Source organism: Lentzea kentuckyensis (assembly GCF_002150765.1).
In the GTDB taxonomy this organism is placed as follows: Bacteria; Actinomycetota; Actinomycetes; order Mycobacteriales; family Pseudonocardiaceae; genus Lentzea; species Lentzea kentuckyensis.
The window spans coordinates 1-45,637 of record NZ_MUYM01000109.1 but is presented as its reverse complement, the minus strand read 5'-3'; the positions used below and the strand labels follow the sequence as shown (position 1 = coordinate 45,637).

The 45,637-nt window shown below is 69.3% G+C and carries 41 protein-coding genes; 28 read left to right on the top strand and 13 right to left on the bottom strand.

All coding sequences use genetic code 11. The features are described 5' to 3' along the window. Positions 1–201, bottom strand: a 201-nt coding sequence (locus tag B0F77_RS39230) for a squalene/phytoene synthase family protein (RefSeq protein ID WP_158102947.1), incomplete at its 3' end; no start/stop codon positions are given. 143 nt (positions 202–344) lie between these two features. Between B0F77_RS39230 and B0F77_RS39225 the strand changes: the two genes are divergently transcribed. From B0F77_RS39225 to B0F77_RS39215, 3 genes are all read left to right on the top strand, one after another. Further along, positions 345–1,418 carry a polyprenyl synthetase family protein gene (locus B0F77_RS39225; protein ID WP_086668128.1) on the top strand — a complete coding sequence of 358 codons (1,074 nt, stop codon included), beginning with the start codon at positions 345–347 and terminating at the stop codon, positions 1,416–1,418. Between the two features lie 235 nt (positions 1,419–1,653). After that, the gene (crtI, locus tag B0F77_RS39220; RefSeq protein WP_086668133.1) at positions 1,654–3,117 is read left to right on the top strand and encodes a phytoene desaturase family protein; all 1,464 of its coding nucleotides are present in this window, start codon (positions 1,654–1,656) and stop codon (positions 3,115–3,117) included. A 69-nt stretch (positions 3,118–3,186) separates the two neighbouring features. After that, positions 3,187–3,636 carry a hypothetical protein gene (locus B0F77_RS39215; RefSeq protein WP_086668127.1) on the top strand — a complete coding sequence of 150 codons (450 nt, stop codon included), beginning with the start codon at positions 3,187–3,189 and terminating at the stop codon, positions 3,634–3,636. A 52-nt stretch (positions 3,637–3,688) separates the two neighbouring features. Here the strand turns inward: B0F77_RS39215 and B0F77_RS39210 are convergent, their stop codons facing one another. Beyond that, positions 3,689–5,125 (bottom strand): FAD-dependent monooxygenase, encoded by a 1,437-nt coding sequence (locus tag B0F77_RS39210; protein ID WP_086668126.1) that lies wholly within the window; start codon positions 5,123–5,125, stop codon positions 3,689–3,691. A 101-nt stretch (positions 5,126–5,226) separates the two neighbouring features. Here B0F77_RS39210 and B0F77_RS39205 point away from each other — a divergent pair, with 101 nt between their 5' ends. Beyond that, positions 5,227–8,010 (top strand): AfsR/SARP family transcriptional regulator, encoded by a 2,784-nt coding sequence (locus tag B0F77_RS39205; protein WP_245849246.1) that lies wholly within the window; start codon positions 5,227–5,229, stop codon positions 8,008–8,010. Here the strand turns inward: B0F77_RS39205 and B0F77_RS39200 are convergent. From B0F77_RS39200 to B0F77_RS39180, 5 genes are all read right to left on the bottom strand, one after another. After that, a complete protein-coding gene (locus tag B0F77_RS39200) occupies positions 7,988–8,434 on the bottom strand; it encodes a Calx-beta domain-containing protein (protein ID WP_086668125.1) in 447 nt (148 codons plus the stop codon). The genes B0F77_RS39205 and B0F77_RS39200 overlap by 23 nt on opposite strands. A gap of 61 nt (positions 8,435–8,495) precedes the next feature. Then, the gene (locus B0F77_RS39195) at positions 8,496–9,443 is read right to left on the bottom strand and encodes a hypothetical protein (protein WP_143467151.1); all 948 of its coding nucleotides are present in this window, start codon (positions 9,441–9,443) and stop codon (positions 8,496–8,498) included. Positions 9,444–9,537: 94 nt separating this feature from the next. Beyond that, positions 9,538–9,861, bottom strand: a complete 324-nt coding sequence (locus tag B0F77_RS39190) for an avidin-fold protein (protein WP_086668123.1) — start codon at positions 9,859–9,861, stop codon at positions 9,538–9,540. Beyond that, positions 9,858–10,220 (bottom strand): cupin domain-containing protein, encoded by a 363-nt coding sequence (locus B0F77_RS39185; RefSeq protein WP_086668122.1) that lies wholly within the window; start codon positions 10,218–10,220, stop codon positions 9,858–9,860. The genes B0F77_RS39190 and B0F77_RS39185 overlap by 4 nt, the downstream gene beginning before the upstream one ends. 106 nt (positions 10,221–10,326) lie before the next feature. Further along, a complete protein-coding gene (locus tag B0F77_RS39180) occupies positions 10,327–11,040 on the bottom strand; it encodes a response regulator (protein ID WP_086668121.1) in 714 nt (237 codons plus the stop codon). Positions 11,041–11,445: 405 nt separating this feature from the next. Here B0F77_RS39180 and B0F77_RS39175 point away from each other — a divergent pair, with 405 nt between their 5' ends. From B0F77_RS39175 to B0F77_RS39125, 11 genes are all read left to right on the top strand, one after another. Further along, on the top strand, positions 11,446–12,723 hold the full coding sequence (locus B0F77_RS39175) for a lysine N(6)-hydroxylase/L-ornithine N(5)-oxygenase family protein (RefSeq protein WP_086668120.1): 1,278 nt from the start codon (positions 11,446–11,448) through the stop codon (positions 12,721–12,723). Further along, positions 12,723–14,243: a class I tRNA ligase family protein gene (locus B0F77_RS39170; RefSeq protein WP_086668119.1), complete on the top strand. Its 1,521-nt coding sequence runs from the start codon at positions 12,723–12,725 to the stop codon at positions 14,241–14,243. Before B0F77_RS39175 ends, B0F77_RS39170 begins: the two co-directional genes overlap by 1 nt. A 17-nt stretch (positions 14,244–14,260) precedes the next feature. Beyond that, positions 14,261–15,274: an NAD(P)/FAD-dependent oxidoreductase gene (locus B0F77_RS39165; protein ID WP_245849244.1), complete on the top strand. Its 1,014-nt coding sequence runs from the start codon at positions 14,261–14,263 to the stop codon at positions 15,272–15,274. Further along, positions 15,274–16,488, top strand: coding sequence for an MFS transporter (locus B0F77_RS39160; protein ID WP_086668117.1), 1,215 nt, complete (start codon positions 15,274–15,276; stop codon positions 16,486–16,488). Before B0F77_RS39165 ends, B0F77_RS39160 begins: the two co-directional genes overlap by 1 nt. Continuing rightward, positions 16,485–17,720, top strand: coding sequence for an ATP-grasp domain-containing protein (locus tag B0F77_RS39155; RefSeq protein ID WP_086668116.1), 1,236 nt, complete (start codon positions 16,485–16,487; stop codon positions 17,718–17,720). Before B0F77_RS39160 ends, B0F77_RS39155 begins: the two co-directional genes overlap by 4 nt. 91 nt (positions 17,721–17,811) lie before the next feature. Further along, a complete protein-coding gene (locus B0F77_RS39150; protein WP_086668115.1) occupies positions 17,812–19,098 on the top strand; it encodes a lysine N(6)-hydroxylase/L-ornithine N(5)-oxygenase family protein in 1,287 nt (428 codons plus the stop codon). Continuing rightward, positions 19,095–20,384 carry an ATP-grasp domain-containing protein gene (locus B0F77_RS39145; RefSeq protein ID WP_086668114.1) on the top strand — a complete coding sequence of 430 codons (1,290 nt, stop codon included), beginning with the start codon at positions 19,095–19,097 and terminating at the stop codon, positions 20,382–20,384. The genes B0F77_RS39150 and B0F77_RS39145 overlap by 4 nt, the downstream gene beginning before the upstream one ends. 14 nt (positions 20,385–20,398) lie before the next feature. Beyond that, positions 20,399–21,598 carry an acyl-CoA dehydrogenase family protein gene (locus B0F77_RS39140; protein ID WP_245849242.1) on the top strand — a complete coding sequence of 400 codons (1,200 nt, stop codon included), beginning with the start codon at positions 20,399–20,401 and terminating at the stop codon, positions 21,596–21,598. A gap of 12 nt (positions 21,599–21,610) precedes the next feature. Beyond that, complete coding sequence (locus B0F77_RS39135; RefSeq protein WP_086668112.1) at positions 21,611–22,825, top strand: acyl-CoA dehydrogenase family protein; 1,215 nt, start codon at positions 21,611–21,613, stop codon at positions 22,823–22,825. Positions 22,826–23,053: 228 nt separating this feature from the next. Next, on the top strand, positions 23,054–24,739 hold the full coding sequence (gene tsrT, locus B0F77_RS39130; RefSeq protein WP_086668111.1) for a tryptophan 2-C-methyltransferase: 1,686 nt from the start codon (positions 23,054–23,056) through the stop codon (positions 24,737–24,739). Beyond that, the gene (locus B0F77_RS39125; protein WP_086668110.1) at positions 24,736–26,073 is read left to right on the top strand and encodes an FAD-binding oxidoreductase; all 1,338 of its coding nucleotides are present in this window, start codon (positions 24,736–24,738) and stop codon (positions 26,071–26,073) included. Before tsrT ends, B0F77_RS39125 begins: the two co-directional genes overlap by 4 nt. 4 nt (positions 26,074–26,077) lie before the next feature. Here B0F77_RS39125 and B0F77_RS39120 read toward each other — a convergent pair whose 3' ends face one another. From B0F77_RS39120 to B0F77_RS39105, 4 genes are all read right to left on the bottom strand, one after another. After that, positions 26,078–27,412 (bottom strand): alpha/beta hydrolase family protein, encoded by a 1,335-nt coding sequence (locus B0F77_RS39120; RefSeq protein WP_086668109.1) that lies wholly within the window; start codon positions 27,410–27,412, stop codon positions 26,078–26,080. Positions 27,413–27,508: 96 nt separating this feature from the next. After that, the gene (locus B0F77_RS39115; protein WP_086668108.1) at positions 27,509–28,255 is read right to left on the bottom strand and encodes a GAF and ANTAR domain-containing protein; all 747 of its coding nucleotides are present in this window, start codon (positions 28,253–28,255) and stop codon (positions 27,509–27,511) included. Further along, positions 28,206–28,901, bottom strand: coding sequence for a hypothetical protein (locus B0F77_RS47420; RefSeq protein ID WP_143467150.1), 696 nt, complete (start codon positions 28,899–28,901; stop codon positions 28,206–28,208). The genes B0F77_RS39115 and B0F77_RS47420 overlap by 50 nt, the downstream gene beginning before the upstream one ends. 88 nt (positions 28,902–28,989) lie before the next feature. Further along, positions 28,990–29,334, bottom strand: coding sequence for a spore germination protein GerW family protein (locus B0F77_RS39105; RefSeq protein WP_086668106.1), 345 nt, complete (start codon positions 29,332–29,334; stop codon positions 28,990–28,992). A 197-nt stretch (positions 29,335–29,531) separates the two neighbouring features. On the opposite strand from B0F77_RS39105, the gene B0F77_RS39100 reads away from it, so the two are divergent. The 10 genes from B0F77_RS39100 (at position 29,532) to B0F77_RS39055 (ending at position 40,213) form a co-directional block, all read left to right on the top strand. Further along, positions 29,532–30,362, top strand: a complete 831-nt coding sequence (locus B0F77_RS39100; protein WP_086668105.1) for an SAM-dependent methyltransferase — start codon at positions 29,532–29,534, stop codon at positions 30,360–30,362. Between the two features lie 243 nt (positions 30,363–30,605). Further along, positions 30,606–31,145 (top strand): MarR family winged helix-turn-helix transcriptional regulator, encoded by a 540-nt coding sequence (locus B0F77_RS39095; protein WP_211294263.1) that lies wholly within the window; start codon positions 30,606–30,608, stop codon positions 31,143–31,145. Positions 31,146–31,255: 110 nt separating this feature from the next. Beyond that, on the top strand, positions 31,256–31,861 hold the full coding sequence (locus B0F77_RS39090) for a DsbA family protein (RefSeq protein WP_086668104.1): 606 nt from the start codon (positions 31,256–31,258) through the stop codon (positions 31,859–31,861). 17 nt (positions 31,862–31,878) lie between these two features. After that, on the top strand, positions 31,879–32,685 hold the full coding sequence (locus tag B0F77_RS39085) for an MBL fold metallo-hydrolase (protein WP_086668103.1): 807 nt from the start codon (positions 31,879–31,881) through the stop codon (positions 32,683–32,685). A gap of 201 nt (positions 32,686–32,886) precedes the next feature. Further along, positions 32,887–33,921, top strand: coding sequence for a LacI family DNA-binding transcriptional regulator (locus B0F77_RS39080; RefSeq protein WP_169731048.1), 1,035 nt, complete (start codon positions 32,887–32,889; stop codon positions 33,919–33,921). 105 nt (positions 33,922–34,026) lie between these two features. Next, positions 34,027–35,307 (top strand): sugar ABC transporter substrate-binding protein, encoded by a 1,281-nt coding sequence (locus B0F77_RS39075; RefSeq protein ID WP_245849239.1) that lies wholly within the window; start codon positions 34,027–34,029, stop codon positions 35,305–35,307. Positions 35,308–35,363: 56 nt separating this feature from the next. Beyond that, positions 35,364–36,329: a carbohydrate ABC transporter permease gene (locus tag B0F77_RS39070; RefSeq protein WP_086668102.1), complete on the top strand. Its 966-nt coding sequence runs from the start codon at positions 35,364–35,366 to the stop codon at positions 36,327–36,329. A 3-nt stretch (positions 36,330–36,332) separates the two neighbouring features. Continuing rightward, complete coding sequence (locus B0F77_RS39065; protein ID WP_086668101.1) at positions 36,333–37,217, top strand: carbohydrate ABC transporter permease; 885 nt, start codon at positions 36,333–36,335, stop codon at positions 37,215–37,217. Positions 37,218–37,256: 39 nt separating this feature from the next. Beyond that, positions 37,257–38,213 carry a family 43 glycosylhydrolase gene (locus B0F77_RS39060; protein ID WP_086668100.1) on the top strand — a complete coding sequence of 319 codons (957 nt, stop codon included), beginning with the start codon at positions 37,257–37,259 and terminating at the stop codon, positions 38,211–38,213. Positions 38,214–38,230: 17 nt separating this feature from the next. Beyond that, positions 38,231–40,213, top strand: coding sequence for a glycoside hydrolase family 32 protein (locus tag B0F77_RS39055; protein WP_086668099.1), 1,983 nt, complete (start codon positions 38,231–38,233; stop codon positions 40,211–40,213). Between the two features lie 67 nt (positions 40,214–40,280). On the opposite strand, the gene B0F77_RS39050 is transcribed toward B0F77_RS39055, so the two are convergent. After that, complete coding sequence (locus B0F77_RS39050; protein ID WP_086668098.1) at positions 40,281–41,480, bottom strand: hypothetical protein; 1,200 nt, start codon at positions 41,478–41,480, stop codon at positions 40,281–40,283. Positions 41,481–41,877: 397 nt separating this feature from the next. Between B0F77_RS39050 and B0F77_RS39045 the strand changes: the two genes are divergently transcribed. Continuing rightward, complete coding sequence (locus B0F77_RS39045; RefSeq protein ID WP_086668097.1) at positions 41,878–42,999, top strand: DUF8189 domain-containing protein; 1,122 nt, start codon at positions 41,878–41,880, stop codon at positions 42,997–42,999. 83 nt (positions 43,000–43,082) lie between these two features. Here the strand turns inward: B0F77_RS39045 and B0F77_RS39040 are convergent, their stop codons facing one another. Then, positions 43,083–43,898, bottom strand: a complete 816-nt coding sequence (locus B0F77_RS39040) for a class I SAM-dependent methyltransferase (protein ID WP_086668096.1) — start codon at positions 43,896–43,898, stop codon at positions 43,083–43,085. Between the two features lie 154 nt (positions 43,899–44,052). Here B0F77_RS39040 and B0F77_RS39035 point away from each other — a divergent pair, with 154 nt between their 5' ends. Further along, entirely contained in the window at positions 44,053–44,328 is a 276-nt protein-coding gene (locus tag B0F77_RS39035) for an AfsR/SARP family transcriptional regulator (protein WP_086668095.1), read from the top strand. Between the two features lie 54 nt (positions 44,329–44,382). Then, positions 44,383–45,594: an IS30 family transposase gene (locus tag B0F77_RS39030; RefSeq protein WP_086668094.1), complete on the top strand. Its 1,212-nt coding sequence runs from the start codon at positions 44,383–44,385 to the stop codon at positions 45,592–45,594. Positions 45,595–45,637 lie beyond the last annotated feature (43 nt).

The following is a 45,637-nucleotide window of genomic DNA, read 5'->3' as shown; positions in this document are numbered from 1 at the left end:
GACGTCGTCGACGACGTCGTCCACCCAGCGGGCGAACCCGTACAGCGCGTGGACGGCGGGACGTTGCTCCGGGCTGAGCAATCTCGTTGCCAGGTAATAGGTACGCCCGTGCTGTGCGTTGAGCGCACGGCAGCGCCGGTACGCGTCGCGCAGCGCCGGTGCGGTGACACCCGCGGCGTCCAGTTCGCGCTCAGCCGACATCAGCAGCCCCTTCAAGGAGAACGTGCCTCAACGCTAAGTCGGGGAGTTGCTCCGCGCACGACGGCGGCGCTCATCATGCAGACCCCCGGCCGCGCTGCTTAGCTCGGAACACCGAAATCCCACCGACTCCCGAGGGACCGCCGATGTCGCTGCTGACCAGCGTGGACGCCTGCCGCTCGCGGGTGGACGACTTCCGCGTCCTCCTCGACGAGGCGCTGCACGACTTCCTGCGCGCCAGGGAGGACCACGCACCCGAGCTCGCCGCGAAACTCCGCGAGTTGATCCTGGCCGGTGGCAAGAGAATCCGGCCGACCTTCGGCTGGTGGGGCTGGCGGGCGGCCGGTGGGCTGCAGGAGGAGGCCGTCGTACGGGCACTGGTGGCGCTGGAACTGCTGCAGTGCTGCGCGTTGGTGCACGACGACGTGATGGACCGCTCGAAGACCAGACGCGGCAGGCCCTCGGTGCACGAGTCGTTCGCGGCCCGGCACCGGCACGAACGGTGGGCGGCCAGCGCCCGCCAGTACGGCGACTCGGCGGCGATCCTGGTCGGCGACCTCGCCCTGGCGTGGGCCGACGATGCCCTGGTGACCGCCGGCCTGCCCGCCGACGCGCTGAGCCGCGCCTGGCAGCCGTGGCAGGCGATGCGGACCGAGATGATCACCGGCCAGCACCTGGACCTGCTGGCCGTCGCCCGGCGGGAGGAGTCGCTCGAGCACGCCGTCCGGGTGGCCGCGTTGAAGACCGCCGCCTACACCGTCGAACGGCCGCTGCACCTCGGCGCCGCGCTGGCCGGTGCCGACGACGACGTCGTGCGCTGCCTGCGCAGATACGGTCACGACATCGGTGTGGCCTTCCAGCTGCGGGACGACCTGATCGGCGTGTTCGGCGACGCCGCGGTCACCGGCAAGCCGGTGGGGGAGGACCTGAGGGAGGGCAAGCGGACGCCGTTGATGGCGATCGCCCTTTCGCGCGCGCAAGGCAGGCCCGTGGCGCTGAGGCTGTTGCGGCGCTGCCTTGAGGGCGGGGCTGTTGGGGAACGGACCGTTGACGACGTGCGGGCGCTGCTGGTGGAGCTCGGTGCCGTTGCTGCGGTGGAGAAGCACATCTCCGCGCTGGCCGACTCCGGTCTCGCGGCGCTGGAGCGCGCGGTGATCGACGACGAGGCGCGCCACGAGTTGATGCGCCTCGCGAACCGTGCCGTGACGCGGGCGATGTGATCGGGCAGGGTGATGGTGCTGGGTGGCGGCGTGGGTGTGGGTCTCGCGGGCTGTGCCGTGGCGCGGGCGACCTGAGCCAGGAGAACGCAGTGGGGCGGCATGGGTGCGGGTCTCGCGGGTCGTGTCGCGGCGCGGGTGACGTGACCGGGCTGAGCGTTGTGGTGGATGGCGGCACAGGTGCGGGTCTCGCAAGCCGTGCCGTCACGCGGACGACCTGACCGAGGAGAACGCAGTGGTGCACGTGGTGAAAGGCCGCACGGACCGCGTGGTCGTGGTCGGCGCGGGTCTCGCGGGTCTGTCGGCGGCGCTGCACCTGCGCGGCGCGGGCCACGAGGTGACCGTGCTCGAACGGCACCAGCATCCGGGCGGGCTCGCCGGCCGCCTCGACCTCGCAGGCCACCGGATCGACACCGGCCCGACCGTGCTGACCATGCCGGAACTGCTGGACGAGGCGTTCGCGGCGGTCGGGCAGCGGCGCGAGGAGCACCTCGAACTGCTGCCGTTGCACCCCGCCTACCGCGCGACGTTCGCCGACGGCACCGCACTCGACGCGCACACCGACGCGCACCGCATGGAACAGGCGGTGCACGACTTCGCGGGCGGTCGGGAGGCACAGGGATACCGCGACCTGCGGGCCTGGCTCACCACGCTCTACGAGGCCGAACGCGACACGTTCATCGGCACGAGCTTCGACTCGCCGCTCGACCTGGTCGGACCGGAACTGCTGACGCTCACCCGGCTCGGCGGCTTCGGCTCACTTGCCCGCGCCGTGGGGAAGTTCCTGCACGACGAACGGCTGCGGCGCGTCTTCACCTTCCAGTCGCTCTACGCCGGCGTCGCACCACGAGACGCCCTCGCCGCCTACGCCGTCATCGCCTACATGGACACCGTCGCCGGCGTGTGGTTCCCGCGCGGAGGCATGCGCGCCGTGCCACAGGCCCTGGCCGACGCGGCTTCCCGGGCAGGGGTCCGGTTCCACTACGGCGTGGAGGTCGAGCAGCTCGAACGCACCGGACACCGGGTCGCCGCCGTGCGCACCGCAGACGACCGGTTTCCTTGCGACGCCGTCGTTCTCGCCACCGGACCAGCCCAGAGCACCCGGCTGCTGCACGGCGAACCACGCCGGCTCCGGCCGCTGCGCTGGTCGCCGTCCGCGGTGGTGGTGCACCTGAGTGCCGCCCGCGTCGCCGACGACCTGGCGCACCACACGATCTCCTTCGGCGACAAGTGGAACGGCACGTTCGACGAGATCATCCGCCAGGGCAGGGTGATGAGCGATCCGTCGCTGCTGCTGACCACCCCGACGCTCACCGATCCCACCCTTGCGCCGGAAGGCAGGCACCTGCAGTACCTGCTGGCCCCCTGCCCCAACCTGGACAGCGCCGCGATCCGCTGGGACACGATCGCGCACAGGTACGCGTCCGAGCTCGTCGAGGAGATGTCCGCGCGCAAGCTCCTCGTCGACCCCGAACCGCTCGCCGTGATCACACCGGACGACTGGGCGCGGGACGGCCAGGCTGCAGGCACCCCGTTCTCCGCCGCCCACACCTTCGGCCAGACCGGCCCGTTCCGGCCGGGCAACCTGCCGTTCCGCGACGGCAACGTCGTGCTGGCCGGCAGCGGCACCACCCCCGGTGTCGGCATCCCGCCGGTGATGATCTCCGGGAGACTCGCCGCGGGCCGACTGCGCCGGGGATGAAGCGCGGGGGTATTGCACGCAGACGCAATAGCTTCTGCTGGTGGGGCGGAGCGATGTTGACTGCCCGCCATGAGTTCGAGAAACAAGATCGCCGGCCGGGTCGCGGCCGCCGCCGTGGTAGCGCTCTCGGCCGCCGTACTGGCCACGCCGCCGGCCAGTGCCGCCGTGTCGGACTTCATCTACTCGGCGCAGGACTACGGGTACGCCGGGGCGTCGTTCGACTGGACCGGGCGCAGTTCGATCGCGAACATCGACCTGATCGTGTCGGACTGGGGTTGTGACGCCAAGCCGGTCTACGCCTACTTCCTGTTCTACAACGGGTCGTTGCACCCCGACACGACGCCGACGCGGCGGTACGACTACTCCGGTTGCGACAAGGAGGACAACACGAAGTACAACGACCTGAAGTGGTCGATCAGCGGTGATTCGATCACCTACTTCGGCGTTGTGGTCTGCCGTGACGCCGCGAACGGCCCGTGCAAGGTGGGCGGGCTTTCCGGCCGCAATCCCTACGCCTGAAGGGCCGAGAACAGCCTGTCGGTGGTGCCGGACTTCGGCACCACCGACAGTCCTACGCCCGGCTGACCGGTGACGGTGCGCCGAACCAGCGGGCGAGGTGGTCGTTCAGGTCCTGCTGGTGCTCGCCGATCCAGGCGACGTACCCGTCGGGGCGCAGCAGGAGGGCCGGAACATCCAGTGCGGCGGTGGGATCCGCGATGACGTCGACCCGGTCCGACCAACCGTCGGCGGTCAGCCGTTCGGTGCGGTCCAGCACCAGGCCGCGGCCCCGGCGCAACTGGTCGTAGAGCGGGCCCTGTTTCAGTTCGACGTCGTGCAGGCGGCGGCCGAGCAGGTCTGGGCCTGGGCCGAAGTCGTAACGGATGCCGGTCGCGGTGATCTTCTCGATCAGGTGCCGGTTCACCTCGTCGAAGTCCATCAGCTCGGTGAGCAGCCTGCGCACGGCCTGCGCGCCCGGTTCGGCGGAGTGCAGCGCCACCTGGGCACGGGTGTTCTCCAGCACGGCTTCCGCGACCGGATGACGTTCGGCGTGGTAGGTGTCGAGCAGTGTTTCGGGCGCCCAGCCGTGGATCTGCGCGGCCAGCTTCCAGCCGAGGTTGACCGCGTCCTGCACACCCAGGTTCAGGCCCTGGCCACCGGCGGGCGGGTGGATGTGCGCCGCGTCGCCGGCCAGCAGCACCCGCCCGACGCGGTAGTGCTCGGCCAGCCGGGTGGCGTCGCCGAACCGGGACAGCCAGCGCGGGGAGTGCACGCCGAAATCGGTTCCGGCGATGGCGCGCAGCTGCTGCCGGAAGTCCTCGATGGTGGGCGGTTCCGCACGTGACTCGCTGACTCCCGCGACGGGGATCACGACGCGATAGATCCCTTCGCCGAACGGGCCGAAACTGAACACCCTGGTGGTCTGGTGGATCTCGGCGACCTTGGCGGCGATCTCCGCCTGCGGCGCGGTCGCTGCCATCTCGCCCATCAGCGTGTCGTTGCGCGAGGGCTCGCCGGGGAAACCGACGCCGAGCAGTTTGCGCACGGTGCTGCGCGCGCCGTCACAGCCGACGAGGTAACGGGTTCGCAGTCGTTCTCCGTCGGCCAGTTCGACGGTGACGCCTTCGTCGTCCTGCTCGAAACCGGTCACCGCGCGACCGCGCCGGACCCGCGCACCCAGTTCGAGCGCATGAGCTTCGAGCAGTTGATCGACGACCGGCTGCGGGATGCCCAGCAAGTACGCGGAGTCCAGGCCCTCGGGCGCGGGCTTGGGGATCGAGGAGAAGACACCGCCGACCGGACGCCGCCGGCCGCGTTCCAGGAAACGATCGAGCAGTCCGCGCATGGCCATGAGTTCGAGACTGCGGATGTGGAGGCTCACCACGCGGACGAACGACGACACGTGTTCGGATTCCTTCTCCAGCACCAGAACCCGCACATCGTGCAACCGGAGTTCGGCCGCCAGCATCCCGCCGGTCGGCCCGCATCCGGCAATGATCACATCGAACATGAACCACCCGTTCGTCTTCTCGCCCCGGAGATGTCGGCGGCCGATTGTGGGGTCGTCCAGGTGATGCCGCAAGCGATATACGCGGGCTAACGTAACGCGTTGTGGGCGGCTCAGGTGGTGAGGTCCGGATCCTCGGACCGGTCGAGGTGTGCGGCCCGTACGGCCGCGCGGTGCTGAGCGGCGCCCGGCAGCGCAGCATCGTCGCCGTGCTCGCCCTGCGCGCCGGCACGCCGGTCTCGATCGACCGTCTCGTGGACGTGCTGTGGGGCGACGATCCACCGCGCACGGCCGTGCGGTCGTTGCACAGCCACGTCGCGCGACTGCGGCAGGCGCTCGCCGACTGCGGGATGCCCGGCGCGCTCATGACCAAGCCGGGTGGCTACCAGCTCGACGCGTCCGTCGACGCGGAGACGTTCGGCCGCACCAGGGACCTCGGCCTGTGGCGGGGCGAGCCGCTGGCGGGCACGGAGCTGTTCGGGTGGGGCCGTGCGGAGATCGAACGGTTGCGGGAACAGCGGATCGCGGCGCTGGAGGCGCACTGGGCCGACCGGATCGACCACCAGAACGCGATCGAGGAACTGGAACGGCTGGTGGCCGGCCATCCGACCAGGGAGCGACTGGTCGGCCTGCTGATGCGGGCGCTGCACCTCGACGGCAGGCACGCCGACGCACTCGAGGCGTTCCGCCGGCTCAGACACCGGCTCGCCGACGAGCTCGGCGTCGACCCCGGCCCCGACCTCACCGCCCTGCACACCGCCATCCTCCGCCGCGATCCCGTGCTGCACAGCGCGAAACCCGCCCAGCTGCCCGCCCGCGCCGGTCACTTCACCGGCCGTGCCGCCGAGTTCGCCGCGCTCGCCGGCCTGCCGCCGATCGTCGTGGTCTCCGGGGTCGCGGGCGTCGGCAAGACCACGTTCGCGGTGGAGTGGGCGCATCGCGTCGCCGATCTGTTCCCGGACGGGCAGGTGTTCCTGGACCTGCAACGGCTCACGCCGGCCCAGGCGATGAGCGAGATGCTGCACGGCCTCGGCGTCCCGGCCGACCGGGTGCCGGCCGATCCGGCCTCGCTGTACCGGACGTTGTTGCACGGCAAGCGGGTGCTCATCGTGCTGGACGACGTTCGCAGGGCGCGGGACGTGCTGCCGCTCGTGCCCGGCGACCAGGGGAACCTGCTGCTGATCACGAGCCGCGACACGCTCTCGGCGCTCGGCACCCGCCACGCCGTGCACACGGTGAGCCTCGGCCTGCTGAGCGAGCCGGAAGCACATGCCCTGCTGACCGACATTCTCGGCGAGCCGCGGGTGCGAGCGGAGTCCGCCGCGACCTCCGAACTCACTGTCCGTTGTGGACGATTGCCGCTCGCGTTGCGCATCGCGGCCGCACGGCTCGCGATCCGGCCCGGCCGGCGGATCGCGGACCTCGTGCGGGAGCTGACCCGCAACGACCCGCTGGACGTGCTGACCGTCGACGGCGACGATCGCACGGTCCGCACCGTGTTCGCCAGCGCCCACCGCACGCTGAGCCCGCAGGCGGCGCGGCTGTTCCGCGTGCTCGGCGAACATCCCGGTGCGAGTTTTCCCGCCGACCTCGCCGACGCGATGGGTCCGGGCCTCGACGAGCTCGTCGCGTCACACCTCGTCAGCGAGATGGGGAACGGCCGGTACGCGCTGCACGACCTGATCCGGTTGTTCGCCCGGCAGAGCGGCGACATCGGCGACGGTGTGGAGCACCTGCTCGACCGGTACCTCACGATCGTCCACGCGGCCAACGAAGTGCTCAACCCGCGCCACGACCTCGTCACCCGGCCACACAGCGACGATCTCCCGTTCACCGCGGACCGCCTGGAAGTACTCACCTACCTCGACGCCGAACGCGACAACCTGCTGCACGTGATCAGGCTGGCGGCATGTTCGGGCCTGCACCGCGAGACGTGGCAGCTGGCGTACCTGCTGACGAGTTACTTCGAGGCACGCGGCAACTGGGCGGCCCGCGTCGAGCAGTGCGAACACGCCGTGCGGGCCGCCCACGCGCTCGGCGACCAACGAGCCGAGGCCGAGATGCTGCGGGGACTGGGCATCGCCCTGCAGATGACCTCGCGCACCGCCGAAGCCATGGTGGTGCAACGACAAGCGCTCGCCCTGGTGCGCGAGGCGGGCGACCTCCGCGGAGAAGCACGGCTGCACAACAACATCGCCAACGCGCACTCCGAGCTGCGTCAGTTCGACCTCGCACTGGAGTCCTACACCGCGGCGATGGAGGTGCACCGCGCCGCGGGCGACGAGGTCGGCGTGGCGCTGGCCCGGCGCAACCTCGGCTACACCTACGTGCGGATGGGCCGGCCGGACCTCGCCGCCTCACCGCTGTTCGCGGCGCTGGAGACGTTCCGCGCCAAGCGGAACCCGCGGCTGGAGGCGGCGACGCTGATGTCGCTCGGCAACGCCTTCCACCAGCTCGCCGATCTCGAACCGGCGCTGCGCTGGTTCGGCGACGCGTTGCGGATCAGCCGCGAGATCACCGACCACCGCTTCGAGGCCGACGCGCTGACCGGCCTCGGCATCACCCAGCTCGCGCTCGGAGATCCCACCGTGGCAAGGGAATGCCTGACCGGCGCACTCGTGGTGTGCCGCACGCTGGGCGACCGGCACCGCGAGGCGGAGACCCTGCGCCACCTCGGCGAGGCCGAGCTCGCCCTCGGCGACCTGGCCGCCGCCCGGGACCACCTCACGGCCGCGCTGGCGGCCAGGGCCCAGGCACCGGACGAGTTCGAGCAGGCCCAGGTCCACCGCACGTTCGCCGGCCTGGAGGGCCGGTGCGGGCGGTGGACCGAGGCTGCCCGGCACTGGGCTCAGGCGATCACGCTGTTCAGCTCCTGCCGGCGATCGTGAACACGGCCACCGCCTTGCCGACCTGGCCCGGCTTCACCGCGGTGATCCGGAGCGTGAACTGCTTCTTCTCCTCCGTCACCCGCAGCACGGTGTACGGCACCTCGGCGTAGGTCTGGCCCGCCTTGATCGTGACCGTTCCGCTCTGCGGAGCGCGGTAGTCCTCACCCTGCTTCGCGGTGCCGTCGACGAACCTGTACGACACCTCGACGTTCCGGTTCGCCTCGTCGTTCCGCATCGCTTCGACGTTCGGCTTCGTCTCGCACTCGCGCAGTTTCACCAGCGCGGCGTAGGGCTCCGTCGACTCGTGCACAGGCCCGTCGATCGCGTCCACGACGATCGGGCAGTCCGGCAGGGCGTAGTCCGTTACCCCGTGCGCGGGCACGGTTCCGAGCAACAGCAGCAACAACACCATGATCGTCTTCATCGACCACCCCTTCGGCAGGTCTGGCTCCGTTCAACGGAGACAGACCCGCCGAAGTTGATACTCACTCCTTTTCGTTGATGAGGTACTGCGCGCCACCGAGATCCACGCCCTGGACGTCGACCTGGCGCACGTGCAGCTCGGCGGGACCTCCCGCGTCCTCGCCGGTCGCGAACGTCAGCGCGGTCTCGACGCGTTCCTCCGCCTTGAGCGCCAGCCCGTCGATGCGGGCGAACTTGGGTTCGACGATCTGGACCTGCGTCTCGCCCACCTGCTTCACCCCGACGCCCTTCTGGCCGGACTCCTTCCACCGCGCCGCGAGCTCACGGCCGAGGTCGACCGTCACCGTGCCGGCGAACGGCCGGGGCTGCTCGAAGATCAGGCTCTGCCTGGCGTCGACGCGATCGGGGTTGCCCATCGTGTAGGGCACGGTCACGTGGTCGAACGGGCGGATCCGGATGGAGTCGACGTTGCGCCACGCGATGTTGTTGTTCCGCTGAGCGTTGAGCTGGGTGTTGGCGACCTCGGCGAACGTCATCGGGTCCGCGCCCGACACCCATCTGGCGAGCAGGCAGAAGTGCCCAGGGCCGGGGACGTTCCAGCCGGGCCAGGTGATCATGACGGTGGTGCCGGACGTCGGCACGCTCGAACCCGCGGCACCGATGAACGTCCAGCCGGCCGGCCACGCCGTGCCGCCGCCGATGTTGCTGTGGTACAGGTAGAGGGCGCCGTCCACGTTGCCATTGGCGCCCGGCTTGCGTCTCAGCGTGACGAAGACGTAGTTGTTCACTCCGACCACAGGGTTCTGCGACACAGCGCAGAACACCGGGGTGTGGCACACCCTGATGTCAGGGCTGTAGTAGATGCTGCCGGTGCTGGGCTCGTTGCCGACGTCGGTGACGTTGTCGCGCACGAAGACGTCGCGGTAGTACGGCGTGGCACTCGCGGCCGGCGCGACGAGCGCCGCGACCGCCAGCACCGCGGCCAGCATCGTCGCCAGTTTGGCTTTCACCATGTCCTCCTCGGTTGTGAACTGCCGACCGAAGAAGTACCGGCGTGCCGTTGTGGCGAGGTTGTCGCGCTGTTGCAGGCGCCCCGATCGGCCGTCAGCCGACCTCGTCGATGTACGAGGTGCCGACGGCCGCGTGTGGACCGTAACGCTCCCACTCCTCACGCAGCCGCAGCCGGCCCTCGTGGGTGAACTCGGGTGTGTTGACGGTGTGCCCGCAGATCACCTCGCCGGTGGTGAGGACCATGGTGTATCCCATGTGGAGGGTGCCGTCCGGGTCGCGCGTCCCGGCGATCGAGCCGCGGCGGACGGCACCACCGGCGAACTCGGCCCAGACCAGGTCGCCCTCCTGGTGGTACTCGGCGACGGTGTGCGGGTCGCTGTCCGGCTTGCGGAACCGGCGGCCGTTGTAGTCGATCACGCCAGGTACTCCTGGGCCATCACGCCGTCCCACCAGATCGCGTAGTAGGAGAAGTCCTCCTCGTGCGGGTTGACGACGTGGTGGTCCACGTCTCCGGGCATCAGCATCAGGTCACCCGCCGCGAGCACGTGCGTGTGCCCGCCCACGACGACCTCGGCCCGGCCCACCATCGCGATGAACAGCTCCTGCTCGCGGTGCTGGTGGGTGTCCGTGCGGTCGCCTGGGCGCAGCACGCACCAGGCACCGCGGAACGGCGTGGCCAGGCCGGGCCACGGGTGCAGCAGCTTCAGGTCGAGCCCGTGCTCGCGGACGAGGTGCTCCGGCTCGTTCCTGCGGAAGTCCACGTGGTCTGTCGGCATCCCCAACTCCGATCGACGTTCGGCGACGACGCGGAGAGTAGGCACGCGGGTTTCCCCGCCGACAGGGGCGCTTTCCCTGCTGTGTCAGGAAGTGGTGGCGTGCCCACTACCGCCCCAGCCCGGCGTCGCGGGCGAGGACGATCGCCTGGGCGCGGTCGGCCACGCCGAGCTTCGCGAAGATCGCGGACACCCGGTTGCTGATGGTCTTCGACGCCAGCGCGAACTCGCGCGCGATGGCGACGTTGGACCGGCCGGCGGCGATCCGGTCGAGCACCTCCCGTTCCTTGCCGGTGAGCTGTGGGAACGGGTACGGCGTCTGTTCCGCCGCCGGGTGCAGGAGTGCCGCGAAGCGGCCCGCGATCGTTTTACCGATGAGGAACTCGCCCGCCGCGACGGCCTGGATGCCGCGCACGATCTGGTCCGGATCGGCGCTCTTCAACAAATAGCCGCGGGCGCCCGCCTGAATCGCCGCGATGACCGTCGCGTCGCAATCAAGCGCGCTGAAGACCAGAATGCCCGTTTCGGGGCATGCGCGCGCTATTTGTTCTACTAATCGGCAGTTTCCGGCTCCGATGGTGTCCACGTCGATGACGAGCACGTCGGGCCGGCAGCGCGTTGTCTCGGTCACTACCTCGGAAGAAGTAGAAGCTTCACCAACAACGGAAACGCCGTCCACGCGTTCGAGCACGGAACGCACTCCGTGCCTGATGGCGGGCTGTGTGTCGGCCAGCACGACGGTGATTGTCGCTGGTCTGTGCAGGACCGCGATGTCGAGGCCGCGGCGCAGCGGCGGCACCACCGTGTGTTCCAGCTGAGTCATCGGTCTTCCCCCGAAAATGGCTGTCGCGTCATTCCATTGCGGTCACCTGATCTCCCCAAAGACGGCACCGGCCGTAGGGTATATCGCTTCTTCAGAGGGCGCCGCGATGTCAGAAATGCGATTTTCACTCGTTCGGCCCAGCGAGCTGCCGGGCGCCGATGACGACCGGAGTAGCGGCGTGACTGCGATCGCCGCATCGGTTCGGCGAAGCGGCCCAACAGGGCACCACATCGGGTGACACCCGGTGAGCGCCGGCATCGCCGGCGCGGTGAACCGATTCCGGTCTTCTTTGCCCCACCAGGGAATCGGCTTTGCCCATACGACCGGGAACAGTTCCCCTACCTCTTGGGAAGGGCCGCTACCTAGCCTCTGGAACGCCACTCGGGGACGAACAGAGGGGGACGTGTGACTGTCCAAGATGTTGGCGTACTGGCGATCGGGGCCGGCCCGGCGAACCTCGCCCTCGCGGTCGCGATCGAGGAGTCCGGTGCGCGGGAACTCGCGAACGACACCCTCGTGCTGGAGCAGCACGCGGACGTCAAATGGCAGCGCGGCACGCTGATGCCGTGGGCGCGCAGTCAGGTGTCGTTCCTCAAGGACCTGGTGACGTTGCGCAACCCGCGCAGCCGGTTCTCGTTCCTGAGCTTCCTGTACGAGCAGGGCAGGCTCGACGAGTTCGTCAACCTCGGCACGTTCCACCCGTACCGCTGGGAGATGTCCGACTACCTGCAGTGGGTCGCGTCGTCGTTGGAACGCGTGCGGGTCCGCTACGACGCCCGCGCCCAGCGGATCGAGCCCCACCATCAGGACGGTGTGCTCACCGGGTGGACCGTGACGCTCGCGAACGGCGACGTGATCCGGTGCCGCGACCTGGTCGTCGGTGGCGGACGTGACCCGCACGTGCCCGAGGTGTTCGCCGGGCTGCCCGACGAGAAGGTCGTGCACAGCTCGCGGTACCTGACCCGCATCGGTGACGTGCCGAAGGACCGGCCCCTGCACGCCGTCGTGGTGGGTGGTGCGCAGAGCGCGGCCGAGCTGTTCTACGCGCTGCACTCCGACCTGCCCGACAGCCAGGTCACCATGGTGGTGCGGTCGATCGGCCTGCAGAACTACCAGACCAGCAAGTTCGTCAACGAGGCGTTCTTCCCGTCCTATGTGGACGAGTTCTACGACACGCCACCCGAGGTGCGCGCGCAGATCCTCGACGAGATGCGGTTCGCCAACTACGCGGGCCTCGCGCCGCCGTTCCTCGACGAGCTCTACACGATGCTGTACCAGCAGAAGATGCTGGGGCCCAAGCGTTCCAGCATTCGGTCGATGACCGAGGTCGCCGGCGCGCGGCAGGACGGCGACGAACTGGTGCTCGACCTGCGCGACCGCAGGACCGGCAAGGTCGACCCGGTGCGCTGCGACCTCGTGGTCCTCGGCACCGGCTACGACCAGCGGATGCCCGCGATGGCACGGGATCTCGCCACCCGGCTCGGTCTCGACGACCTCGCCGTCAGCCGCTGTTACCGCGCCGACGTCGGCGACGCGGCCTGGGGAGCGTTGTACCTGCAGGGCGTGAACGAGAAGACGCACGGCATGTCCGACTCGCTGATCAGCGTGCTCGCCCAGCGCTCGCAGGACATCGTCAACGACCTCCTCGCCCGGCGCGGCGCGGCCGAGCTGAGGAGCGCGTGATGGGCAAGCTGCTGGTGATCGCCCCCGGCCCGACGGCGAACGGCGACCTGCACCTGGGCCACCTCGCCGGACCCTTCCTCGCCGCCGACATCTGCGCGCGGTACGCCCGTGCCGCGGGGCGGGACGTGCTGTTCGGCACCGGCATCCACTCGACGCAGAACTACATCGTCACCACCGCCCGTCGCCTCGGCGTGCGGCCGGAGGACCTGCGGGAGTCCTCGGCTGGGGCGGTCGAGGCGTCGCTCGCGGCGATGGACATCGACCCGGACGGGTTCGTGCGGTTCGACGAGCGGTATGTCAAGACGGTCGTCACCTTCTTCGACCGCCTGCACAGCGCTGGCAAACTGCGGCTGCGCGCGGTGAAGTTCCCGTACTCGCCGCGCACGGGGGAGTTCCTCACCGACGCGTACGTGCGCGGTGGCTGCCCGGTGTGCCTGACCGACGGTTGTGCCGGGTTGTGCGAGGGCTGTGGCACCTGGATCGCTTCCGGTGAGCTCGTCGACCCGAAGTCCACATTGGACCCGGACGACGTGGTCGAGCTGCGCGAGGAGAAGGTGCTGGTCCTGCCGGTGGAGGAGTACCGGGCGGGGCTGGAGGAGTTCTTCGCGCGGCACGCGCCGACGTTGCGGCCGAGGCTCGCGCGGATGATCGAGGAGATGCTGGCGCGGCCGTTGCCGGACTACCCGGTCACGCTGCCCATCTCGTGGGGCATCCCCGCACCGTTCCCCGAGGTCGACGGTCAGGTGATCTACTCGGACACCGAGACGATCACCTGGAGCATCCACGCCTCCGCGCTCGCCGCCCAGGGCCGTGGTGAGGTGCTGGAGAGCGACGACCAGCTGTGGCTCGGTGACACCGAGGTCGTGTACTTCTTCGGCTCCGACGCGGGTTTCGCGTTCGCCGTCGCCGGTGTCGCGATGCTCCTCGCCCTGGACGGGTACGTGCTGCCGGAGCAGTTCGTCACCAACGAGTTCTACGAGCTGGAGAACGACAAGTTCTCCACCAGCCGCGGCCACCTCGTCACCGGTCAGGAGCTGCTGAACTCCGGCGTCCCGCGCGACCTGATCCGGTTCTACCTCGCCTCGACCAGCCCGGAGTTCCAGCGCACCAACTTCACCCGCGCCGCGATGGCGGAGGTGACGTCGTCACGCCTGGTCGTGCCGTGGAACCGGATCGCTGCCAAGGTCAACGCACTGGAACCGGTGCCGCTCCCGGTCTCGGAGCGGTCCCGGATCGCCGCGCGGTTGATGGTCGAACGCTTCGCCGGCGCCTACGACGTGCGGCGGTTCAGCATCACGGCGGCGGCGTTCACGCTCACCGAACAGCTGGCCCGCCTGGACTCCTTCCCGGTCACGGCGGAGAACGCGGGCGACTTCTGTCACGAGGTCGACGTGTTCCTCCGCTGCGCCGCGCCGATCCTGACCGACCTCGCGGCGCGGGCGTTGCCGGACACCACGATCCCGGAGCTGTTCGACACCCACGAGTGCACGCCCCGACGACTGCCGGAACTCCCCGAATGATGGCCAGGGTGGTCATCGTGGGCGCGGGAGTCACGGGTCTGCTCACGGCGGTGGAGTGCGCGCTCGCCGGGCACCGGGTGACGGTGCTCGACCGGGGCAGCATCCCCAGTCCGGCGTCCACGTCGTTCGACCAGCACCGCGCGATCCGGACGTTCGTCCCCGACGACGTGGACGCCACCCTCGGCCGGCTCGCCGCGCACCGGCGGTGGCTGGAGCTGGAGTCGTTGCTGGACACCAGGTTCTACCGCCGGGTCGGCATCGTCACGGCCTGGCCGCGCGCCCAGGCCGCGGTGATGGCCGAGCAGGCGGCGGCGTGCGGGCTGCCCGTCGAGACGCTGGAACCGGAGAAGCTGCCGCACCTGATGTTCGCCGACGACTCGGTCGGCGTGCTGGAGATCGACGCCGGGGTGTTGCTCGCGGCGCGCGTGCTGATCGCGGCCGTGCACTGGCTGATCGAGCACCCGCTGGTGTCGTTGCGGCCCAACAGCCGCGTCACCGCCGTCGACACCGGACGCGTCGAGGTCGCGGGCGGCGGCACGATCCACGCGGATCTGGTGCTGATCGCGGAAGGTCCGTGGACCGCCGAGCTGGTCGACGTCCCGGTGCGGCTGCACCGCCAGACGATGGTGTACCTCCGGCCGCCCGAGCAGCTGATGCGCTGGTGGGAGAACGCACCGGGCGCCGGACGGCTCGGCGCGGATGGCCGGGCGTGGCTGCTGCCACCCGGCGAAGGCACCCTGCTGAAGATCAGCTCGGACGCCGTCCGCCGGGAGGTGGCGTCCGTCGACGGCGACGAGCTCGACAACAGGTGGGTCGACCGCCTGCTCAAAGCATCCATCGTGGCCGATGTGGCCAGATACACCGTGGTCGCGGTGAAGCACTGCCATTACGCCACCGACGCCGTCACGGGCGGCGCGCTGCTCACCGAGGTGGCTCCGGCCGTCTGGGCGCGCGCGGCCTGCGGCGGCAGCGGTTTCGGTTCGGCGCCACTGGTCGCCGGACGCATCGTCGACGCCCTGGAGGCAGCCTGATGACCGAGAAGACCGGGGTCTTCGCCACGTTGCGGGCGACCCCCACGCCCGTCCGCTACCTCCTCGGCGGCGTGCTGATCAACCAGCTCGGCGCGTTCGTCCAGACGTTCATCCTGCTGTACCTGACCTTCCGCGGCGACTCCATCGGCATCGCCGGACTGTGCCTCGCCGCGTACAGCGTCGGGTCGATCTTCGGCACGCTGCTCGGCGGCGAGCTCACCCACCGGCTCGGGCCGCGCACGACGATCACCCTGGCCATGCTGGCGTCCGCGCCGCTGGTGGCGTCGATCCCGTTCGTGACCAAGATGCCCGTGGTGCTGTTCCTGGTCGTGGGCCTCGCGGGGCTCGTGACGCAGGCATACCGGCCGGCCGCGGCGGTGTTGCTCAGCGACCTGATGCCGGAAGAGCACCAGGTGATGGCGTTCTCGATGATGCGCATCGCGCTGAACACCGGCGCTGCGCTCGCCCCGCTCATCGCGGCCGGGCTGATCCTCGTCGACTGGGACCTGCTCTTCTACCTCGACGGTGCCACTGCGCTGATCTACGCGCTGCTGGCGTACTCGTTGCTGCCGCGGGTCGAGGCGCCGGAGGAGCACGAAGAGAAGTCCACTGTGGACTCTCGCACTGCCTACGCGAAGATGCTGGGCGACGGCAAGTACCTCGCCTACCTCGCCGCGGTGTTCCTCGGCACGATCTGCTACGCGCAGTCCGTCACCGCGCTGCCGTTGGAGATCGTCGCGGACAAGTATCCGACCAGCCTCTACAGCGCGGTGCTCACGATCTCGTCGATCGTGCTGATCACCTGCGAGCTGAAGATCACCACGTACATCGTCAAGATCCCGGCGCACGTCGCGGTGCTCGCCGGGCACCTGGTGAACTCGCTCGGTTTCGCCCTCTACGCCTTCGCCGTGCAGTCCGGGACGTTCGTGCTCCTCGGCGCGGTGTTCGCGGTGAGCGGCCTGATGATCGCCGGGCCGACGATGTTCGCGCATCCGGCGAAGTTCCCGGCGGCGTACAAGTCCCGCTACATCGGCACGATGCAGGCGGTCGTCGGACTCGCCTCCGCGATCGGCCCGTTGTTCGGCGTGTTCACGTTCACCAGCCTCGGCGGCGCGTTCTGGATCGTCATCGCCCTGGTCAACGGCGTCGCCGGGCTTCTCGCCGTGTACGGCGTGCGCGTGGTGAAGGAGTCCGTCGAGGCAGGTGTGGCATGAGACCCGTCATCGTCGTCGGGTTCGTCGGCGTCACGATCGGCCTGCTCGCCGAGTTCCAGCCGGACGACTCGCTGATCTACGTCGAGGAACCGGACGTGATCCGCAAACGGCACGTGCGCGAGCAGATCGACGGCGTCGGGTTCGTCCGCGGCCTGATCGAGTGGGAGTACCTCACGCCGGGCAAGGCGGACGAGTTCTTCCACGCCCACCGCGACCTCGACCCCGCGGCGGTCATCCCGGCGATCGAGTACGCGACCCCGTTCGCCGCCCGCCTCGCCGAACGCTACGGCCTGCCCGGCGCGACGCTCGGCGCGGCGCAGATCATGCGGGACAAGGCCTTGCTGCGCCAGGTCACCGCCGCGGCCGGCATCCGCAACCCGGAAAGCCGCCGGGTCACCAGCCCGGCGGACGTCCTGGCGTTCATGCGGGACCGGTCGATCGTGCTCAAGCCGTCGAACCGGCAGGCGTCCGTGGGCACGCAGGTGATCCACGATCCGGACGACATCGAACAGGCGTGGGCGCACTGCACTCAGCAGGACGAGGGGATCTTCGTCCCGGACCGGCCGATGGAACTCTCGATGCTCGCCGAGGAGTTCGTCGAGGGCGAGGAGTTCAGCGTCGAGATGCTGGTGCGGGACGGGAAACCGTTGTTCGCCAACGTCACCGGCAAGCAGCTCGTACCCGGCCCGCGTCCCGTCGAGCTCGCGCACATCGTGCCCGCGGACATCCCGGCCGACCTGGACGACCTGCTGAAGGAACAGACCTCGCGGGTGATCGACGCGACCGGGTTCCGCGACGGCATCGTGCACTGCGAGTGGATCGTCGCGGACGGCGTGCCGCACCTCGTCGAGTGCGCGGGAAGGCTGGCAGGGGACGGCATTCTGGACGTCGTCCAGCTCGCCTACCCGGTGGAGCTGCTGCGCTGCTACTACGCCGTGCTCAAAGGCGAGGACCCGCCGAGCGACCTGCCCGCGCGAGCGAAAGCCGGTGCGGCCGTGCGGTTCCTGACGATCGAGCCCGGTGTCGTCGAGAACATCGAGGGCGTGGACGAGGCACGGCGGCTCGACGGCGTGCACCTGCTGCAGGTGACGGTCGCACCGGGGGAGAAGTTCGGCGGCCTGCGCAGTTCGTGGGACCGCGCGGGAATCGTCATGGCCACCGGCGACACGTCCGGGGAAGCCCTGCGCCGCGCGGAAATCGCGGCAGCGATCGTGCGCATCGAAGTCCGGTAATTCCCGACCGGTCGGGAACGGTTCCTCTTCTTGTCGGGGAACTTCGTTGTCTAGCTTCATTTCTGGCTGCGAAACCATTCGAGGGGGCACTGTGACTGACCGAGAGGTTGGGGTTCTGGCGATCGGCGCGGGACCGGCGAACCTGGCGCTCGCCGTCGCGATCGAGGAGTCCGAATCGGACCTGGCCGAGAACACCCTGCTGCTGGAGCAGAGCCCGGACGTCAAGTGGCAGCGCAACCTGCTCATGCCGTGGGCGCGCAGCCAGGTCTCGTTCCTCAAGGACCTGGTGACGTTGCGCAACCCGCGCAGCCGCTTCTCGTTCCTCAACTTCCTGCACGACCAGGGCCGGCTCGACGAGTTCGTCAACCTCGGTACGTTCAGCCCGTTCCGCTGGGAGCTGTCGGACTACCTCCAGTGGGCCGCGAAGTCGTTGGAACGGGTGCAGATCCGCTACGACTCCCGTGCGCAGAGCATCGAGCCGGCGAGGTCCGCAGACGGGTCGATCACCGGCTGGGAAGTGTCCCTCGTGGACGGTGACCGGATCCGCTGCCGCGACCTGGTGGTCGGCGGCGGCCGTGATCCCCGCATCCCGGAGGTGTTCGGCGAGCTGCCGGCCGAACGCATCGTGCACAGCGCCCAGTACCGCACCAGAATCGCGCAGATCTCCAAGGACGAGCCGTTGCGCGCGGTGGTCGTGGGCGGGGCGCAAAGCGCGGCGGAGATGTTCTACGCGCTGCACCAGAACCTGCCGCACAGCCAGGTGACGATGGTCGTCCGGTCGATCGGGCTGCAGAACTACCAGCACAGCAAGTTCGTGAACGAGCTGTTCTACCCGTCGTTCGTCGACGAGTTCTACGACAGCCCGTCCGAGGTGCGCCAGCAGATTCTCGCCGAAATGCGTCTCACCAACTACGCGGGTCTCGCGCCGGAGTTCCTCGACCAGCTCTACATGATGCTGTACCAGCAGAAGACCCTCGGGCCGCAGCGCTCGTGGGTGCGGCCGATGACCGAGGTCGTGGCCGCCCGCCTGGAGAACGACGAGGTGGTCCTCGACCTGCGTGACCGCATGAGCGGCAAGGTCGAGCCGTTGCACTGCGACCTCGTGCTCCTCGGTACCGGCTACGACCCGCGCATGCCGTGGCTCGTCCGCGACCTGGCCGGCCGCGCCGGCATCGACGAGATCAACGTCAGCCGCCAGTACCGCGTCGACCTCGGCGACTCGGCCTGGGGCGCCATGTACCTCCAGGGCGTGAACGAGGAGACGCACGGCATCGCCGACTCGCTGATCAGCGTCATCGCCCACCGCTCGCAGGACATCCTCACCGACCTGCTCGCGCGGCGTCAGTCTTCTTCCAGGGAAACGGGAGTGCACGCATGAACCCCGCGATCCTCGTCATCGGCAGCGGCCTCAAGGTCTACCGCGAGTACCTCGTCGCGCCGATCGCCCGCCGCGCCCAGGCCGCGGGCATCGACCTGATCCTGATCAACAACCTCAAACCCACCTGGCAGCGCCAGTACTTCGACGAGATCATCGTCGCGAACGTCTTCGACTCGGACGTCATGGGCAAGGCCGCCCGCGAGGTCGTGGCCAGCCGCAACGTCGTCGGCCTGATGTGCTGGGACGAACCACTGGTCTTAGACGCGGGCCTGCTCGCCGCCGAGTTCGGCGTGCCGGGCCTGTCCGCGGCCGGTGTGCGCGGGTGCCGCGACAAGGAACGCACGCGGGCTGTGCTGACCGCGGCCGGCCTGCACCAGCCGGGTTTCGAGCTCACGACGACCGTCGAGCAGGCCCGCGCCGCTGCCGACCGCATCGGCTACCCGGTCGTGATCAAGCCGCGCGCCATGGGCGCCAGCATCGGGGTCGTCTTCGCCACCAACGAGACCGAGCTCGACGAGGCGTTCCACGTCGCCTTGGCGGCCAGCGAGGTGGATCCGGGGCCGTACCGGGCGAGCGCGATCGTCGAACGTTACGCGCCGGGCCCGGAGATCAGCGTCGACGGTGCCGTCCACAAGGGCGAGTACCTGCCGATGTTCCTGGCGCGCAAGCACAGCAGCGACCACCCGTACTTCGAGGAGGTCGGCCACGTCGTCGACGCCAACGACCCGCTGCTCGACGACCAGGAGCTGATCACGCATCTGGCGCGGGCGCACGAGGCGCTCGGCATCGAGAACGGCATCACGCACGCGGAGGTGCGGCTGACCGACCGCGGCCCGCTGATCATCGAGATCAACGGCCGGCTCGGCGGCGACCTCATCCCGTTCCTCGGCCGCACCGCCACCGGTATCGAGCCGGGCGAGGTGCTGTTCGACGTCACGACCGGCCAGCGTCCGGACGTCACGCCGGCTTTCCGCCGTGTCGCGGGCATCCGCTTCGGCATCCCGGAGCAGGACTGCCTGCTGAAGTCGATCAAGTTGCCAGCCGAGGCGCCCGGACTGGTCGCGACCTCGCCGATGTGCGAGCCCGGCACGATCTTGCGCCTGCCTCCCGGCGGTTACCTGGCGCGGCACTCGTTCGTCGTGTGCGAGGCCGAGGACACGCAGACGTGCGACGACCGGCTGGCCGCGGCTGCCGCGCTGGTGGAGCTGGAGACCGAACCGGTCGGGCCGACGGACCCGGACGCGCCCTTCGCGATGCCGGCGGGCCTGCTGGATGTGGACGAATGACGAGGAGCGACAACATGACCACGGTGGCCGACGAGCCCCGCACGGCGACCGAGATCATCGCCCGCGCCCAGGCCCTCGCGCCGGTGCTGCGCGCAAGGTCCGCGGAGATCGAGGAGGCAGGTCAGCTTCCGCCGGACGTCGTCGAGCTGCTGCGCGCCACCGGCGTGCACCGCATGTGCTTCCGCCGCGAGTGGGGCGGCCCGGAGCTCACCTCGATGGAACAGACGCAGGTCGGCGAGGCGCTGGCGTACGGCGACGCGTCCGCCGCGTGGTGCGGCATCATCGGCGCGAACACCGGTCTGCTGGCCAACTTCCTCGAACCGGACGTCGTGCGTGAGGTCTACCCGCGACTGGACATGGTCACCGCCGGCGTGCTGGCCCCTGCCGGGCGCGCCGACAAGGTGCCGGGCGGGTTCCGGCTGAGCGGCCAGTGGTCGTTCGGCAGCACCATTCACCACGCCGACTGGGTGATGTCCGGTGCGTTCGTCTTCGAGAACGGCGAGCCGTACGCGAGCCCGGACGGCAGCAACCCGCACGAGTCGCGCCAGTTCCTCGTGCCGCAGCACGAGGTCGAGATCCTGGACAACTGGGACACCACCGGTCTGCGCGGCAGCGGCAGCTCCGACTACCGGATCACGGACGTGTTCGTGCCCGACGAGCACACGCTGACGTTCGACAACCCGCGCTGCGAGCCGCACCCGTTGGCGCAGCCCGAATCCTTCATGCGCAGCCTTTGCGGTGTGCCGCTCGGTGTCGCGCGGGCCGCTCTGGACTACGCCCGTGAGTGCGTGGCGCAGCGCGTGGACCGGATGACGGGCACGGACTGGGCGGACATCTGGCGCGTCCAGGTGACTTTGGCCGAGTGCGAGGCCGATTTCAACGCCACCCGCAACGGCGTCTACTCCGCGATGACGCGGCAGTGGGAGGTCCTGTCGGCCGGCGGCACGCTGGACGACCTCACGATGCACGAACGCGCCGCGTCGCCGATCGCGTGGCTGCACGCGTTCCGCACGTCCCGCTCGATCGTCAACCGACTGTTCGACCTGTTGCAGACGTGGTCGATCCACAAGTCCTCGCCGATGGACCGGTGGATGCGCGACACCGCGACCATGTGCCAGAACCTCTCGGCACAGGACGCGATTCTCGAGTCCGTGGGCGCGTACCTGCTCGGTCGCCGGCCCAAGTTCCGCATCTGCCTCGGCATCGTCAAGTAGGGGGAGCTGGAGATGACCATGACGAGGGCGCTCGATGCCCAGATGAAGGTGGCGCAGACCGCGGCGGAGCTCATCGAGCGCGCCAAGGCGCTGGCGCCGATGCTGCGCGAACGGTCCGCGGAGATCGAGACGCTGCGGCGCCTGCCGCAGGACATCGTGGACACGTTGCGGGACAACGGTGTGTTCCGCATGTGCTTCGGAAAGCACTGGGGTGGCCTGGAACTGACGTCGATGGAACAGCTCGAAGTCGTCGAGGCACTGTCCTACGGGGACGCCTCGGTCGGCTGGTGCTCGATGATCGGGTCGAACACCGGCATCTACGCCGAGTTCCTCGACCCGGTCGTGGCCAAGGAGATGTTCCCGAACCCCGACCAGATCGTCGCGGGCCTGCTGCAACCGTCCGGCCGCGCCGAGAAGGTGCCCGGCGGCTACCGGCTGACCGGACGATGGCCGTTCGGCAGCGGGATCGACCACGCCGACTGGGTGATCTCCGGCGGGTTCGTCTACCAGGACGGCAAGAAGTACGCGAGCCCGGACGGCAGCAACCCGCACGAGTCGCGCCAGTTCCTCCTGCCGCGCCACGAAGTCGAGCTGATCGACAACTGGGACACCACGGGTCTGCGCGGCAGCGGAAGTTGCGACTACACGATCACGGACGTGTTCGTGCCGGAGGAGCACTCGTTCAGCTTCGACAACGTGCGGGGCCGCCGAGGTCCGCTCGCCCAGCCTGATGCGTTCACCCGCACGATGTGCGGCGTCTCGCTCGGCGTCGCGCGGGCCGCTCTGGACTACGCCCGCGAGTGCGTGTTGCAGCGCGTGGACCGGATGACCGGCACGGACTGGGCGGACATCTGGCGCGTCCAGGTGACGCTGGCGTCCTGCGAAGCCGACTTCAACGCCACCCGCGCCGGGGTCTACGGCGCACTGGAACGCCAGTGGGAAGTGCTGGCCGCCGGTGGCGTGCTCGACGACCTGGATCCGATCGACCGCGCCGCCTGCCCGCTGTCGTGGGTGCACGCGTTCCGCATGTCGCGTTCGATCGTGAACCGGCTGTTCGACCTGCTGCAGACGTGGTCGATCCACCGGTCCTCGCCGATGGACCGCTGGATGCGCGACACGGCCACGATCTGCCAGCACCTCGCCGCGCAGGACCGGATCCTCCAGTCCGCCGGCGCTTACCTGCTCAACGCCAAGCCCGAGTTCGGCATCGCCCTCGGCATCGTCTAGTCGCTGCTCACCCGGCTGTTGGCTGACGGCGTCTGCAAGTACCACCAACTCAACATCAACAAGCACCTTGCTACTACCAACTCGCCCGTGCGGTGTCGTGCGGCGAACAGGTTGGGTGTAGTCAGCGGCGATTTGATCATGGGTTGGTGGTACTTGCAGACGCCCCGAAAACCAGGCCGACGATGCGCGACACGCCACTAGTTGACCAAAGCAGCGGGGGAAGATTCGATGAGCAGAGGACTGGTAACACTCGTCAACCCGAACAAGGTGCATCCGCCGATCGCCCCGTACGCGCTCGACGTGCTCACCACGTCGTTGGAGAGCGCGGGGTTCGAGGTCGAAGTGGTGGACCTGACGTTCCACCGCGACGACTGGAAGACGTTCCTGACGGAGTACTTCACCTCGCGCGAGCCGATGCTGGTCGGCATCACGGTGCGCAACACCGACACCGTGTACGCATTCGAACAGCGCCCTTTCGTCGGTGAGCACAAGGAGATCATCACCGAGATCACCCGCCTGACGGAGGCGCCGATCGTCGCCGGTGGCATCGGGTTCTCCACCATGCCGTTCGCGCTCGTCGACTACTTCGGCGTCGACTACGGCGTGAAGGGGCCGGGCGAGGTGATCGTCACCGATCTCGCCGACGCCATCGTCACCGGCCGCGACATCTCCACTGTGGACGGACTGATCCGCAACACCCCGGACGGCATCGTCCGCACGTCCACCGTCCTCACGTCCCGCCCGCTCGTCGGGCCGACCGTGGTCAAGACCTGGCAGGTCGACGGGGTCGGGACGTACGTCAGAAGATCCGGTGACAAGTACAAAGTGGACAACGGCGAGTACTACAAGCGCGGCGGTCTCGCGGGCATCCTCACCAAGTCCGGCTGCGTCTACCGGTGCGCGCACTGCGTCGAACCCGACGCCAAGGGTGGTGCCATCACCCGCCGTGACGTCGCCGCCGTCGTGGACGAGATGCAGTCCCTTGCCGCGCAGGGGATTCTCGACCAGCACACCACCGACAGCGAGTTCAACCTGTCGATCTCGCACGCCAAGAACGTGCTGCGCGAGATCGTGCGCCGCAAGCACGCCAGCGCCGCCAACCCGCTCAACGACCTGCGCCTGTGGGTGTACTGCCAGCCCTCGCCGTTCGACGAGGAGTTCGCCGACCTGCTCGCCGCGGCGGGCTGTCAGGGCGTGAACGTCGGCAGCGACCACATCCGCCAGGACGTGCTCGCGAACTGGAAGGTCACTGGCAAGGGCACGACGTACTACACCTTCGAAGACACCGAACGGCTCGTGCGGCTGTGCGGTGAGCGCGGCATCAAGACGATGGTCGAAGCGTTGTTCGGCATGCCCGGCGAGACCTGGGAGACCATGCGCGACTGCGTCGACGCGTTCATGGCGCTCGACGCGACGGTGACGGCGTTCTCGCTGGGACTGCGGCTCTTCCCGCACCACCCGCTGGGCATCTCGATCGCGGAGCAGTGCGCCGGCGTCCGCACGGTGCCGGGTCTGCAGTCGAACACCGCGACCGGACCGATCGTGCTCAAGCCGTTGTCGATGTGCTCCGGCCTGGTCGAGTACGAGAAGCAGTTCATGTTCGACGAGCGCGGCGAGTTCCGCCTCGTCTGCTACTTCTCGCCGGACCTGCTGGAGGACGCGGGCACGAACACCGATCCGAACGGGCGTTGGTCGCGCACGGTGGACTACCTCTGGTCGCTCGTCGACCCGTCGGACCATCACCGCGTGATGCTGCCGACGCTCGCGGGCATGAGCGAGTCGGAGAACAACTACGCCGACAACCCGTTCCTCAACGGCCTGACCAGCCTCGGCTACAAGGGCGCGTTCTGGTCGCACTGGCGGGAACGCGAGGAGATCCTGCGCGAGGCCCAGCTGGCGGGTGTCGTCCGGTGACGTTCGACAGCCTTGCGGCCCAGGTCCGCGGACGGGTGCTGCTGCCGGGCGACGCCGGGTTCACGGCCCGCAGCAAGCCGTTCAACGACCGCTACGCCTCCGTCGTCCCCGCGGCGGTGTTGTCCGCCGCTTCGACGGACGACGTCGTCACGGCGATCACGTGGGCACGGGAGCACGACGTGCCGCTCGTCGCGCGCGGCGGCGGCCACAGCTACGCCGGCGCGTCCGTCAACACCGGCCTGGTCCTGGATCTGGGCGGCCTCGACGAGGTGCACGTCGACCCGTCCTCCGCCCTGGTCACCGTTGGCGGCGGAACGCGGATGCGCGCGCTGTACGAAGCGTTGCGGCCACACGACATCGCGTTCCCACTGGGCAACTCCGACGAGGTCGCCATCGGCGGCCTCACGCTCGGCGGGGGAGTCTCGGCGGTGTCGCGGGCGTTCGGACTGACCTGCGACTCGCTCGTCAGCACCGACGTCGTGCTCGCCGACGGCAGTGCGGTCACGTGTTCCGCTTCGGAGCACCCTGACCTGTTCTGGGCCTGCCGAGGCGGTGGCGGCGGCAACTTCGGCGTCAACACGTCGTTCACCTTCCAGGCGCGCCCGGTCGTGGACAGCGCGACCTGTCTGCTGCTGTGGGAGTGGGAACACGCGGTCGACGTCATGCTGGTGGTGCAGGAGATCCAGCGCACCGCGCCGGACGCGTTGTCGTTGCGCGTCGGCCTGACCAGCGGCGGGATGGTGTCCCTGATCGGCTGGCACCTGGGATCGGCGGACGGGCTGCGCACGTTGCTCGCCCCGCTGAGCCGTACCCGTCCGTTCCGCAGCGACATCGAGGACCGGACGTATTGGGAAGCAGTGGAGTACGTGCACCACGAAACGGCTGGTGGCGCGTTCGCGGGCCGTACCCGCACAACGTCCGTGCCGCTGCCCGAAGAAGGAGTGCGCACCCTCGTCACGGCCGTCGACAAGTGGCCGGGCAGCAGCAACCCGGACGGCGGCGGCGCGGCGTTGTTCGGCTGGGGCGGCGCGATCAACGCGCTGGGCGTGACCGAAACGGCGTTCCCGCACCGCGACGCGTTGTTCCTGGTGTCGCTGGACACGTCGTGGATGTCGTCAGACAGTCCGCAGGTGGTGCGCGACAACCTGGAGTGGCTGACGGCGTTGCACGAGGACATCGGCGAGCACACCGACAACGCGTCCTACCTGAACTTCACCGATCCCGACCTGCCGGACTGGCGCCAGGCCTACCACGGCCCGAACCTGGCCCGGCTGGCCGAGGTGAAGCGCCGGTACGACCCTGACCGCTTCTTCGAGTTCTCCCAGGCGATCTGAGCCGTCAACAGGGCGCGAACATCTTGCGCGTGCCGGGACCGTTGTAGGCCGCGCGATCGGTGAACTTGCAGCCGAACGTGGCCGCGGCCACCGCGTCGCGGTCGCCGATCAGGTCACCGGCGGGCCGGCGTCCGCGATCGGTCCACGCCACCAGGTCGTTCCACGCCGCACCGACCTCCGCCGGCGAGAACTCGCAGTGCTCGACCGTGCGGATCGCCCGCTGCACCAGCCACTTCGACTGGCCGTTGCGGGCGACGTCGGTGCGGTAGTCCTGTTCCATCGAGAACGGCACGAAGAGGTCGCCGAGACCGTGCAGGGAGAGCACCGGCACCTTCGGCTTGCCCGCGATCTTCGGTATCTCGGTGAGGGTGGGGGAGAGGCGGGACCGCCAGTCGCGCGGCGCCACCCGCTGCACCTCGCGGTTGAGGTCGACCGGCGAGTTCGGCTGGTAGCGGGTGCCGAGGTTGGTCGACAGCCGGGCGGGGTCGAACGCGAGCGGGGCGTCCGGGGCCGGCGGCGAGGCGAGGCCGAACAGGAAGTCCTTCCAGTACGCGAAAGCGGGCGTCGCGCCGGGACGGGGTCCGCCACTGCGTTCGGTCACGACCGCGCGGAACTGGGCGCCGCGGTCGGTCACGGTGTCCGGGCCGCCGGGCACGAGAGTGCTCAGGCCCAGCTTCTCCTGGATGCGCGGCACCACCGTGGTGAGGTAGTCGGCCGGCACCGGGTAGGCGCGGATCCCGGCGAGCGCCTGCGCCGTCAGCTGGTAGTCGAGGAAGAAGTCGAACAGCTCGTGGTCGCCGAGCACACCGCACATCGGCAGCGCGCCGTCGTAGAAGCCGGGGTACTGCTCGAGCGAACGGCCGATGACGTGCCCGCCCATCGACACTCCCGCGATGAGGACCTGCTCGGGCCTGCCGACCAGCGTGCCGAAGTGCTTGGCCAGATCACGCGTCGCCTGGACGCCGGCGCGGACGTCGTAACCGTTGCCGTAGTAGGAGGACGCGGCCCAGGCGTAGCCCTGGCCGAGCATCCGGGCGCGCAGGCCGTAGGCCGGTGGGTCGACGGTGAGCACGGTGCCGGTGCCGCGGTAGCCGTGCGCCCACATGGCCAGCCGGCCGTTCCACTTCGCGGGCACCTCGACGATGTACGCGGAGTGCTGGTGGATGCCCTGCAGCACTCTGGTCGGTTGTCCGTTGACGACCTCCGGTGGCAGCGGCGGGTTGTTGACGGTGTAGCCGGGCAGCGGCTGGTCACCGGGGACCGGCGGATCGGCCAGTGCGGGCGCACCACCGGTGAAGAGCACGAGCCCCAGCAACGACACCACGAGCCGTGTTCGCATGCCACACCTCCGTCGGCTTCCCACGCCAGCCCATTCCACCCCGGCGGAGGCTCCCCGGGCCACCCGCCCATCGGCTGAACCCAGGACGGACTTCGTTCAACGGCCGGTGGGAGGATTCGGCAGCTTTCCGGTCCTGGTGAGCTGCTCGGCGATGTCGCGCAGCTTCACGTTGGTGTGCTGGCTGACGCGGGTGAGCAGGGCGAACGCCTGGTCGGCGGTGAGCTGGTGGCGTTCCATCAGAATGCCCTTGGCCTGACCGATCAGGTCGCGGGTCAGCACGGCCGCGCCGAGCTGCCTGCGTTCCTGGGCGGAGGCGAGCGCGATCGCCGCGTGCCCGGCGAACAGGCTGCCGACGTGCCGCGACTCGTCGTCGAACGCGCCGTCCTCAAGCGCGTACAGGTTGAGCGCGCCGAGATCTTCGTCCTGCACGTACAGCTGGAACGACAGCATGCTGCCCACGCCCAGCTCGGCCGCTTTCGCCGTGAACGCCGGCCACCGGTCGTCCTGGACGACGTCGGGCACCGAGACGATCCGGTCCTGGTACAGGGCCGTCAGGCAGGGGCCCTGACCCGTCTCGTACTGCGCCTGGTCGACGTCGCAGGGCAGGTCACCGGTGGTGGACACGGTGCGGATCTCGCTGCGGCCGACCACGGTCATGATGCCGGCGTGCTGGGCGCCGGGGATGGTGCCGACCGCGGTGTGCACGATCGCGTCCATCGTTTCCTGCTCGCCGCGCTGCCGCTGGAGCGTGCGGGCGATCTGCGTGAGGTGGACGGCCAGGTCCGGCACGCCCTCAGCGGAGCCGGCCTCGGTCAGCGGTTCGCCTGCGATGTCGTCGGCCATGAGAGACGGTTACCCCGTTCGGACCGCCGGACACCCGAGCGCTCCCGTTCCCGCCGAGCAGACGAACGAGCGCGGAGCCGGTGATCGCGGCCATGGTGGCGGCCATCAGCAGGCCGCCGAGTGCCCCGATGAGGGCGACGAGGACGGTCGGCTGGCCGGGCCGCCACAGGGGAGTGGTGACGAGCGTGAACACGATCAGACCCGCGCACCACGCCAGCGCGGTGGCCCACACCCACCGGGACGGGTCCGGAACGTGCTGGCGCAGCACGAACCACTGCCCGACGCCGATGGACAGCAGGACGCCCATGCCGGCGACCGCCGCGACCGGGAACAGCACGGCCGCCGGCAACGTGCCCAGGGGTTCGCTGTAGTGGACGGCCAGCAACGCGATCGCCCAGGCGAAGCCCGCGGCCAGCGCGGTGACGGCGATCCACTCCGCGGCGCGCAGGCCGGGGACGGCGCGGCGCAGGACGACGCACTGCGCCGCGCCGAGCACCGCGCCTTCGACGACGCCCGCGGCGACGAGCAGCGGTGACGGCGAAGACAACGCGCCGGCGAGGGCAGGGGCGAGGAAACCGAGGAACTCGCCCGCGGTCACCCAGACGAACCAGCTCTGCCGGACGCCGGTCGACAGCTTGGTGCTCATGCCGTCAACGGTGCGACAGAGACGCCCGGTGAACGCAGGGACGAAGGTCCTCACCTGTCGGGGCCAAAGCAGTTTCCTCGCCCAGCGCTCAAGCCTGGCCGCGCGCCTTCGCCCTGACGATGCGCGACGCGATGAGCATCGCCGCGATGGCGACGGCGCCCATCACCGCGATCAGCCGGTTCGCGTCGATCGCGGGTTCCCAGCGCACCTTGCCGTCGCTGATGACGTACGCGCCGGTGGGCTTGGCGTACACGCCGAAGCCACCGCCCTCACCCTCCTGGCCCTTCTCGTCGCGCCCGGTGCCGCCGCCCAGCCCGCCGGAGACCGTGGCGGCGGCGATCACGGTGATGCCGTCCTGGGTGAACGGTTCGGCGTACACCTTCTTCGCCTCGAACGTGTCCTTGGTCTTGCTGATCAGCTCGTCGACCTTCATTCCAGCTCCCCTCGGCGAAGGATTCGCCTTCCGCCCCTGAACCTATCGAGAGCGGCGGCCGGCGTGGGTGCGTTCGCACGGTGAACCCGCCGCCGTCCTTTGTGGAGAGACCATCGGATCGCCGAGGTGGTCCTGGCTGCGGCACCGCGCCGGGCAGCGGTAGGTTCGTCGCGACGACAGGTCCGCGGTGGGACCGGATGACGATCGGTGAGGCAAGCGTGACGCAGGACTCGGTTGTGCCGCCAGGGGACATCGACTTGACCCGTCCCAGCGCGGCGAGGGTGTACGACTACTACCTCGGTGGTGCCCACAACTTCGCGGTGGACCGGGAGATGGCGGAGCAGGCCATCTCGATGTGGCCGGAACTGCCGATGATCATGCAGGCCAACCGGGCGTTCCTGCGCCGTGCCGTGCGGTTCTGCGTGGACGCGGGCGTGCGGCAGTTCCTCGACCTCGGTTCGGGCATTCCCACGGTGGGCAACGTCCACGAGGTGGCTCGGCAGGCGACGCCCGACGCGCGGGTCGTCTACGTGGACAGCGACCCCATCGCCGTCGCCTACAGCAAGAACATTCTGGGCTCCGACCCGCTGACCGTGGCTATTCAGGCCGATATGCGCCGGCCGGAGCAGGTGCTGGACAGCGCCGAGGTGCGGTCGCTGCTGAACTTCGACGAGCCCATCGCCGTGATGATGGTCGCGGTGTTGCACTTCGTGCCCGACAGCGACGATCCGGCCGCCATCCTCGCCAGGTACCGCGATGCCACGGCGCCCGGCAGCTTTCTGGTCGTCTCCCACGCGAGCCACGAGGGCCAGCTCGAGAAGGCCGAGTCGCATCGGGACCTCTACCAGCGCACCCCGACCCCGATGACCATGCGTTCCAAGTCCGAGGTCACCGACCTGTTCGCCGGCTTCGACCTCGTCGATCCTGGCGTCGTGTTCCTGCCGCTGTGGCGTCCCGTGTCGGTCGACGACATCGACGAGCATCCGGAGCGGCTCGCCGGGCTCGCGGCGGTCGGCCGCAAGAGCTGACCAGGACGCACCCGGTTCGCTGATCGTCGTGACCGTGCTGACCTTCGGCACGGTGTTCGGCACAGCCGGCCCGTAGGCGGATTCCGTTGCCGCGCCTGGGGTTACGCGGTCCGCGCACCGGACCGCGCCGTGTTCCTCCGCGTCGACGGTGCCCACTCGGTCTACCGGACGGGGTCAGGCTCATTCACCTCGACCACCTCGACACAGCACCCGTGTCGCCACGAACCGGCCGGTGCGTGGACGATGATCCGGACGACGGTGGCGAGGCGACGAACGGGTGATGTGGGCGTGGTGGACGAGGCTCCGATCTCGACGGCGGCAGAGGCGGCCCAGCACGAGCTGATCCTCGCCTTCGGACGGCTGCAGGGCGCGGCCAACCGGCTGGAGCACGTGCTGGGGCGGGCGATCGAGGTGGAGTGCGGGATCAGCCACCTGATGTACGAGGTGCTGCTGATCCTGGGACGGTCGGGCGCGCCGGGACTGCCGATGGGCGCGATCGCGCGGGAGCAGGTGCTCAGCACCGGTGGGGTCACGCGGCTGGTGGACCGGATGGAGGCGGCCGGGCTGGTGGAACGGGCCGCGGACCCCGATGACCGGCGTGGGCGGCTGCTCCGGCTGACCGAGCTGGGGGAGGAGACCGTGGTGCGGGCGTCGCGGGTGCACGTGGAGAACATCAAGCGTCACTTCGTCGAGCCGTTGCCCGCGGCGCACCGCGAGCAGTTCGCCGAGGACCTGCGGATTCTCAGCCACGCGGCGAAGAGTCTGCTGTCCCGGCCGTCCTGAGTACGTATGGCGCAGAACACCCCGCGCGGGAAATATCTGACACGTCAGATACTGTTGTGTCAGGTAGTTGCCCGCGCGGTGCGGGCATGACCTGAAGCGAGGTCCCGTCCGTGCAGCTGGTCTACGTCTTCGACGCGTACTGCGGGTGGTCACACGGCTTTTCGAGTGTGCTGTCCGAGGTCGCCCGCCGTCACCCAGGGCTCCCGGTGGAGGTCGTCTCCGGTGGCCTGTTCACCGGTGCGCGGCGCGTGCCGATCCGCGAGTTCGGCTACATCCAGGGTGCGAACGCCAAGATCAGCGAGCTGACCGGCGCCGAGTTCGGTGACGCCTACCAGCGGCTGATCGCCGACGGGGAGTTCGTGATGGACTCGCGGGACGCCGCCCGCGGTTTCGCCGCACTGCGCGCCGCCGCGCCCGGCCGGGCCGCCGAGCTGGCCATCGCCCTGCAGCGCGCCTTCTACGTCGACGGGCTCAGCCTGTCCGAGCCGGAGACGTACGCGCGAGTCGCTGAGGCCGCCGGGATCGAGCCGGTTCTCGTGCTCGCCGCGCTGAACTCGGCCGTCCCCGAGGACGACTTCCGCCGCGCCGCCGCACTGGGCGTCGACGGCTATCCCACCCTCCTCGCGGTGGACGGCTCGCGCGTCACGGCGCTCGCCCGTGGCCACGCCACCGCCGACGAGGTCGACCACCGCCTTTCGGTTCTGTCCGCCCGCTGAGTCCAAGGAGTTTTTCCATGAGCACCCTCGACTTCACCGTTCTCGATCTGGACTTCCCGGTCGGCAGCAAGAACAAGACCGCCACGCTCGTGACCGGCGAGCACGAGGCGTTGCTGGTCGACGCCGGGTTCACACTGGCTGACGGCCACCGCCTGGTCGCCGCCGTGCTGGACGCCGGCAAGACGCTCACCACCGTGTTCATCAGCCACGGCGACCCGGACTTCTACTTCGGTGCCGAGGTGGTCGCCGACGCGTTCCCGTCGGCGGTCTTCGTGGCCACCCCGCACGTCATCGAGCACATCCAGCACTCCTACGAGGGCAAGCTGAAGGCGTGGGCGTCGTCCGGCGTCAACCTGCCCACCCGCCTGGTCGACCTCCAGCCGCTCACCGGTGACCTCACGCTCGAAGGCCACCGCTTCGAGCTCAAGGGCGGCAGCGCCGTGCTGCCCGACCGCCACTACCTGTGGCAGGCCGAGCAGCGCGCCCTGCTCGGCGGCGTCCTGTTGTTCCAGCAGGAGCACGTCTGGGTCGCGGACACCGCCAAGCCCGAGCAGCGGGCCGCCTGGCGCGACCTGCTGGACGAGATGGAGGCGCTGAACCCCGAGCTCGTAGTGCCGGGGCACCGGCTGCCCGGCACCCCGGCCGACGTCTCCGCCATCACCGCCACCCGCGAGTACCTCCTCGCCTTCGAGGAGGAGCTGGCCGGTGCCGCTGACGGCCCCTCGCTGACGGAGGCGCTCACCAAGCGCTACCCGGACCACGGCATGGTCGTCGCCGCCGTGATCGGCGCGAAGGTCGCCCTCGGTGAAATGACCTGGGGCTGATCGACCCGAAGCCGCCCGAAGCCGCCCGTGGCCCCCGGATTTCCCGGGGGCCACGGGCGGCTTCGTCGTCGCGGACGAATGAGGTGAAGCGACGACAGGTGCCCGTAACGAACTCTTGACGCGCTCTCGACCGGGACGCATACTCGCTTAACCTCAAGTTAATCGATTAAACACCCGGAGCTGGGAATGGAGGGCGCCGCGATGGCTCGTGTCCGGATGGCCGATGTGGCAGCGCGCGCCGGGGTCTCCACGGCGACGGTGTCGATGGTCCTCAACGGGGTCAACTCGACGCGCATCTCGCCGCAGACCCAGCAGCGCGTGCGCGACGCGGCCGAGGCGGTCGGCTACAAGCCGAACTCGGTGGCCCGCAGTCTCCGGACGCAGCAGACGCGCATGGTCGGCCTGATCTCGGACACCATCGCCACCACGCCGTTCGCCGGGCGCATGCTGGCTGGTGCCAACGACGTGGCTCGCGAGCAGGGCCATCTGGTGATCCTCGTCGACACCGAACGCGACGCCGTGGCGGAGCGGCAGGCTCTGCACGCTCTGAACGGGCAACGGGTCGACGCCGTCATCTACGCGTGCATGTGGCACCAGGTGATCGAGCCACCGGAAGGCCTGCCCGAGGACGCCGTGCTGCTCGACTGCGTCGCGGCCGCGGGTGGCCGTGCCGCGGTCGTGCCGGACGAGCGTGCCGGGGGGATGGTCGCGGTGCGGGAGCTGGTGGCCGCCGGACATCGCCGGATCGCTTTCCTGGACGCGGAGGAACGGTTCGACCTCGTCGCCTCGCGGCTGCGCTACGAGGGGTACCTGGAGGTGCTCGCGGAGGCCGGGATCGAGCCGGACCCCGCCCTGCACGTGCGGGCCGAACCGGTGGCGGGTGGTGGGCGGGAAGCCGCACGACGGCTGCTCGACCTGCCGGCCGAACGACGGCCCACCGCGATGTTCTGCTTCAACGACCGCATGGCGATGGGCGCCTACACGGCGGCGTTCCATTGTGGACTTTCGGTTCCCCGTGATCTGTCCGTCGTCGGGTACGACGATCAGCAACTGGTCGCGGCCGAGCTCGATCCGCCGCTGACGACGGTCGCGTTGCCGCACTACGAAATGGGCCGCTGGGCGATGGAGGTGGCTCTCGGGCTGCGCCAGGCAGACCCGGAGGTCCCGCATCTCATGCCGTGCCCGCTTGTCCGGCGGGCCTCGGTGAGCCCGCCGCCGGCGCAGTTTGGCGACTGACCGGCGGCGGATCTCACTTCGTTGCACTGCAATCCACATGGCAGTTGGCGCTGCCATTGAGCACGGAGGCGACGGCCGGTCGCGCTCCGGGAAAGAGACTGCACGGTGAAGCGCAAGTCCCTCTCGATGTTAGCAGCGGCGGGCCTGTCCGCGGCGCTCGTGCTCAGCGGCTGCGGCCGCGCGAGCGATTCCTCCTCCGGTGGCTCCGGCGAGATCACGATGTGGACGCACTCGGCCGGCAATCCCGGCGAGCTGGCGGTGTACCAGCAGATCATCGCCGACTTCAACGCGTCCCAGAGCAAGTACAAGATCGTCCAGCAGAACTTCCCGCAGGGTTCCTACAACGAGGCGATCACCGCGGCCGCGACGGCGCGCAAGCTGCCGTGCCTGCTGGACATGGACGGGCCGGTGATGCCGAACTGGGCCTGGGCCGGCTATCTCCAGCCGCTGGGGCTGCCGGACGACCTGATCGGTTCGCTGTTGCCCACGACCGTCGGCCGTTACAAGGACACCGTCTACTCGGCCGGGTACTGGGACGCCGCGCTGTCGATCTTCGCCAGGAAGTCGGTGCTGGACAAGAACAGCATCAGGATCCCGACCGTCGACAAGCCGTGGACGCTCGACGAGTTCGGCGCGGCCGTGACCAAGTTGAAGGCGGGCGGCTATCAGACCCCACTCGACCTGGGCGCCGCGGACAAGGGCGAGTGGTGGTCGTACGCGTACTCGCCGATGCTGCAGAGCGCCGGCGGTGACCTGATCAACCGCGACAGCATGAAGACCGCCGACGGCGCGCTGAACGGCCCGGACGCGGTGAAGTTCTTCACGTGGTTCCAGCAGGCGTTCGAGAACGGGTGGGCGGACAACGCGGGCCCGGTCGGCAACCAGCGGTTCATCGACGACAAGGTGGCCCTGAGCTACACCGGGGTGTGGAACGCCAAGGACGCGCTCGCCAGCGTCGGCGACGACCTGCTGATCCTGCCGCCGGTGGACTTCGGCAAGGGCCCGAAGATCGGCGGCGGCTCCTGGCAGTGGGGCATCTCGGCCGGCTGCCAGAACGCCGAGGGAGCCCGCGCGTACCTGAAGTTCAGCTTCCAGGACAAGTACCTCACCGCGTTCGCCGACAGCCAGGTGGTCATCCCGAGCACGACGGCCGCCGCCAAGGCGTCGAAGTACTTCAGCGACACCGGTTCGCTGCACCAGTTCGCGGTGCTGTCGCAGAAGTTCGCGCTGGCCCGGCCCGCCACGCCCGGCTACCCGGTGATCTCGTCGACCTTCGAGAAGGCGGCGAAGGACATCATGAGCGGCGCCGAGGTGAAGTCCACTCTCGACACCGCGGCGAAGGCGATCGACACGGACATCGCGTCGCAGAACGGTTACGGCTTCTAGATCGTCGCTCCCGCCGGGCGGCAACGCCCGGCGGGCAGAGAGGGAAGGCACCTCCCATGACGGCGATCTCCTCGCCGGATTCCCGCGCCGCGAGCGCGGTTCCCAACTCCGTCCCCAGCTCCGTCCCCCGCCGCGGGTTCCGCGCCGACCTGCGTTCCGAACGCCGCGCCGGCTGGGCGATGGCCGCCCCGGCGGTGCTGTTGCTGCTGGCGTTCCTGATCGTCCCGGTGATCCTCGGCTTCGTGCTGTCGTTCACCAACGCCAGGCTGATCTCGCCGGAACCGACCACCTTCATCGGGTTCGACAACTTCATGCGGGCCTTCACGGCCGATCCGACGTTCTTCCGCTCGTTGCTGAACACCTTCGCGTTCGCCGCCGTCGTCGTGCCGGTGCAGGCGGGTTTCGGACTGGTGCTCGCGATCCTGGTGAACCAGAAGATCCGCGGCGCGGTGGCGTTCCGGGTGATCTTCTTCATCCCGGTCGTGACCTCGATCGTCGTGGTCTCGATCCTGTGGAAGTTCATGTACCAGCCGGACGGGCTGATCAACTCGTTCATCGACTCGATCACGTTCGGCGCGTGGCACGGCACCGCCTGGCTGAACAACCCGAGCACCGCGCTCACCGCGATCATCGTGCTGTCCATCTGGCAGGCGGTCGGCTTCCACATGCTGATCTGGTTGTCCGGCCTGCAGACGATCCCGGGGGAGCTGTACGAGGCCGCGCGGATCGACGGCGCCGGTGCCTGGCGGCAGTTCCGCGACGTGACCTGGCCATGTCTGCGCCCGACCAGGGTGTTCGTGCTGATCACCATCACGATCGCCGCACTCGGGCTGTTCGTGCAGATCGACGTGATGACCCAGGGCGGCCCGGTGGACTCCACCTCGACGCTCGTCTACCACGCCGTCCGGATGGGCTACCGGCAGCAGCAGATCGGCTACGGCTCCGCGCTGTCGCTGGTGTTCTTCGTGCTGGTGCTCATCGTCGCACTGGTGCAGCGCGTCCTGACCCGAGACAAGGACTGAGCCATGGCAGAGCACATGTTGCGCCGTCGGCGGCGGCTCTGGATCTACCTGGCCATGGGCGGGCTCGCCGTCTTCTTCCTGTTCCCGCTGGTGTTCATGTTCGTCTCCAGCCTGAAGCCCGACGGCCAGATCCTGTCCGACGTCGGCGGCTGGCGCGCGTTCCTCCCGTTGGGAGACATCAGCTTCCGCAACTACGCCGGGGTGTTCGACCGGGTGCCGGTCGGCCGGTTCCTGCTGAACTCGTTGTTCGTCACGGCGGTCGTCGTGGGCGCGGGGCTCGTGGTCAACTCGATGGCGGGGTTCGCGCTGTCCCGGTTGCGCTGGACCGGTCGCGGTGTGGTGCTGAGCGTCATCATCGCCACGCTGATCGTGCCGTTCGAGACGATCGCCGTGCCGATGGTCTACTGGGTCTCGCAGCTGCCGACCCTGGTGTTCCAGAACGGGACGGTCCTGTACGACTTCGGCTGGCTGGACTCCTACGAGGTGCAGATCATCCCGTTCATCGCCAACGGCTTCTCGGTCTTCCTGTTCGCCCAGTACTTCTCGACGATTCCGACCGCGATCGACGAAGCGGCCCGGATCGACGGCGCGGGCTGGTTCACCATCTACCGCAAAATCGCGGTGCCGTTGTCGGGACCGGCGTTCGCCACGGTCGCGATCCTGACCTTCCTGCCGGCCTGGAACCAGTACCTGTGGCCCAGCATGGTCGTCCAGGACGAGAACCTGCGGCCGGTCATGGTGGGCATGCAGTACTTCTTCCAGGACAACACCGCCTGGGGCGAGATCATGGCCTACACCTCGATGATCACCCTGCCCGTGCTCGTCGTGTTCGTCGCCTTCCAACGCGCTTTCGTCAGCAGCGTCGCCGCGAGCGGCGTCAAGGGCTGACGTTCCTTCTTTCACCCGACCTTTTCGAAAGGCTTGTGGATGTTCGCGCTGCCCGATTCCTGGGTCTGGGACTTCTGGTTCGCCGACGACGGCGACACCTATCACCTCTTCTTCCTCTACGCCTCAAAGGCTTTGCGCGATCCCGAGGCCCGCCACTACCGCGCGTCGATCGGTCACGCGGTCTCGGCCGACCTGACCAACTGGACCCGGATCGAGGACGCGCTGGTCCGTGCCGACGCACCGGCGTTCGACGACCTGGCGACGTGGACCGGTTCGGTGGTGCGGCATCCGGACGGCACCTGGTTTCTGTTCTACACCGGCTCCACGGCGGCCCCGGACGGGCAGAACGTGCAGCGGATCGGCTACGCCACGTCCCAGGATCTCGTTACGTGGCAACGGGCTCCGGAGAACCCCGTCCTGTCCGCCGACCCTCGCTGGCACGAGACGCTGGACGCCGGTGTCTGGCACGACGAGGCGTTCCGCGACCCGTGGGTCTTCGCCGATCCGGACGGCGACGGCTGGCACATGCTCATCACCGCCCGTGCCACCACCGGCGCACCGTTCGAGCGCGGTGTGGTCGGCCACGCGGTCTCCGCGGACCTGAGGCACTGGGAATCCCGCCCGCCGCTGACCGTTCCCGAACCGCGGGGCTTCGGGCAGCTGGAGGTCACCCAGGTCGAGGTCGTGGACGGCAGACCGGTCCTGCTCTTCTCCTGCCTGGCCGAGCACGCCTCACCCGACCGCCGGGCGACCGGCACGACCGGCGGAATCTGGGCCGCCCCCGCCGAAAGCCTGCTCGGCCCGTTCGACATCGCGGCCGCCGAGCCCGTCACCGACGACCGCCTCTACAGCGGACGCCTGATCCGCCGCCGGTCCGACGACCGGTGGGTGCTGGTCGCGTTCCACAACCGCGGCGAGCACGGCTTCGTCGGCACCATCAGCGATCCCATGCCGGTGGCGTGGGATGGCAAACGTCTCAGTGTTCCTGGCTCCTAACAGTTTCTGGAGGACGGATGAGCTCAACGACGAGCCCACTTCGCCTGATGCGGATCGCGTTCGCCGCCGCACTCGTGCTGGCGACCGCGGCTGCGGGCCCCGGCAGCGCTACTCCCGCGCTGGCCGCGGCAACCTATCGCGCGCAGTACCACTTCACCGTGCCGGACCGCTGGATGAACGACCCCCAGCGGCCGGTGTACGTCAACGGGAAACACAACTACTACTACCTCTACAACGCCGACTATCCGACCGAGGTCGGCACGGCCTGGCGACTGGCGACGACCTCCGACGGGGTCGCCTTCGCGGACCAGGGGATCGCCGCGCCGAAGAAGACGAACGCGAACCACGACCTGTGGTCCGGTTCCGCGGTCGTGGACACCGCGAACACCGCCGGATTCGGCGCCGGTGCGGTGATCATGCTCGTCACGCAGATGGATCATCCGACGAACGCCTCGGGGCCGCAGGCACAGTTCCTGTGGTACTCGATCGACGGCGGCCGGACGTTCCGGCCGCACGGTGACACGCCGGTGATCCCGAACGGCGGCCGGGCGGACTTCCGCGATCCCAAGGTGATCTGGGACTCCGACCGGGGCCGGTGGGTCGCGGCGATCACCGAGGGGAACCGGATCGGGTTCTACACCTCACCGGACCTCAAGACGTGGACGCGGCAGTCCGAGTTCGCCGCCACCTACGGCATCCTCGAATGCCCGGACCTGTTCCAGATCCGCGCCGACGACGGCACCACGCACTGGGTGCTCGGCGTGAGCGCCAACGGCAGGGCGGCCGGGAAACCGGAAACCTATGCTTACTGGACAGGTTCCTTCAACGGCACCGCGTTCACGGCCGATTCCCCTGAGCCGCAATGGCTCGACCACGGCTTCGACTGGTACGCCGGAGTCACCTGGGAGGACCCGGCCGCGCCGCTGGACCGGCGGTTCGGACTGGCCTGGATGAACAACTGGGCCTACGCGGACACCACACCGACCAGGGCCTCGGACGGCTTCAACGGCACCGACTCGATCGTCCGGCAGGTCACGCTGAAGCACTACGCCGACGGGTACTCGCTCGTCTCCCAGCCGACTCCGGCCCTGGCCTCCCACGCCTCCTCCGTGACGAACCTCGGCACCATCCAGGTCAACGACGGCCTGGTGCCGTTGGCGTACAAGGGAACCGCGTACCAGCTGGAAACGGACGTCAGCTGGACCCAGCTCGACAACATCGGGCTGCAGCTGCGGGTGTCGGCGGACGGGACCCGCCACGCCGATGCCGGGATCTACCGCGACTACAGCTATCTGAACCGGCGGCAGACCGGCCAGCCCGATCCCAACGGCCCCAGGGGTGAGAGCCACGCTCCGTGGAACCCGGCGAAAACCACCGCACACCTGCGAATCCTGGTCGACCGGACCACGATCGAGGTGTTCGTGGACGACGGCCGGTACGTCCACTCCAGCCAGGTGTTCGCCGATCCCTCGGACACCGGCATCAACCTGTACGCCACCGGCGGCAGCGCCACGTTCGCCAACACGAGGATCACCGAGTTCCACGACCTGAACCAACGCCCCGCCAGGCTGCTCTCGGGGTTCGAAGGCTCCTCCTACGACCCCGGCTGGACCGCCACCGGCAGCTTCACCGGCACCGGGCCGTTGCCCTGGTACCTGCCGGGCATGGTCGGCAACGCCGCGCTGGACACGTTCGCCGGCGGTGGCGACCCGGCCACCGGCACGATCACCTCACCCGTGTTCACCATGGACCGCAAGCACCTGCACTTCCTGCTCGCCGGCGGAAACCACCCGCACGGCTCGTCAGGGGAGACCTCGATCAACCTGATCGTGAACGGGCAGGTGGTGCGAACTGCCACCGGAGACAACACCGGCGTCCTCAAACCGATCGACTGGGACGTCAGCGATCTGCAGGGCCAGAGCGCCCAGGTGCAGGTGATCGACCAGGCGACCGGCGCGTGGGGACACCTCATGGTGGACCAGGTGCTCCTGAGCGACTGAGCGGCCGAGACCGGAGGAGGCCGGCGCGCCCGTCCTCCTCCGGTCTCCATCGGGAGGAACTGATCGTCTACGACTCGGGCTGGACCTCGGGCGGCGCGGGCTGCTCGACCTCGGCGAGGTGACGAAGCACAGCGGCCACGTAGTCGGCAGGGTCGTCGGCGCCACGTGCCAACACAACAGCACTCCCGTCGTCCTCGAACGTCACCACGGCGCCTGGCCCCGGATCCGGCCCAAGCCGATACCCGCGTTCACCCTCCAGTGCCGCCGCGAAGTCGTCCCAGTCCTCGTGCCGGAACCCCTTGAGCCGGTTGACCCTCCGGATCTGACGAGCCCTGCCCGCCGGCGGCACGAACACGAACAGCCTGCGGTGCGCCCCCAACTCCCTGATCACCCGGAACTCGTACCGCAGCTCCGGCCAGTCACCCGGTGCCATGACCACGCACCGGGCCCCGGCGATCAGATCGGCGAACTGCTCGCGCCACGAGTCGTCGGTGGCGTAGTGGCGATCGATGCCGTCGGGCGGAAGGTAGTCGCGCGGGTTGCCCAGGCCGTAACCGCGTCCGACCTCCTCGGCGATCGCCGGTGCGAAGTACTCCTCGAACGACATCGGCTCCGGGCGGCGGCTGAAGACCTTCCTGAGCTCCGGGCGGGCGCGCGTCTCCTCTGCGTCGCGCTGCCGGAAGCCGAACAGGCGACGTTCGTTGCCGAAACCGCGAATCCACACCACGGCCGGGCGCGGGTCGACCGGCGGCAGCGCGACGATGCGGTCCGCCCGCCGCGCGGCGGAGTGGCACAGGACCGACAGCATCGCCATCGGCAGCAGCGACTGGACGCCGACCGTCGCGGGTTTGCCGTTCAGCAGCAACACCACCATCACCACCGGTGGGGTCGCCGCCGCCAGGTTGCCCACCACCCGGAACGGTGTTCGCGGTCGCCGTCGCCGGCCGGACCGAACGGGCCGTGCGGGCACCAGGTGCACGGCCAGGGCGAGCCCTCCCAACGTCGCCACGACGCCGAGCAGGGTGGCGAGAGCGGTGAACGCTCCGTCGCTTGGACGGACCAGCACGGCGCCGAGGACCGCCCCGCCCACCAGTCCGGCGAGGACGGCGATCATGAGGATCGCGGGCGTGACAGGGCCGGTGTACCCCTTCGCCTGCGCCCGTCGCCACACCCGCATGAAGGTCGCGATCGCCAGGTAGACCAACACCATCGTCACGGCCAGCGCGGCCGCGACGGCGAGCAGGGCGAGCACCACGCGGACCGTCACGACGTCATCGCACCGCCCTCCCCGTGGCCGTGATCGTGGACGAGTCATGTTTATGCCCGCCGCGCCCGTGTTCGGCACCGCTGAACAGAGGCAGGAGCGGCACGTCGCCGGGCACTTGGTGAAACCCCGCGTCGGCAGCCATGCGGTCCGTGGCGATGACCAGCGCACTCAACGGCAGCCAATGAATCGGTCAGGGCGGCGCCGACACACTCGCCAGGCACACCAGTTCCCGCAGTACCGCCGCGGATCCTGGGGCGGCCGCCGCCCCCAGCCGCAGCCGACAGACGCGCCGGTCGGCCATTCCCTGCGCCGCTGGCGTATCGCGACAACGAGAACAAGGAGAAAGCACATGCGCGGTGGACTCAGACGAGTCGCCTGCTTGTTGTTGACTTTCCTGATGACAGGTGCCGGGACCATCGGCACCTCGAACGCCGAGTCCTCGATATTGGCCGCCTGGCACTGGGCGGACCAGGGGACGCCAGGCAACACCACGGTGGCCGAGCGGGTCGGCACGGTGTCCCTGCGCCCGCCGTCGGGTGGGCAGGACAACCGGGTCCACGCCTTCGTTCGCGGGTCCGACGGAAACCTGTGGGCGAACTGGTGGACCGGCTCTTCCTGGCTCTGGTCCATTCTCGGCGCCCCTGCCCCCGGTTTCGCCAGTGGTGTGGGAGTCGTCCGGATCGGGGACGGCTTCGGCGGGCACGCGGCGTTCACGTTCGTCCGGGGTGGCGACGGAAACCTCTGGCGGAACGTGTGGACCGGCAGCAGCTCGACCTGGAACAACCACGGCGCGCCCGCGGGCGGAATCGCCGAGGGCATCGGTGCCATCACGGTTCGGGACGACCCGCAGAGGGCTGAGCGCTCGTTCGTGTTCGTTCGTGGTAACGACGGAAACCTGTGGCTCAACTCGTGGACGGGCAGCACCTGGGTCTGGTCCAACCAGGGCACGCCCGGCGGCGGCATCAGTGCCGCGGTCGGCTTGACCACGGTCAAGGACAGTCCGGGGAGCCCGGAACGCCCGTACGTGTTCGTGCGCGGCGGAGACGGAAACCTGTGGCTCAACTGGTGGTCCGGCAACTCCTGGGGCTGGTCCAACCAGGGCACGCCGGGCGGTGGCATCGCCGCGGGCGTGGGAGCGACCGCCGTCAGGAACAGCTCGGGGGGAGCCGAACGCCCGTACGCGTTCGTCCGGGGCGCCGATGGGAACCTGTGGCTCAACTGGTGGAGTGGACGCGCCTGGGCGTGGTCCAACCAGGGCGCGCCCAGCGGTGGCGTCACCGACGGAGTGGGTGCGTTGACGGTGGACAACGCGCGCCCCTACGCGTTCGTGCGGGGCGGTGACGGGAACCTGTGGGTCCACTGGTGGACCGGCCGCGCCTGGAACTGGGCGAATCAGGGCAGTGTGGGCAGCGGTATCGCGGGAGGACTCGGGACGACGCTCGTGGCGGAACCGTCGCACCGGCCGTACGCGTTCGTCCGCACCAACACCGGTGGCCTCGCGGTCAACTGGTGGGAATGACGGTCATCTCGTGAACCAGCCGCGCGCTATCGGCCAGTGTCAACGGCCGATAGCGCGTGCTGCGTGTGCTGGCCGGCCGTGCGTCAGAACCGGAACCGCACGATGCGGGCGGACCGTTTCATGCCCGGCAGCAGGTTCATGAGGCGGTACAGGCGCCGTACGTTCGCGGGCGCCTTGGCCATCAGCACCGGTGCGTCGGTCATCGGCGCCTCGTCGACGTATTCGAGCCGTGGGTGCCACTCGGCCAGCGCGGCCGGATCGTTGAAGCCGCAGTGGAACTGGGTGCCGTACTTGCGCAGCCCGGGGTTCCACCTCGAGGTGCGCCACGCCCAGACCGCCACCGTGTCGAACTGTGTCTGGCCGGTGGGGAAGGCGTCGACGACACTGGTCAGCAGCCGCCGGAAATCGGTCTCGGTCAGGTAGGGGACCAGTCCCTCGGCGATCATCAGGACCGGCCGGCCGCGTGGGATGCGGTCCAGCCACGTCAGGTCGGTGACGCTGGAGCCGATCATGGTGTAGTGCTCGCGCGGCGGCAGGAACCGTTGTCGCAGTTCGATGATCGTGGGGTAGTCCAGGTCGTACCAGTCGACGGTGGCCGGCGGGTCGACTCGGTGCACGCGGGCGTCGAGGCCGCAGCCCAGGTGCAGCACCACCGCGTCGGGGTGACTGGCGAGGAAGCCGCGGGCCCAGTCGTCGTGGGCCTTGGCGCGCACCACGGCGCTGAGACCGATCTGGCTGGCACCGAACCTGCCCTTGTCGTAGTCGGGGTCGAGCCGGCGCATCGCCTGCTCGGCGTACCGGTCGCCGAGGATCGGGTCCGGCAGCCGGTTGTCCAGCGCTTTGGCCCTGAGGACGGGGCTGAGGGTCTGCTGCACTCCCACGAGTCCGGTGTCGTTCACGCCGACGACGCTACTCGCATTTCACAAGTTTGTGAAATCTTCGAAGTGCTTGAACCGGCCAGGTTTTCCGGGACTACGCCATCACCGTGAAGCTGGTTGGTTCCACCGCGATGTCAGCGTCGAGGTGCCACCGTCGAGCCGGGGGAGGTTGCTCATGAAGACGGAGTTCGGTGTGCTCGGACCGCTTCGTGTCGCGGTGGAGGGGAAAGAGGTCGATCTGGACCAGCCGATGCTGCGGCGTCTGCTGGCCGTGCTGCTCTGTCAGGCCAACTCGCCGGTGTCCGCTGGGGCGCTCGCGGACGCGTGGTGGGAGACGAGTCCGCCGTCTTCCGAGGAACGGACTTCCGCGACAGCGGGCACAGGCGACCCCGGTGGTCGCGCTCTCACGATGCTGTACCTGCAAGTTGGTTGTAGTTACGAGCCGATGTAATCGACTTGGTGTCAGTAGGTCGTCGCAACACCCCCTCTGATCTGGGAGGTTGCGATGGGTCGGCCTGGTTTGCCTCGGAGTGTTCGGCTGCGGTTCTGGGAGGGTGTCGGGCAGGGGATGCTGGTCGCGGAGGCGGCGCGGTTCGCTGGCGTGTCGTTCATGGCGGGCAGCAAGTGGTTCGCGCAGGCTGGCGGGGTGATCAGCAACGCGCCGCGGCCGGTGTCAGACCGCTACCTGTCTTTGGAGGAACGCGAGGAGATCGCCGTGTTGCGCGCGGAGAAGCTGTCGATGCGGGAGATCGGTCGGCGGCTGGGCCGTTCCGCGTCGACGATCAGCCGTGAGCTGGAGCGTAACTCGCTGCCCCTGCGCAAGGAGCGGCCGACGATGCCGCGGAAGTACCGGGCCACGGTGGCGCAGGCGAAGGCCGAGCGGCGGGCGAAGCGGCCGAAACAGGCCAAGCTCGCCGGTGATGACCGGCTGCGTGCGGTGGTGCAGGACGGGCTGGCCCGCCGTCGGTCGCCGCGGCAGATCAGTGCCAGGCTGAGGCTCGACTTTCCCGACGAGCCGGAGATGCGGGTGTCTCACGAGACGATCTACCAGTCGCTGTATGTGCAGGGCCGGGGCGCGTTGCGCCGCGAACTGGCGGCCTGCTTGCGCACCGGGCGGGCGCTGCGCCGTCCTCGCCGTCAGGCTCAGGCCCGGCGGGCGCGGGCGCCCGAGCGGATCCCCGGCATGGTGCTGATCAGCGAACGGCCGGCCGAGGCCGACGATCGGGCCGTCCCCGGTCACTGGGAAGGCGACCTGATCATCGGCAAGGACCACAAGTCCCAGATCGGCACCCTGGTCGAACGCAGCACCCGGTTCTGCTTGCTGCTGCACCTGACCGGACGCGACGCGGCCACCGTCCACGACGCGATGATCGAGGCGATCACGGCGTTGCCCGCCGCGCTGCGCCAGTCCCTTACCTGGGACCAGGGCCAGGAGATGGCTCGCCACAAGGACATCGCCATCGCCACCGGCCTGGACATCTACTTCTGCGACCCGCACAGCCCCTGGCAACGCGGCACCAACGAGAACACCAACGGCCTGCTACGCCAGTACTTCCCCAAAGGCACCGACCTCTCGATCCACAGCCGCGAGCACCTCGAGTTCGTCGCCGCCGAGCTCAACGACCGCCCGCGCGAGACACTCGGCTGGAAAACCCCGGCCGAAGCCCTCCACGAGCTACTGTTCCCACCAACACCACGTGTTGCGACGACCACGTGAATCCGCCCGATTGCAGATCACCTCAACTACCACCAACTGCGCT

Excerpts from the sequence above, each read along its gene's own strand:
- B0F77_RS39085 (WP_086668103.1), top strand. The coding sequence starts at position 31,879 with ATGAGCACCCTCGACTTCACCGTTCTCGATCTGGACTTCCCGGTCGGC.
- B0F77_RS39210 (WP_086668126.1), bottom strand. The coding sequence starts at position 5,125 with ATGTTCGATGTGATCATTGCCGGATGCGGGCCGACCGGCGGGATGCTG.
- B0F77_RS39095 (WP_211294263.1), top strand. The coding sequence starts at position 30,606 with ATGATCCGGACGACGGTGGCGAGGCGACGAACGGGTGATGTGGGCGTG.
- B0F77_RS39200 (WP_086668125.1), bottom strand. The coding sequence starts at position 8,434 with ATGAAGACGATCATGGTGTTGTTGCTGCTGTTGCTCGGAACCGTGCCC.
- B0F77_RS39180 (WP_086668121.1), bottom strand. The coding sequence starts at position 11,040 with ATGACTCAGCTGGAACACACGGTGGTGCCGCCGCTGCGCCGCGGCCTC.
- B0F77_RS39135 (WP_086668112.1), top strand. The coding sequence starts at position 21,611 with ATGACCATGACGAGGGCGCTCGATGCCCAGATGAAGGTGGCGCAGACC.
- tsrT (WP_086668111.1), top strand. The coding sequence starts at position 23,054 with ATGAGCAGAGGACTGGTAACACTCGTCAACCCGAACAAGGTGCATCCG.
- B0F77_RS39115 (WP_086668108.1), bottom strand. The coding sequence starts at position 28,255 with ATGGCCGACGACATCGCAGGCGAACCGCTGACCGAGGCCGGCTCCGCT.
- B0F77_RS39100 (WP_086668105.1), top strand. The coding sequence starts at position 29,532 with ATGACGATCGGTGAGGCAAGCGTGACGCAGGACTCGGTTGTGCCGCCA.
- B0F77_RS47420 (WP_143467150.1), bottom strand. The coding sequence starts at position 28,901 with ATGAGCACCAAGCTGTCGACCGGCGTCCGGCAGAGCTGGTTCGTCTGG.
- B0F77_RS39155 (WP_086668116.1), top strand. The coding sequence starts at position 16,485 with ATGAGACCCGTCATCGTCGTCGGGTTCGTCGGCGTCACGATCGGCCTG.
- B0F77_RS39035 (WP_086668095.1), top strand. The coding sequence starts at position 44,053 with ATGAAGACGGAGTTCGGTGTGCTCGGACCGCTTCGTGTCGCGGTGGAG.
- B0F77_RS39225 (WP_086668128.1), top strand. The coding sequence starts at position 345 with ATGTCGCTGCTGACCAGCGTGGACGCCTGCCGCTCGCGGGTGGACGAC.
- B0F77_RS39045 (WP_086668097.1), top strand. The coding sequence starts at position 41,878 with ATGACAGGTGCCGGGACCATCGGCACCTCGAACGCCGAGTCCTCGATA.
- B0F77_RS39140 (WP_245849242.1), top strand. The coding sequence starts at position 20,399 with ATGACCACGGTGGCCGACGAGCCCCGCACGGCGACCGAGATCATCGCC.
- B0F77_RS39215 (WP_086668127.1), top strand. The coding sequence starts at position 3,187 with ATGAGTTCGAGAAACAAGATCGCCGGCCGGGTCGCGGCCGCCGCCGTG.
- B0F77_RS39055 (WP_086668099.1), top strand. The coding sequence starts at position 38,231 with ATGAGCTCAACGACGAGCCCACTTCGCCTGATGCGGATCGCGTTCGCC.
- B0F77_RS39065 (WP_086668101.1), top strand. The coding sequence starts at position 36,333 with ATGGCAGAGCACATGTTGCGCCGTCGGCGGCGGCTCTGGATCTACCTG.
- B0F77_RS39160 (WP_086668117.1), top strand. The coding sequence starts at position 15,274 with ATGACCGAGAAGACCGGGGTCTTCGCCACGTTGCGGGCGACCCCCACG.
- B0F77_RS39070 (WP_086668102.1), top strand. The coding sequence starts at position 35,364 with ATGACGGCGATCTCCTCGCCGGATTCCCGCGCCGCGAGCGCGGTTCCC.
- B0F77_RS39080 (WP_169731048.1), top strand. The coding sequence starts at position 32,887 with ATGGCTCGTGTCCGGATGGCCGATGTGGCAGCGCGCGCCGGGGTCTCC.
- B0F77_RS39185 (WP_086668122.1), bottom strand. The coding sequence starts at position 10,220 with ATGCCGACAGACCACGTGGACTTCCGCAGGAACGAGCCGGAGCACCTC.
- B0F77_RS39105 (WP_086668106.1), bottom strand. The coding sequence starts at position 29,334 with ATGAAGGTCGACGAGCTGATCAGCAAGACCAAGGACACGTTCGAGGCG.
- B0F77_RS39170 (WP_086668119.1), top strand. The coding sequence starts at position 12,723 with ATGGGCAAGCTGCTGGTGATCGCCCCCGGCCCGACGGCGAACGGCGAC.
- B0F77_RS39060 (WP_086668100.1), top strand. The coding sequence starts at position 37,257 with ATGTTCGCGCTGCCCGATTCCTGGGTCTGGGACTTCTGGTTCGCCGAC.
- B0F77_RS39145 (WP_086668114.1), top strand. The coding sequence starts at position 19,095 with ATGAACCCCGCGATCCTCGTCATCGGCAGCGGCCTCAAGGTCTACCGC.
- B0F77_RS39120 (WP_086668109.1), bottom strand. The coding sequence starts at position 27,412 with ATGCGAACACGGCTCGTGGTGTCGTTGCTGGGGCTCGTGCTCTTCACC.
- B0F77_RS39030 (WP_086668094.1), top strand. The coding sequence starts at position 44,383 with ATGGGTCGGCCTGGTTTGCCTCGGAGTGTTCGGCTGCGGTTCTGGGAG.